The 56,378-nt window shown below is 68.2% G+C and carries 47 protein-coding genes, 9 pseudogenes and 1 riboswitch (1 of these 57 running past the window's edge); of the genes and pseudogenes, 31 read left to right on the forward strand and 25 right to left on the reverse strand.

Annotated elements, in window-relative coordinates; translation table 11 throughout:
* Nucleotides 1–682 precede the first annotated feature (682 nt).
* A pseudogene (locus ACH4S8_RS40990) lies at nt 683–799 on the forward strand (HoxN/HupN/NixA family nickel/cobalt transporter); the annotation flags it as partial.
* Nucleotides 800–969: 170 nt separating this feature from the next.
* Here ACH4S8_RS40990 and ACH4S8_RS40995 read toward each other — a convergent pair.
* From ACH4S8_RS40995 to ACH4S8_RS41020, 6 genes are all read right to left on the reverse strand, one after another.
* A complete protein-coding gene (locus ACH4S8_RS40995) occupies nt 970–1,578 on the reverse strand; it encodes an alkaline shock response membrane anchor protein AmaP (RefSeq protein WP_398403696.1) in 609 nt (202 codons plus the stop codon).
* Between the two features lie 35 nt (nt 1,579–1,613).
* On the reverse strand, nt 1,614–2,294 hold the full coding sequence (locus ACH4S8_RS41000) for a DUF6286 domain-containing protein (RefSeq protein ID WP_398403698.1): 681 nt from the start codon (nt 2,292–2,294) through the stop codon (nt 1,614–1,616).
* Nucleotides 2,295–2,343: 49 nt separating this feature from the next.
* Nucleotides 2,344–2,748: an Asp23/Gls24 family envelope stress response protein gene (locus ACH4S8_RS41005; protein WP_398403700.1), complete on the reverse strand. Its 405-nt coding sequence runs from the start codon at nt 2,746–2,748 to the stop codon at nt 2,344–2,346.
* Nucleotides 2,745–2,912: a hypothetical protein gene (locus ACH4S8_RS41010; protein ID WP_398403702.1), complete on the reverse strand. Its 168-nt coding sequence runs from the start codon at nt 2,910–2,912 to the stop codon at nt 2,745–2,747. The genes ACH4S8_RS41005 and ACH4S8_RS41010 overlap by 4 nt, the downstream gene beginning before the upstream one ends.
* Before the next feature lie 84 nt (nt 2,913–2,996).
* On the reverse strand, nt 2,997–3,488 hold the full coding sequence (locus ACH4S8_RS41015; RefSeq protein ID WP_398403704.1) for an Asp23/Gls24 family envelope stress response protein: 492 nt from the start codon (nt 3,486–3,488) through the stop codon (nt 2,997–2,999).
* A 93-nt stretch (nt 3,489–3,581) separates the two neighbouring features.
* Nucleotides 3,582–4,274, reverse strand: a complete 693-nt coding sequence (locus ACH4S8_RS41020; RefSeq protein WP_398403706.1) for a PRC-barrel domain-containing protein — start codon at nt 4,272–4,274, stop codon at nt 3,582–3,584.
* 868 nt (nt 4,275–5,142) lie between these two features.
* Here ACH4S8_RS41020 and ACH4S8_RS41025 point away from each other — a divergent pair.
* The 4 genes from ACH4S8_RS41025 (at nt 5,143) to ACH4S8_RS41040 (ending at nt 9,627) form a co-directional block, all read left to right on the forward strand.
* The gene (locus ACH4S8_RS41025) at nt 5,143–5,409 is read left to right on the forward strand and encodes a hypothetical protein (protein WP_398403708.1); all 267 of its coding nucleotides are present in this window, start codon (nt 5,143–5,145) and stop codon (nt 5,407–5,409) included.
* A 505-nt stretch (nt 5,410–5,914) separates the two neighbouring features.
* On the forward strand, nt 5,915–7,438 hold the full coding sequence (locus ACH4S8_RS41030) for a catalase (protein WP_398403710.1): 1,524 nt from the start codon (nt 5,915–5,917) through the stop codon (nt 7,436–7,438).
* 613 nt (nt 7,439–8,051) lie between these two features.
* Nucleotides 8,052–8,456, forward strand: a complete 405-nt coding sequence (locus ACH4S8_RS41035) for a transposase (protein ID WP_398403712.1) — start codon at nt 8,052–8,054, stop codon at nt 8,454–8,456.
* 196 nt (nt 8,457–8,652) lie between these two features.
* Nucleotides 8,653–8,738: riboswitch (ZMP/ZTP riboswitch) on the forward strand.
* Nucleotides 8,739–8,760: 22 nt separating this feature from the next.
* On the forward strand, nt 8,761–9,627 hold the full coding sequence (locus tag ACH4S8_RS41040; protein WP_398403819.1) for a bifunctional 5,10-methylenetetrahydrofolate dehydrogenase/5,10-methenyltetrahydrofolate cyclohydrolase: 867 nt from the start codon (nt 8,761–8,763) through the stop codon (nt 9,625–9,627).
* 146 nt (nt 9,628–9,773) lie between these two features.
* Here the strand turns inward: ACH4S8_RS41040 and ACH4S8_RS41045 are convergent.
* Together ACH4S8_RS41045 and ACH4S8_RS41050 are read right to left on the reverse strand one after the other, a co-directional pair.
* A pseudogene (locus ACH4S8_RS41045) lies at nt 9,774–10,019 on the reverse strand (ATP-binding protein); the annotation flags it as partial.
* A 42-nt stretch (nt 10,020–10,061) separates the two neighbouring features.
* The gene (locus tag ACH4S8_RS41050) at nt 10,062–10,439 is read right to left on the reverse strand and encodes a hypothetical protein (protein ID WP_398403714.1); all 378 of its coding nucleotides are present in this window, start codon (nt 10,437–10,439) and stop codon (nt 10,062–10,064) included.
* A 39-nt stretch (nt 10,440–10,478) separates the two neighbouring features.
* Here ACH4S8_RS41050 and ACH4S8_RS41055 point away from each other — a divergent pair, with 39 nt between their 5' ends.
* Genes ACH4S8_RS41055 through ACH4S8_RS41065 form a run of 3 tightly spaced genes read left to right on the forward strand, consistent with a single transcriptional unit; the run spans nt 10,479 to nt 11,512 of the window.
* Nucleotides 10,479–10,934: a winged helix-turn-helix domain-containing protein gene (locus ACH4S8_RS41055; protein ID WP_398403821.1), complete on the forward strand. Its 456-nt coding sequence runs from the start codon at nt 10,479–10,481 to the stop codon at nt 10,932–10,934.
* A gap of 59 nt (nt 10,935–10,993) precedes the next feature.
* Nucleotides 10,994–11,371 carry a transposase gene (locus ACH4S8_RS41060; RefSeq protein WP_398403823.1) on the forward strand — a complete coding sequence of 126 codons (378 nt, stop codon included), beginning with the start codon at nt 10,994–10,996 and terminating at the stop codon, nt 11,369–11,371.
* 6 nt (nt 11,372–11,377) lie between these two features.
* Nucleotides 11,378–11,512, forward strand: coding sequence for a hypothetical protein (locus ACH4S8_RS41065; RefSeq protein WP_398403716.1), 135 nt, complete (start codon nt 11,378–11,380; stop codon nt 11,510–11,512).
* A 79-nt stretch (nt 11,513–11,591) separates the two neighbouring features.
* On the opposite strand, the gene ACH4S8_RS41070 is transcribed toward ACH4S8_RS41065, so the two are convergent.
* Nucleotides 11,592–12,335: a helix-turn-helix transcriptional regulator gene (locus ACH4S8_RS41070; RefSeq protein ID WP_398403718.1), complete on the reverse strand. Its 744-nt coding sequence runs from the start codon at nt 12,333–12,335 to the stop codon at nt 11,592–11,594.
* A gap of 10 nt (nt 12,336–12,345) precedes the next feature.
* Nucleotides 12,346–13,284, reverse strand: a complete 939-nt coding sequence (locus tag ACH4S8_RS41075) for an alpha/beta hydrolase (RefSeq protein ID WP_398403720.1) — start codon at nt 13,282–13,284, stop codon at nt 12,346–12,348.
* 171 nt (nt 13,285–13,455) lie between these two features.
* On the opposite strand from ACH4S8_RS41075, the pseudogene ACH4S8_RS41080 reads away from it, so the two are divergent.
* Nucleotides 13,456–13,620 (forward strand): annotated as a pseudogene (locus ACH4S8_RS41080) (DUF6082 family protein); the annotation flags it as partial.
* 170 nt (nt 13,621–13,790) lie between these two features.
* Here ACH4S8_RS41080 and ACH4S8_RS41085 read toward each other — a convergent pair.
* Nucleotides 13,791–13,904, reverse strand: a pseudogene (locus ACH4S8_RS41085) (transposase); the annotation flags it as partial.
* A 252-nt stretch (nt 13,905–14,156) separates the two neighbouring features.
* Here ACH4S8_RS41085 and ACH4S8_RS41090 point away from each other — a divergent pair.
* Together ACH4S8_RS41090 and ACH4S8_RS41095 are read left to right on the forward strand one after the other, a co-directional pair.
* Nucleotides 14,157–14,843, forward strand: a complete 687-nt coding sequence (locus ACH4S8_RS41090) for an HAD family hydrolase (RefSeq protein WP_398403723.1) — start codon at nt 14,157–14,159, stop codon at nt 14,841–14,843.
* A gap of 7 nt (nt 14,844–14,850) precedes the next feature.
* Nucleotides 14,851–15,138 (forward strand): annotated as a pseudogene (locus ACH4S8_RS41095) (transposase family protein); the annotation flags it as partial.
* Nucleotides 15,139–15,167: 29 nt separating this feature from the next.
* Here the strand turns inward: ACH4S8_RS41095 and coaD are convergent.
* Nucleotides 15,168–15,644, reverse strand: coding sequence for a pantetheine-phosphate adenylyltransferase (coaD, locus tag ACH4S8_RS41100; protein WP_398403725.1), 477 nt, complete (start codon nt 15,642–15,644; stop codon nt 15,168–15,170).
* 323 nt (nt 15,645–15,967) lie between these two features.
* On the opposite strand from coaD, the pseudogene ACH4S8_RS41105 reads away from it, so the two are divergent.
* A pseudogene (locus ACH4S8_RS41105) lies at nt 15,968–16,297 on the forward strand (IS5/IS1182 family transposase); the annotation flags it as partial.
* Between the two features lie 83 nt (nt 16,298–16,380).
* Here ACH4S8_RS41105 and ACH4S8_RS41110 read toward each other — a convergent pair.
* The 6 genes from ACH4S8_RS41110 to ACH4S8_RS41135 form a co-directional block, all read right to left on the reverse strand.
* Complete coding sequence (locus tag ACH4S8_RS41110) at nt 16,381–17,517, reverse strand: FAD-dependent oxidoreductase (protein ID WP_398403727.1); 1,137 nt, start codon at nt 17,515–17,517, stop codon at nt 16,381–16,383.
* Between the two features lie 359 nt (nt 17,518–17,876).
* Entirely contained in the window at nt 17,877–18,548 is a 672-nt protein-coding gene (locus ACH4S8_RS41115) for a hypothetical protein (RefSeq protein WP_398403729.1), read from the reverse strand.
* Nucleotides 18,549–18,998: 450 nt separating this feature from the next.
* Nucleotides 18,999–19,157, reverse strand: coding sequence for a hypothetical protein (locus ACH4S8_RS41120; protein WP_398403731.1), 159 nt, complete (start codon nt 19,155–19,157; stop codon nt 18,999–19,001).
* A gap of 548 nt (nt 19,158–19,705) precedes the next feature.
* The gene (locus ACH4S8_RS41125) at nt 19,706–20,539 is read right to left on the reverse strand and encodes a fumarylacetoacetate hydrolase family protein (RefSeq protein WP_398403733.1); all 834 of its coding nucleotides are present in this window, start codon (nt 20,537–20,539) and stop codon (nt 19,706–19,708) included.
* Between the two features lie 10 nt (nt 20,540–20,549).
* Nucleotides 20,550–21,431 carry a fumarylacetoacetate hydrolase family protein gene (locus ACH4S8_RS41130; protein ID WP_398403735.1) on the reverse strand — a complete coding sequence of 294 codons (882 nt, stop codon included), beginning with the start codon at nt 21,429–21,431 and terminating at the stop codon, nt 20,550–20,552.
* Nucleotides 21,428–22,003: a carboxymuconolactone decarboxylase family protein gene (locus ACH4S8_RS41135; RefSeq protein WP_398403737.1), complete on the reverse strand. Its 576-nt coding sequence runs from the start codon at nt 22,001–22,003 to the stop codon at nt 21,428–21,430. Before ACH4S8_RS41135 ends, ACH4S8_RS41130 begins: the two co-directional genes overlap by 4 nt.
* A 130-nt stretch (nt 22,004–22,133) precedes the next feature.
* On the opposite strand from ACH4S8_RS41135, the gene ACH4S8_RS41140 reads away from it, so the two are divergent.
* From ACH4S8_RS41140 to ACH4S8_RS41170, 7 genes are all read left to right on the forward strand, one after another.
* Complete coding sequence (locus tag ACH4S8_RS41140; protein ID WP_398403739.1) at nt 22,134–22,892, forward strand: SDR family NAD(P)-dependent oxidoreductase; 759 nt, start codon at nt 22,134–22,136, stop codon at nt 22,890–22,892.
* 11 nt (nt 22,893–22,903) lie between these two features.
* Nucleotides 22,904–23,683, forward strand: coding sequence for an SDR family NAD(P)-dependent oxidoreductase (locus ACH4S8_RS41145; protein WP_398403741.1), 780 nt, complete (start codon nt 22,904–22,906; stop codon nt 23,681–23,683).
* Between the two features lies 1 nt (nt 23,684).
* On the forward strand, nt 23,685–24,968 hold the full coding sequence (locus ACH4S8_RS41150) for an amidohydrolase family protein (RefSeq protein WP_398403743.1): 1,284 nt from the start codon (nt 23,685–23,687) through the stop codon (nt 24,966–24,968).
* Complete coding sequence (locus ACH4S8_RS41155) at nt 24,965–25,741, forward strand: alpha/beta hydrolase fold domain-containing protein (RefSeq protein ID WP_398403745.1); 777 nt, start codon at nt 24,965–24,967, stop codon at nt 25,739–25,741. Before ACH4S8_RS41150 ends, ACH4S8_RS41155 begins: the two co-directional genes overlap by 4 nt.
* Nucleotides 25,738–27,210, forward strand: coding sequence for a glycoside hydrolase family 43 protein (locus tag ACH4S8_RS41160; protein ID WP_398403747.1), 1,473 nt, complete (start codon nt 25,738–25,740; stop codon nt 27,208–27,210). Before ACH4S8_RS41155 ends, ACH4S8_RS41160 begins: the two co-directional genes overlap by 4 nt.
* An 82-nt stretch (nt 27,211–27,292) precedes the next feature.
* The gene (locus ACH4S8_RS41165) at nt 27,293–28,255 is read left to right on the forward strand and encodes an alpha/beta hydrolase (protein WP_398403749.1); all 963 of its coding nucleotides are present in this window, start codon (nt 27,293–27,295) and stop codon (nt 28,253–28,255) included.
* A complete protein-coding gene (locus ACH4S8_RS41170; protein ID WP_398403751.1) occupies nt 28,252–30,852 on the forward strand; it encodes a family 78 glycoside hydrolase catalytic domain in 2,601 nt (866 codons plus the stop codon). Before ACH4S8_RS41165 ends, ACH4S8_RS41170 begins: the two co-directional genes overlap by 4 nt.
* On the opposite strand, the gene ACH4S8_RS41175 is transcribed toward ACH4S8_RS41170, so the two are convergent.
* Complete coding sequence (locus ACH4S8_RS41175; protein WP_398403753.1) at nt 30,842–31,663, reverse strand: IclR family transcriptional regulator; 822 nt, start codon at nt 31,661–31,663, stop codon at nt 30,842–30,844. The two genes, ACH4S8_RS41170 and ACH4S8_RS41175, sit on opposite strands and share 11 nt — an antisense overlap.
* Before the next feature lie 129 nt (nt 31,664–31,792).
* Here ACH4S8_RS41175 and ACH4S8_RS41180 point away from each other — a divergent pair, with 129 nt between their 5' ends.
* The 6 genes from ACH4S8_RS41180 (at nt 31,793) to ACH4S8_RS41205 (ending at nt 41,178) form a co-directional block, all read left to right on the forward strand.
* The gene (locus ACH4S8_RS41180) at nt 31,793–33,334 is read left to right on the forward strand and encodes an ABC transporter substrate-binding protein (RefSeq protein ID WP_398403755.1); all 1,542 of its coding nucleotides are present in this window, start codon (nt 31,793–31,795) and stop codon (nt 33,332–33,334) included.
* A 94-nt stretch (nt 33,335–33,428) separates the two neighbouring features.
* Entirely contained in the window at nt 33,429–34,370 is a 942-nt protein-coding gene (locus tag ACH4S8_RS41185) for an ABC transporter permease (RefSeq protein ID WP_398403757.1), read from the forward strand.
* Nucleotides 34,367–36,328: a dipeptide/oligopeptide/nickel ABC transporter permease/ATP-binding protein gene (locus ACH4S8_RS41190; RefSeq protein WP_398403759.1), complete on the forward strand. Its 1,962-nt coding sequence runs from the start codon at nt 34,367–34,369 to the stop codon at nt 36,326–36,328. The genes ACH4S8_RS41185 and ACH4S8_RS41190 overlap by 4 nt, the downstream gene beginning before the upstream one ends.
* On the forward strand, nt 36,325–37,308 hold the full coding sequence (locus ACH4S8_RS41195; protein ID WP_398403761.1) for an ABC transporter ATP-binding protein: 984 nt from the start codon (nt 36,325–36,327) through the stop codon (nt 37,306–37,308). Before ACH4S8_RS41190 ends, ACH4S8_RS41195 begins: the two co-directional genes overlap by 4 nt.
* 26 nt (nt 37,309–37,334) lie before the next feature.
* Nucleotides 37,335–38,570 carry a glycoside hydrolase family 1 protein gene (locus ACH4S8_RS41200; RefSeq protein ID WP_398403763.1) on the forward strand — a complete coding sequence of 412 codons (1,236 nt, stop codon included), beginning with the start codon at nt 37,335–37,337 and terminating at the stop codon, nt 38,568–38,570.
* Complete coding sequence (locus tag ACH4S8_RS41205; protein ID WP_398403765.1) at nt 38,563–41,178, forward strand: glycoside hydrolase family 78 protein; 2,616 nt, start codon at nt 38,563–38,565, stop codon at nt 41,176–41,178. The genes ACH4S8_RS41200 and ACH4S8_RS41205 overlap by 8 nt, the downstream gene beginning before the upstream one ends.
* Nucleotides 41,179–41,302: 124 nt before the next feature.
* On the opposite strand, the gene ACH4S8_RS41210 is transcribed toward ACH4S8_RS41205, so the two are convergent.
* Nucleotides 41,303–41,410 carry a transposase gene (locus ACH4S8_RS41210; RefSeq protein WP_398403825.1) on the reverse strand — a complete coding sequence of 36 codons (108 nt, stop codon included), beginning with the start codon at nt 41,408–41,410 and terminating at the stop codon, nt 41,303–41,305.
* Between the two features lie 173 nt (nt 41,411–41,583).
* Here ACH4S8_RS41210 and ACH4S8_RS41215 point away from each other — a divergent pair, with 173 nt between their 5' ends.
* Nucleotides 41,584–42,756, forward strand: coding sequence for a 4-hydroxybenzoate 3-monooxygenase (locus ACH4S8_RS41215; protein ID WP_398403767.1), 1,173 nt, complete (start codon nt 41,584–41,586; stop codon nt 42,754–42,756).
* 37 nt (nt 42,757–42,793) lie between these two features.
* On the opposite strand, the gene ACH4S8_RS41220 is transcribed toward ACH4S8_RS41215, so the two are convergent.
* Nucleotides 42,794–42,994, reverse strand: coding sequence for a transposase (locus tag ACH4S8_RS41220; RefSeq protein ID WP_398403827.1), 201 nt, complete (start codon nt 42,992–42,994; stop codon nt 42,794–42,796).
* 11 nt (nt 42,995–43,005) lie between these two features.
* Between ACH4S8_RS41220 and ACH4S8_RS41225 the strand changes: the two are divergent.
* Nucleotides 43,006–44,132 (forward strand): annotated as a pseudogene (locus ACH4S8_RS41225) (IS110 family transposase).
* A gap of 16 nt (nt 44,133–44,148) precedes the next feature.
* On the opposite strand, the pseudogene ACH4S8_RS41230 reads toward ACH4S8_RS41225, so the two are convergent.
* The 3 genes and pseudogenes from ACH4S8_RS41230 to ACH4S8_RS41240 form a co-directional block, all read right to left on the reverse strand.
* Nucleotides 44,149–44,565, reverse strand: a pseudogene (locus ACH4S8_RS41230) (transposase family protein); the annotation flags it as partial.
* A gap of 394 nt (nt 44,566–44,959) precedes the next feature.
* Nucleotides 44,960–45,172, reverse strand: coding sequence for a hypothetical protein (locus ACH4S8_RS41235; RefSeq protein WP_398403769.1), 213 nt, complete (start codon nt 45,170–45,172; stop codon nt 44,960–44,962).
* 242 nt (nt 45,173–45,414) lie between these two features.
* Nucleotides 45,415–50,880, reverse strand: coding sequence for a DUF6531 domain-containing protein (locus ACH4S8_RS41240; protein ID WP_398403771.1), 5,466 nt, complete (start codon nt 50,878–50,880; stop codon nt 45,415–45,417).
* A gap of 386 nt (nt 50,881–51,266) precedes the next feature.
* Between ACH4S8_RS41240 and ACH4S8_RS41245 the strand changes: the two genes are divergently transcribed.
* The 4 genes and pseudogenes from ACH4S8_RS41245 to ACH4S8_RS41260 all read left to right on the forward strand — a co-directional run.
* Nucleotides 51,267–51,764 (forward strand): NUDIX hydrolase, encoded by a 498-nt coding sequence (locus tag ACH4S8_RS41245; RefSeq protein WP_398403773.1) that lies wholly within the window; start codon nt 51,267–51,269, stop codon nt 51,762–51,764.
* A 97-nt stretch (nt 51,765–51,861) separates the two neighbouring features.
* Nucleotides 51,862–53,082 carry a tyrosine-type recombinase/integrase gene (locus ACH4S8_RS41250; protein WP_398403775.1) on the forward strand — a complete coding sequence of 407 codons (1,221 nt, stop codon included), beginning with the start codon at nt 51,862–51,864 and terminating at the stop codon, nt 53,080–53,082.
* Nucleotides 53,079–55,499, forward strand: coding sequence for a tyrosine-type recombinase/integrase (locus ACH4S8_RS41255; protein ID WP_398403777.1), 2,421 nt, complete (start codon nt 53,079–53,081; stop codon nt 55,497–55,499). The genes ACH4S8_RS41250 and ACH4S8_RS41255 overlap by 4 nt, the downstream gene beginning before the upstream one ends.
* A 90-nt stretch (nt 55,500–55,589) precedes the next feature.
* Nucleotides 55,590–55,751, forward strand: a pseudogene (locus ACH4S8_RS41260) (Tn3 family transposase); the annotation flags it as partial.
* A gap of 73 nt (nt 55,752–55,824) precedes the next feature.
* Here ACH4S8_RS41260 and ACH4S8_RS41265 read toward each other — a convergent pair.
* Nucleotides 55,825–56,378 carry the 3' portion of a maleylpyruvate isomerase family mycothiol-dependent enzyme gene (locus ACH4S8_RS41265; protein WP_398403779.1) on the reverse strand. 229 nt of this gene lie beyond the right edge of the window, so the window shows 554 of its 783 coding nt (coding positions 230–783); its start codon lies off the right edge, out of view; the stop codon is at nt 55,825–55,827.

The raw sequence follows: 56,378 nt of genomic DNA on the forward strand, positions 1-56,378 counted from the left end.
AAACAGCCCAGAAATACACCATCCACACCGAAGTGATCCCCGACGGATGGACCCCTTGACAGCAACGCCATCCTCCAAAAGCAATGGTGTTGCACTACGAGGGACGCGACCCGCGTCGCCCGATGTCGTGCATACCCTCGGGCTTTCCCTGGACTTCGGCACGCGCGCTCAGGCTGTCTGAGGTGGTGCCCTCTCCCGAGGCTTCCTTCTCCTTCTTCGTAGGCGTCTTGCGGGGCTCGTCGGGCTCTGGGACGTATTTGTCGGGGCGAAATGAGCGGTGAGGGCTGGGGCTCGACTGCTGTGACTCGTCGTTCACGGACGGGCCCCAGCGCAGCTAACGCTCTCCATCGGATTTACGCGGCCCTGATCCGGGCTGCTTCGCTGTCTTTGCCATGGCGCGACCTCTCACAGGCTGCGCAAATGGCTCTCCTCGCGCTGCCGACGGAGTGCCGCATCGCGGAAACCACAACGTTCCAAGTATCCCGTCACTTGTACACAAAACATGAGATAGCGGTCTCGACGATTTCGGTGCTATGGGGGTCTATGGCAAGGGGGTGCCCTGCCGGAGTGGTCCAGCTCTCGACGAAAGTCGGAACGGGGGTCATCGAGTTGGATTCCGTGCGCCTGCGACGTCGGTCCGCTGAAATTACATCTGCCGCCGACATCACGGCCATCGACACAGGTCATCGTTGGCCTGTTCTTCGCCACCTGGACCTTCGCGCTCGCCGTCTGGAAGTTCGGGCGCATCGAGGAGAAGTGGTCGGCTGAGCTGCATGCGGCCAACCAGCACGCCGACTGAACGGTCCCCGGCTACGTGAGCGGATGGCCCGCTTCACTGTTTCAGTTTCCGCTGAAACGCCGCACCAAGCTGCTGGCCCGACATCGTGCCTGGGATCGCTTCACCACGCTGATCCAGTTGCGCCCAGGGGCTCCTACCAGTTCGGCGTTGGCCGGTGGTCGGTCGCCGCCCTATTGGACGCGGTGCACTTTGTGGTGCGCGCCCCGTAGACGTACCTCGGTAGGCCCGGGAGGGGAGCCGGTGGAGCGACTTGCGGTGCGCAGCGGGCCGGCGTACAGGGCTTCGAGAACGGCGCCGGGTTCCCCCTGCGGGGTGAGACCAATCGTGACACGGGTGCGTGGGTGGGCAGGCGCGCCAGTGATGCGGACGACGGCCTCCTCAACCCCGGTCAGGACGCCTGCATCGGCGCCGATCGCGGCGCTCAGTGCCTGGTCGCGCAGTTCGACGCCTTCCTGTGGTGGTGTGCCGCCGACGGGCAGCGCCCCTGGGTGATGTCGGCGCAGTTGGGCGAGCAGCCACCACAGGGCAAGCAGGGCGACGAGGGCAAGGAGGGCGATGACCGCGGGCCACCACCACCATCCCTGGCTGCTCCAGCGGGCCCGGTCGGCGGAGCCGAGAAGGACGTCGTGCGGGGTGGTCAGGGGCCAGCTTGTGGGTGGAGCGAGATCGTGTCGCCGGTAGACGTCGAGCCCGGCGAAGAGGATCAGCAGACCGCCGCCGAGCAGTACCAGTCCGGCAAGGGCCAGCAGACTGCGGTTGAGTACGGGGCGCGGCGTCATGGTGGGCTCCGGTCCTGGGGTGCTGGGGTTGTCTGTCAGTCGGTGCTTCGCCGCACTCGTACGACGATGCGGGGAGGGCGGGCGAGGGCGAGCCTGTCGCGCTCCTCGCCGAGGACGGCGACGAGATCGTCCTTGACGTTCCGTGAGTCTCGGAAGCGGACGTCCGCGCGGGCTTTGACACGATGGCGCCGCACCCGGATACGGGCCTTGGCCACTCCGGGTACCCGCATGGCGGCGTCGCGCAGGAGGGCGGCGGCGCCGTCGCGGTCCAGAGATGCCCGCAGTTCGGGCGCGGGCGAGCGCATGGGCAGCCAGTGACGCAGGCCGGGAGTGAGGGCCAGGACGATCAGCCAGACACCGATGGCGGCCGCCGCGGCGGCTCCCGTGAGCATCCACACATCGTCCACGGGGCGGGTGGCCAGTTCATCGGCCAGGTGATGTCGCCAGGCTGCCGCAGGACGTCCCGCCCGGACGGCGACGACATCGACCAGCGCCGCACCCGCCGCTATGAGTACGACCGAGGCGACCAGCACGGCCGGGATACGGCGTGCGGACCATGGACGATGTGCCCGGTGCCCGCCCCTCTCCTTACCGGTCGTCGGATCCGGTGGAGGCGCGTCGTGTTCGGGCACGTCGCGTTCCTGGGGTTCCTTCGTCAGCGGTACGGCGGCGCGGCGCGCGGAGTTGTGGGCGGGAGGGCTCGGGTCGGGTGTCATTCCGGCCTCCTTCGTGCGTGGCGTGCCCGGCAGCCCTGCCGCGAAGCGACTACCGGACCCGTCCCCGGTTGTCTCCTGCAGTGGTCACCAGCCGCCGGACGGTGAGGATGATCTCTCCCACCTCCAGGCCGGTGAGTCGCATGACCCGTTCGGCGACGTCGCGTTGGATCCGCTGGCAGACGTGGGGGATGTCGGTGGGGTAGGGCAGGTCCATGGCCAGGTGCAGGCGCACCGATCCGGTACGAACGGCGGCGTCGGCGCTGGGCGCCGCCGCCGTTCGGCTCCGGTCGGGCGGTAGGGCGGCGCGCCGGGACTGGGCCGTGCGTGCGGCCTGGGCGGCGATGCGGGCGACGACCTTGTCCGGGATGATGGTGGCTCCCCGCTCTGCCGGGGGCGGCAGGCCGGCGGAGCGTGGGAGTGGGCCAGGCGTGTGGCCGCGGGATTGGGCGCTCACCGCTGCCGCCGTGTGCGCAGGTCGAGGTCGCCCTGCACTGCGAGGCCGCCGATCAGTCCTGCCGCGCCCAGCACCAGAACCAGCAGGAATGCCCAGAAGCCTCCGAAGTAGCCGGCGAAGCCGAGGGCCATGCCTGCCACGAGGCCTGTCGTTGCTGCGTTCATCGTGCACTCACCCGTCTCGCAAGCGTGATCGTCCGTAGGGTCACCCACCCATGCGGGGCATGGCCATGGGTCACTGTTGGTCGGTCACCTCACGCGGCCCTCGTCGGAGTCGGCCTCGTCGTCCTCGTCGTCGGGGAGGTGAACGTCGTCGACGACGATGTTCACCTCGACGACCTCCAGTCCCGTCATCCGTTCCACGGCGCTGATCACGTTGGTGCGTACCTCGCCGGCGACGTCGACGATGGAGACGTCGTACTCGACGACGACGTCCAGATCGACAGCAGTCTGGCGCTCACCGACCTCGACCTTCACCCCGCGCGTGGCTGCGCCTGCGCCTCCTCCGCCGGGGACGCGATCCCGCACGGCACCGAAGGCGCGGGCCATCCCCGCTCCCAGGCTGTGGATGCCCGGTACCTCGCGCGCGGCCATGCCCGCGATCTTGGCGACCACACCGTCCGCGATGGTGGTCTTCCCTCGTGTCTCGGCCGGAGCACCGGCCCCGGTACGGCCCTTGAGCGGGCTGACGCTCGTGTCGGGTCGGTTGTCTCCGCCGACGCTGGTGATGTTGTCTGCCATGGTGGTCGCCTCGATCAGTGTGGGACGCCTGTGCGGTGCCCGTCGAAGGGTGAAATCTGGGCAGGGCTCGCACCTGGGGGCACGAAGATGTCCCTATCGCCGCACTTCGGAAGTCGTGTACAAACGCAGTCGCGGCCGCCCTGTTGCCGGGCTTTCCACGCCGGCGCGCTCATGCTCGTGGGGGTGCGTCATCGCGTCGTCTTCGGAGTTGCCGGAGCGGGCAGGGTTGGCGTGGGGACTTTCGTGGCTGCCGCGGGCTATGCCGGATGCAGTGGTGTTGTCGTAGCCGGGCTGCGGGGCGTTGACGTCGGGAGTCTCTTGGCCGCCGCGGGCGATGCCCGATGCTGTGGTGTTGTCGTAGGGCAGCGAGGCGCCGTCGCCGGTATCGGCGACGGTCCGTGAACGACGGTGGGACTGTCCAACCCGCTCCGGCCGGTCGACGACCTGCTGCCAGCCCGGGTCTTCGTCCCACGCGATGTCGTAGTGCTCGTAAAGCCGGTGCTCCTCGTCCACCGTGAGGAAGCCCCCGGCATCGACGTCGACATGAGGGGCATCCTTGACAGTGCTCTTGGAGTAGGGAACCTCGAGATGGTCCTCCACCAGCGTGGCCTCGCGCAGGGGCACGAAGGACTCACCGGTGCCGAAGAGCCCGGTCCTGACGCTCACCCACTCGGGCTCGCCGGTGGCATCGTCGAGGAAGAGATGTCTGGTGTCGCCGATCTTGCTTCCGTCGACGTCGTACACCGGGTGGTCCAGCACGTTGGCAATCTGCGCTTGGGTAATCATCCTGTCCTCCTGCCCCCATGACCTTCTTCCGCGTAACCCACCAGGCGACATGAAAACGTCTCGATATGGAATAAATAGCTCTTATTGGCTATACGGACGAGTGCCGCCGGCTACGCGGTACGACATCTGGGAAGTCGCGGTCATCTTCCGGTGGGACGGCATTCAAATAGCCCCACCCGGCCGACACGGCTACCGAAACCATGGGCCACCCTGAAGCAAGCTTCACGCGCTGTCGGCAGGCAGGCTGCTGCGGACCGGTGACCTGTCAGTGCGGCGGAGCTCCAGCCGACGTTCGGGCCCCTATCGTGACCGATCATGACTCCCCGCCTGCCAGGGCCCTGAAGACTCTGCCCCTCTCGGGCCGGGCAGCCTCCCCAGGCGAGCCAGCGATCAGCCCCCCTCACATCCCTGGACCGGGACAGGATCAAGCACAGAATCACGTTCCTGAGCCCAGCGGCCCCTCGCCTCTTCGAGAACCTCCAGCGGCTCGATGGTGCCGATGAGCACGAGCCACAGTGCCGACAGCGCCACCTGCCAGACGAGGGTCTCGGCCACTGCGGCAGGTCGTCCCACCCTGATGCCAGGGTCACGGCGCCGTCGGCCAGAAGGGATCTCGTTGTCGCACGCAAGGTGACCTCCGCGTGGTCGTGGTTCGCGTATTCCCCTTCGTCGTGACGCGAGCCCGGCGATCCAGTGCCCTGCGGGACGGCGGGAATGCACCGCGCCGGACGGACGCGGGACAGTCCGGCGATCACCTGCATCATCACGAACGAGGGGGGTACTTGCGCGTCGCACCACACCCGCGCGAGGAAACGAGGACGTCGTGAGCGAGCCCCGCCCGCAAGGCCCCGGGACCGGTGAGGGGCCGATGCCGAAGCCCATACCGAGGGACCTGCCCGATCAGCAGGCAGCCCCCGACGAGAACCCTTTGGACGCCGTCGGCGTACCCGGGAAGTCGACCGAGAGCCGCCGGACCGGGGCAGAGCGCGACGGCACGGAAGGAGAAGCCGAGGACGTGGAGAAGCCCAACACAGAGGTCCCCGACACGGACAGGGCGGGCACCGGCCCCAGGGGCGCCCCGCACTCCGGCAGCCCCCGCCCTGAGCAGCCGGTGCCAGACGAGCCGACGGACTGACACCCTCGCACTCCGCGAGCGCGTGGGCGGGTGACGGGGTTCGAAGCCAGTTTGATGGTGTTGGCGGCCCGGAACGCCCCTCCGATGCACCCCAGGCCTCACTCCTCCCCTGCCCGGACCGGGCTGTCTGCCGCGCGGGTGGCGTCCGAAGAACGTCTCGCGCGCCCCGCCGCCGACCGGCTGCGCTCGTCTCGGGCGTGACCGGCAGGTCAAGGCCTACCGCTCCCGACGCCACGCTCGCGGAGTTCACGGAGTGGTCGGTCAGCCGGATCACGGTACGGCGGGTCGGGAGAGGTTGCGGGAGGGCGCGTCGAGCGTTTCATGGGTGTTTTGCAACGTCGATAGCGGGTTACTCGTGCCTCGCTGTCGGAGCAGGGGTGGCAGCGGATCGGCCGTGTGGTCCCGAGCGGCAGCCCGCGGCGGTGATGTCCCGAGCTGTGAGCCACGAGGTCGGCGGCCCAGACCACAGTTCCGTACCCGCACGCACCATCGAAGGGATTCGAGAATGACCGACACCGCACCCCGGCCCACCACCACCGATGCCGGAATTCCGGTAGAGAGCGACGAGCATTCGCTGACTGTCGGCCCAGGCGGGCCCATTCTGCTGCAGGATGCATACCTCATCGAACAGATGGCCCAGTTCAATCGGGAGCGTATCCCCGAGCGTCAGCCGCACGCGAAGGGCAGCGGCGCGTTCGGTCATTTCGAGGTCACCGCGGATGTCAGTGCCTACACCAAGGCTGCGGTCTTCCAGCCCGGTACCACTACCGAGCTGGTCACTCGGTTCTCCACCGTCGCCGGTGAGCGGGGAAGCCCGGACACCTGGCGCGACCCGCGCGGCTTCGCTGTGAAGTTCTACACCAGTGAAGGCAACTACGACATGGTGGGCAACAACACCCCCGTGTTCTTCGTGAAGGACCCGCTGAAGTTCCAGCACTTCATCCGGTCCCAGAAGCGCCGCGCGGACAACAACCTGCGTGACCACGACATGCAGTGGGACTTCTGGACCCTCTCCCCCGAATCCGCCCACCAGGTCACCTGGCTCATGGGCGACCGAGGCATCCCGCGTACTTGGCGGCACATGAACGGCTACACCTCACATACCTACATGTGGATCAACGCGAGCGGTGAGCGGTTCTGGGTGAAGTATCACTTCAAGACCGACCAAGGCATCGAGTTCTTCACCCAGCACGAGGCCGATCAGATGGCCGCGGTCGACACGGACTATCACACGCGGGACCTCTTCGAGCACATTCGCGACGGTGAGTATCCGAGCTGGACACTGTACGTGCAGGTCATGCCGTATGAGGAGGCGGTCGACTACCGCTTTAACCCCTTCGATCTGACCAAGGTGTGGCCGCACGGCGACTACCCTCTGATCGAGGTCGGGCGGATGACCCTGAACCGCAACCCCACGGACAACCACGCGGAGATCGAGCAGGCCGCCTTCCAGCCGAACAACCTGGTCCCAGGCATCGGTCCCAGTCCCGACCGCATGCTGCTGGCGCGGCTGTTCTCCTACGCGGACGCGCACCGCTACCGTATCGGACCCAACTACCAGCAGTTGCCGGTCAACGCTCCTGTCAGTCCGGTCCACACGTACTCCAAGGACGGGGCGATGGCTTACCGCAAGGCCAGCGACCCCGTCTACGCACCGAACTCGAAGGGCGGCCCTGCGGCGGACACAGTCCGGTTCGGCAGTCCCCCGAGCTGGCACGCCGACGGTGAGATCACCCGCGCCGCCTACGTCTCTCATCGTGAGGACGACGACTGGGGCCAGGCCGGCGCCATGGTGCGTGAGGTCCTGGACGACGCGGCGAGGGACCGGCTCGTGGACAATGTCGTCGGCCATCTACTCAACGGTGTCACCGAGACCGTGCTGCAGCGAGCGTTTGAGTACTGGTCGAACATCGACAAGTCGATCGGTGAACGCATCGAGCAGGGGGCGCGCGCCAAGGCCGACGAGACGGACCCCAAGGCCTCGGAGCAGGGCAACCCGGCACGCCGGAGCATGCAGACCAAGGCCTGATACGAGCAGGGGTCCGGTCTCTGCGCGGGCGCGCGGTCGCCGGCGTTCCCATCCCTTCGTCGTTGTCCCGCGGGGGCGGCATCCAAGGGTTCGTTCCGCCGCCGGACGGGGACCGCGCCTCCGCAGTTCGCTCACTGCGCCAGATTGGTATGCCCTGCGTGCGAGAGACGGAACGTTTGAGTAGCGGCAGATAGCGGTAGTTCGTTAAATCCGGTGGTGGTGTGGGTTGATGGCAGGTCGGGTTGGTCGTAGGCCGGTGGTAGGAGCCAACTGGCCTGCTGGGGGCTGAAGATGACTGCTCGCCGTCCGTGTCCGCCTGCGCCGGGACCGTTGGAGGACTACGCGGTCCGGTTCGATGACCTGTTCTTCAGCCTGGCCCAGCGGCGGGGGTTTTGTGAGTACCTGACCGGGCTTCTGGCGCCGCGGGAGCGGAACAAGACGATCACCTGCCTGGCAGGCGCGGAGCCGGTGGCAGATGCGGGGATGCCGGGGGTACAGCAGCTGCAGTTCTTCCTGTCCGAGTCGCCCCGAGAGGTGGAACAGGTCAACGACCGGCGGCTTCAACTCCTGCACGAGGAAACCGCGACGGCTCCGCACGACGGGCGGGGTCATCGTGATCGACGATTCCGGGGACCGCAAGGACGGCACGGCGACCGCGCATGTGGGCCGGCAGTGGCTGGGCCGGTTGGGCAAGACGGACAATGGCATCGTCACGGTGACCACGGTGTGGACCGACGGCCGCGTGTACTACCCGCTGCACGCAACTCCCTACACCCCCGCCCACCACTTCGCCCGCGGCCGGTCCGATCCGGCCTTCCGTACGAAACCGCAGCTGGCCGCTGCCCTCGCGGCCCGGAGCAAGGAGGCGGGCTTCGACTGCCGGGCGGTGGTCGCCGACTGCGCCTACCTTCTTGCACGGCTCGACGGCGACAGCCGCGCCCGGATCCTGAGTACCGAGTGCTTCACCCACCTCTACGTCGCACCACAAACGCACAGTGTGCAGAACCTGTCGCCCTGACCGTACTTCGCGCCGGTGCATCAGCACGCTGGCTTCGTTCACTTCCAGCAGCATTGTCTGTGAGTTCGGGAGACATCCGGCGTGTGGACGCGTCTGAAATATTCACGTGAATTGACGTCGCTGCAGGGGCGGGCCTTCGATGCGCTCCCGGCCGAGGACACCGATCGGTGTGAGCATGCTGCGTCTACTACAGTGCAGCGTGGGCCGTGACTGGCGCTGAGGTGGAGCACCACCGGGGAGCGGTCTGACGAGATGTCGTTGCCGTGCGCCTGGGCGAGTGGTCAGCAACGCCTGGAGGGCAACGATGTCCGCGACTCAGACAGCCCAGCTCATGGATGGCACCAGCCTCGCCAAACGCATCGTCGAAGAGGCTGCTGCCAAGGCAGCGGAGATCTCACGACACACCGGGACCAGTCCCTGCCTGGCGACGGTGCTGGTGGGAGAGGATCCCGCGTCGGCCACGTACGTCCGTATGAAACGAGCGCGGTGCGCGAAGGCAGGCATCAAGTCCCGGCATATCGGTCTGCCCGCCGCCACCACGACTGCCGAACTGATCGACACCCTCGCGGACCTGTCCAGCGATCCGGAAGTGCACGGGATCCTGCTCCAGCATCCCTGCGGCCCGCACATCGACGAGCGCGCGGCGTTCGAGGCCATCGCTCCGGAGAAGGACGTCGACGGGGTCACGATGCATTCCTTCGGCGCGATGAGCTTCGCGCTGCCGGGCTTCGTGTCCTGCACTCCGGGCGGGATCATGCGGTTGCTGGAAGCGTACGACGTCGAACTCGCCGGCAAGCACGCCGTCGTGGTGGGTCGCAGCGCGATTCTCGGCAAACCGGCCGGGATGCTCCTGCTCGCCAAGGACGCGACGGTGACGTACTGCCACTCCCGCACGACTGACCTGTCGGCGATCGTCCGGGAAGCGGACGTCGTGGTGGCAGCCGTGGGACGGCCTCGGCTGATCCGCGGTGAGGACATCAAGCCTGGCGCAGTCGTGATCGACGCCGGCTACAACCCTGGCAACGTCGGCGATGTGGACTACGACACCGCCCTCACCCGAGCTCGTCTGATCACTCCGGTTCCCGGTGGAGTTGGGCCGATGACCATTGCTGTCCTGCTCGCGCAGACCGTGGAAGCCGCCGCGAACCAGCTCGGCATGCAGCATCACTGACGCCTCGCCAGCCCGTTGATGCAGTGTCAGCAAGGTTGTCACTCAGAGCGAGAGCCCGCGTGTCGGCCTGGCGGACGGTTCTGCTGGTGGCGGCTCGCCGCCCGTGAAGGCGGTGAGCCGTCGAGGAGGCGTGGTCTGCGGAGGTGTCAGCCAGCCTTGGCGGGTTCTGCGGCCCTGGCTCGGGTGGTGGCGAGGCGGTAGGAGTCGGTTCCGGTCTCGATGATGGTGCCGTTGAAAGTGAGCCGGTCGACGATGGCCGCGCAGAGACGCGGGTCGGTGAACGTCTTCGTCCAGCCGCCGAACGACTCGTTGGAGGCGATGGCCACGCTGTTCTTTTCCTCTCGCTCGGTCAGGACCTGGAAGAGAAGTTCGGCGCCGTGCCGGTCGAGTTCCCACCTCGCCGCCATCCTCATCTGGGCAAGGCGATAGCCCGCTCAGCGATCGACCACCCAGCGCGCGTCCGTCGGCCAGGATCCCGTGCCCACGATGTGCCTCACGAGCCTGAACGCCTCACCGATGGGGACGGTGTCTTCATCCGGGTACTCGTCGTCCTGCCCGTCGGAGAGGACGAACCCGTCGCTCACCCCCTGAGCCCCGGGGTCTACGGCATGCTCGCCGGGATCGCTCTCTTCTTCGAGCAGCATCACCATCACGCGCTCGGTGTTCGTCACGAAGGCCAGAGATCGTCCGGACGAACTCGTCAGCCATGTCTCAAACTGCCCGCTGTCGATCCTCAGCCGAAGAGCCTCCAGCACCACCTCGGACGACACAGGGACAGGGCTGTCGTCATTGATCACCCAGGACTCGATCACGAGCACGACGATCTCACGGACGGTTCAAGGAGACAGTCCCTGACGGAAGAGGAACGGGTCCGGCGTGAGCGGGTCCGGTTGACGGCCGCTGATCTGATCGAGGCCGGGGCGAGCGACCGGAAGGTGGCCCGGCGGTTCAGAGTGACGCGGATGTCGGCGAACCGCTGGCGTCGGGCGTTGGCTTCGAGCGGTCGGCAGGCCCTGGTCTCCAAGGGGCCCGGTGGCGCCCGCTGCAAGCTCGATGCGAGTCAACTGCGTTTACTGGAGCCGGTGTTGGATTCCGGGCCGGCGGCTGCCGACTGGTCTGACCAGTGCTGGACTCTGGCGAGGATCGCCGAGGTCGTGCGCCGCCGGTTCGGCGTGGAGTACACCCTGGCCGGGATGGACCTGCTGCTGCACCGGATCGGCTGGAGCGTGCAGGTCCATCCCGCAAGGCCGGCGAGCGCGACGAGGAGAAGATCGCCGTCTGGAAGGACGAGCAGTGGCCCGTCATAAAAAAGACGGCGGCGGACCTGGGCGCCTGGCTCTGCTTCGAGGACGAAGCCGGCCAGGGGCTGAGGCCGCCCAAAGGACGAACCTGGGGCCGCCGAGGCCACACCCCTGTTGTGCGGGTCACCGCCGCGAGCGCCAAAGGCGTCTCCATGGCGGCGCCGATCTGCACCAGGCCCGGCCACCGGTCCCGGCTGATCTGCCGCATCCGCCTCGACCGCGGCTCCGCCAAAGGCCGGCGCAAGGGCTTCACCGAGACCGACCACGCCCGCCTGCTCGATGCCGCACACCAGCAACTCGGCGGCCCGATCGTCCTGGTCTGGGACAATCCGAGCACGCACGTCAGCCGTACCATGCGGGAGCTGGCCGACGCCCGATTATGGCTGACCGTCTACCAACTTCCGCTCTACGCTCCCGAGTTCAATCCGGTCGAGGGCGTCTGATCGCATTTGAAACGGTCCCTGGCCAACCTCACCAAACACAGCCTCGACCAGCTCACCGCACTGGTGAAGACCCGGCTCAAACGGATGCAGTACCGGCCCAGCCTCATCGCCAAGACCGGCCTCGACTTCAAACCGCCGTAACCTCAGCCATTGAAAATCTCTAACTGAAATCAGATGAAGACCCACAGAACACCCATTCGGGCAGGGTGAGGGGAAAGGCTCACCGGGGCGTTGCCTTCCGTTTTCTGGGCGGGGGTGCGAGTGAAGCCAGCACGGTGGGCTGCACCGCGCCGGCGGCGGCCGAGCCGAGCAGAAGTTCGGTCAGGTCATGGGGCTGCGCCTGAGCATCAGTTGGGGCTGCTGCTGTGATTCGGTCCAGCCGGAAGCCTCGGCCGGCCTGTCGCGTGTGGCACCAGGCGATGAGGTACCACCGGCCGTCGGCGGTGAGCAGTCCGGCCGGTTCCACTACACGGTCGCTTTCGCGCCCTGTCGCGTCGATGTAGGACAGCCGCAAGACCATGTTTGTGGTGAGGGCCTGCTCCACTGCGGCGCGGACCGTGGAGTCGCTCGGCGAGGGTAGCGTAACGATCCGTGCGGCGAGTTCCTGTGCCGCCACCGCGGCGGAACCGGTTATCGAAGCCGCTATCTTCTGGGCTGCCGTGCGGGCCGCACCGGCATAGGGGACGGAAGCACCAGCCGCGGCGAGCGCGACGACCAGCGCCGAGGCTTCATCGGCGGTGAACCGAATCGGGGGCAGGGTCATCTCCGGGTCGATCGACCAACCCCCGCCTCGCCCGACTGTGGTGCGCACCGGCACACCGGCCTCCAACAGCGCCTGGAGGTCACGCTGCACCGTGCGGGTATTCACCTCGAATCGCGCGGCGAGCACCGCGACCGTCAGCGGTCGCGGCGCCGCCGCACGCAACTCTTCCACCAGCGCATAGAGCCGAGCAGTGCGATTCACGCTGCCGACGCTACCTTCCTGCGGTAGTCAGGAAGTCCCGCGCGCGCCGCAGTTCCCGTTCGGTGATGGTCAGCGGGAACAGGGTAAAACCGTGCATCGCGCCGGCGACGACGCCAAGTTGCACAGGCGCACCTGCGGCCTGCCACCGCTGGGCCAGGAACAGCGAGTCGTCCAGCAGCGGGTCCTCGGTGCCGACGACGATCCGGGCGGGCGGCAGGCCGGCCAGGTCGGCGTACAGCGGTGAGACCTCGGCATCGCGGCGCCGTTCCGCCCCCATCGCCGGCGTGAACAGCTCATAGGTCCGCCGAAGCGTATCGGTATTGCTCAGCAGCCGCTTTGATCCAAACGATCGCTGGCTCGGTGTCATCGACAGATCGTAGGGGCCAAAAAGCAGATGGGCTGCTCGGAACGCGCCGGTGATGCCGTGCCGGTCGCGAAGGCGCAGCAGGGTCACGACACTCAGGTGGGCACCGGCCGACTCACCACCGATCAGCAGCCGCTCGGTGCCGAACTCTGCTGCGGCCTGGTCCACCAGCCACCGGGCGGCCGCTTCACAGTCGTCAGGCCCGGCGGGGAACGGGTGTTCCGGCGCGAGGCGGTACTCCACGCTGACCACAGCCAGCCGCGCCTGCTCAGCGAGCCACCACAGCCTCTCATCCTGCCCGTCCGCGGAGCCGAACGCCCAGCCGCCTCCGTGTATGTGCAGGTACACACCGTCGACGTGGTCGGGCACAAACGCGCGGACTTTCACCCCGCCCGCAATGACACGGTCTTGGCCCTGCGGCAGTCTCACTGGCGGCATGTCGCCACCGAGCCGGTTACGCCGCAGGGTGGCCAGCAGGGTTGCATCCGGCATCCCTTCGCGAGCCGGGCGGCTCGCAGCAGCGGCGGCAAAACGCTCGTTGAACTTCAGGGTCTCGGCGAGGCAGTCCTCGTCTGTGCTCGTCATGCTGTCGACAGTCGCAGCCGTCCACGACAACGTCCTGTCACCTTTTCCTGGTGATCTGCATCACAGACCTATCGCACCACTTAGCCCCCTGACTGCACGAGCACACATCACACCCGGCCAACCGCGGCATCAGGCGACCACAGAACGGAAATCAAACCTCATAACGCCCTCTTGCAGCCCCGTCACCAGGACGAACTGCACGGTCGCCTTCGGGTCGTCTGTCAGAGCGCGATCTTTCGCGACTACTGGGACGCGACACGCCACCATCGCGCGAGCCTCGAAGCGGCATCGCAGGAGGCACGGGTGGGTCGAATGGTGGACACGATCATCCATGACCTGGACGAATCAGACATGGAAGACTGGTGGGTCGTCGGGGAGTCCCCCCGGAGCCGGACTGATTCCCGAGGACCGAACAAAGTCCGCAACCGCACTCCGGCGACGACGGTGCACCCTTGCTCGGCGAGCAGCGGTCGCAACTCGCCGATGACCCGGGTAACGGTGGAGCGATCCACGCCGAACCAGCAGGCCGGCACATCGTGCGTGGTCTTGCGGCGGAGGTGCACGGGCGCGGCCAGGAGCCGGTCGACGAAGACTAGCTGGTGCTTGACACCGGCGCCCACGGCCCGTTTCCGCAGCCTGGATGCAAGCCTGCCTGATGCCGCGCACGCAACAACAGCCCTACCTCAGCAACGAGTTCGGCGATCACATCGGTCGACAGGCCCGTGATCTCCGGTCGCCGATGATCGCTGCCCGAGACGCGTTCCCCACCACGATCAACGATCGAGAGCTCGACGTCTCACCGCCAACCGTGCACGAGCTCGGAAGACTTGTCCCGCAAACTGCTCACTCAGGACCGATGACATGATCGAAGCATGATCAGCAAATCTGACCAGTCCGGTGCGATGAGGTATGTCCTGTTCGACGTTGATGGCACATTGATCGACGCCGTGGACAATCAGCGCCTGGTTTGGGGAACGTGGGCAGAGCGATACGGACTGGACCCCGATGAGGTCTACCGAGTGGCACTGCGGACGAGGCCGATGGAGACCTTCGCGCAGGTTGCTCCGGACCAGGACCCCGAGGAGTGTCTTGCCGCACTGCACGCGCTGGAGGACGAGGACGTCCGTTCCGGTGCCTACACGGCCTTCGATGGCGCCGCGGAGCTGCTGAGTGCTCTGCGGCCCGGGTCCTGGGCGTTGGTGACTTCGAACTATGAGCACCGGGTGCGTGGACGTTTCGCACGGACGGGCTTGCCACTTCCGAAGGTTCTCGTGGATGCGGCCGCCGTGGCGGAAGGCAAGCCGTCACCTGTGCCGTATCTGCAGGCAGCCGCGCGACTTGGTGCCGAACCGGAGGACTGTCTGGTCATCGAGGACGCTCCTTCCGGGGTGGAGTCCGGGCTGCGTGCCGGGATGACGGTGTGGGGTGTCAACGCCCCTGCGGCGGTGGACGGCGTGCATCGTCACTTCGGCAGCCTGCGCGAAGCGGTTTGCGACATCCTTGCCCTCGTGTCCGGACCCCGCCCTCACCGGCCGGAGGGACCAGCCGCGATGGAATGATCCTGACATGGATGGTGTGATCACGGCGTCGGAGCCGTCTTGGACAGTCCCGTTCTCCGGGCCGAGCCCGCGCCAGTTCATGAAACCGGTGACAGCGCCGCGCCGGGAGGGGATCGACGCCACCCACCGGGACAGACCGTGGATCCTGCCGCTGGCAGACAGAACGCTATTGGTCACGGCGTACTGGCGCACACACTTGACGATGCGCCGGCTCGCCCCACTGTTCGACATCTCCAAGCCCGCGGCCGACCGCGTCATCGACCACCTCGATCCGCCACTGCCACTACGAAAACGCAGTTCAGGACACGAACCACTGCCGAAGTATCAGGAACCCTCACTGCCGCCCCCACCTGCTGGACGAAGCTCGCTCAAATCATTATTCGGGACACGGTCCTGTTGACTCATCTCGGTGACGAGGGTGGAGGAGATGTGGGCCAGGGCGGGGTCTGCAGCGATGAAGAACGTTTCGACTCCGGCCAGTTCGTGATTCATGCGGGCCATCGGCATTTCGTAGTCCAGGTCGGAAACGCCGCGGACTCCGCGGATGACGACGTCGATTCCGGCTCGGCGGCAGTAGTCGACCAGCAGGCCGCCGGTGTGGGAGTCGACCGTGACGTTGCTCAAGTCGGTTGCTGCCGCGCGGAGCCGGTTCAGCCGTTCCTCGATGGGGAAGCGGCCGGTCTTGTTCGCGTTGAACATCACGCACACGACGACCTCGTCGAACAGGAGGGCAGCGCGCCGGAGTATGTCCTGGTGCCCTTGAGTGACCGGGTCGAAGGATCCTGGGAAGAGGGCTCGCATGATCGGCAAGAGTAACAAGCGACCGCCCCCGGTAGTGAAGTGCCAGGGCAGCCAAACCTCCAAGATCAAGTGCGGCAGGGAGAACGTCTCTACCTTGCTTTCGGGTAAGGTGCCTGCTCCTTCAGGGCCGGGGTGAATGCCCCCTCCCGCGGAGCGGGTCAGGGGAAGTCGAATCGCCGCCAGGGTGGTTCGGCGTCTCGGGCGAGACGGTGGTGAGGCCGGCTTCGAGCGGGTGCGGCAGCTCGGAGTCGCTCGGCGGTGGCCAGCGGTCGGTGGTCGGGTGGGTCGGTGGCCGGGAACGGTCGCTCGCACGGGTGATGTTGGCGGTTCCGCCGGTCCGCGGGAAGCACGGCCGACCGCGACGCCGCCCGGACGCGGTGCTCGCCGACCGCTGCTACGACCACGACAAGTACCGCCGTCTCGCCTGGGACCTGGGTGTCAAGCCGGTCATCGCCCGACGCGGCACCGAGCACGGCTCCGGACTCGGGGCCGAACGGTGGGTGGTGGAGCGAGCCTTTGCCCACCTGCACTGGTCCCGCCGCCTGCGGATCCGCTGGGAGATCCGCGACGACATCCACGAAGCCTTCCTCGTCCTGGCCTGCGCGCTCATCTGCTGGCGCCGGTTCTCAACGGCTCAGCGCCGCCATTCGTAAGCGCCGGGAGAGGTCTCGCGGCCGGGGCGTCCTGCCCCACGCCGGTGAAAGTTGGTGGGGGGTGCCCCTTCTTCGGGGACGGCTCAGTGACTCGTGGGGCGCGGGCGTCCGAGCGCGAACCGGCTCGGTCCGGGCTCTCCGCGTACCAGCGCGGCCGCCAGCTCGCCGATGACCGACGCGAACTTGAAGCCGTGCCCGGAGAACCCTCCCAGCACGGTGACCGGGCCCTGCCGGTCGATGACGAAGTCGTGGTCGGGGGTGGTGGTGTACAGGCAGGTCACGGCCTCGGGCGCGGTGTGGTCCACGCCGGGGAGCCAGCGCTCTGCGTACGCCGCCAGCTCTCGCAGGATCGCGGCGTCCGGGGTGCGGTCGCGCCGGTCGGGGTCGACGACCGGGCCGACGCCGTGGAAGCCCGCCTTGACGCCGTCGGTGCTGCCGAGTCCGTACACCCCGTCCGCGGTGAGGCCGTCCACGGGCAGCGCGGCACCCGGGTGGTGAATGTAGCTGGGCCAGGTGAGCGCGTCCGCCGCGGGGAAGTGCGCGGGCTGCTCCTGGGTGACACGCAGCACTGGTACGCCGCCGACGAGCGGAGTGGTACCGCCGCACAGCATTTCGGGTGCCCAGCCGCCGACCGCGACCACGACCGCGTCGGCGCGCAGTTCCTCCTCTGTGTCCGTGACCACCCGGACCTCGGTGTCGCCGTGCATCGACAGCCCGGTCACCCGGACGCCGTGCCGGACCTCCGCGCCGTGCGCCCGCGCCGCCTGCTGGAAGGCGGTGACCGCCTCGTCGGCGTGCAGGCGTCCGGCCTCCGGGTGGAAGACCGCACCGGTGTCGGCGCGCAGCCCCGGCCAGCGCTCGGTGACCTCCTCCGGGGCCAGCCGCTCGGCAGGGTGTCCGGCGACGGTCAGCGTCTCGTACAGTGCCTCGGTCGTGGCGGCCGGGCCGTGGTCGACGGCTCCGGTGAGGGTGAGCACCTGCCGTCCCGTCTCCTCCTCCAGCCGCCGCCACAGCGGCAGCGACCGCACGGCGAGACCGACGTAGAACGGGTCCGTGTAGGCCAGCCGGAAGATCCGCGAGGTGCCGTGCGAGCTGCCCCGGTCGTGGCCGGGCGGGAAGCGCTCCAGCAGGGTGACGCGGTCACCCCGGGCAGCAAGCCGCCACGCGGCGGACGAGCCCATGACCCCGCCACCGATGACGACGACTCGACGAGAAGACACGATGTTCGATCCTTTGGTGAACGATCCGGACCGACCGGGCAACCGGACGCCCCGAGGTTTTCCGGTGTGACCTGCAACTTTCTATCAGCCGTCAGCCCGGAGCGAACCGGCGGATCGCCGCCACCCGCCCCCTGTCCCCGTCGACACGCTCGACCGTGCTCCAACTCACCTTTCCCAGGCTGATTTGCGAGCGAACCACGGCCATTCGGACCGCAAGGCCAATACGTTGTAGCGAAGGGCTGGTTGAGGGCGTCGGTGACGAGTCCGGTTTCGCCGAAGCCGGCGCCCCCGGCGTGCTGTTCGCTGCTGATGTCGACCCAGCCGAAGCACTTGCCTGCTCAGCTACCGTGCGCCGTGCCTCAGCTGAGGCCGAGCGTGCTGAGCGCCGTGGTCCAGTCGGTGACGATCGCGCGTTGAGCGGCAGCGAGAGTGATCTTGTTGGCGCAGACCGCGGTGTGCAGTTTCGTCTCCACCGGGTCTTTGCGGTTGTTGACGCCGCTGCCTGCTTTGTGGCCGGGGTCCGGCGGCTCGCCCCAGAGGTTCCGCGGATCGTTGGGGTCGCCGCCGAGTTGCAGGCTGATGAGGTGGTCGTATTCGGCATCGCGCAGGGAGCCCCGATAGCCGTACGAGGCCGCGTTCAGTGCCTTCTCCTTGCCCGTGACGGATGTGGACGGCCGGATGCCGGAGGTGCAGCCGCCCTTGCGGCAGATCGTGGACTTCAGGTTCGCCTGCGTGACCGCCGGAGAGATCGCACCCGGCGTGCACGCCAAGTCCTCCAGCGGCTCCCCCTTCTCGTACCGGACATGGCAGCTCCCGGCTGGAGGCTGCTTCTGGACGGTGTAGGCGGTCTGCGGGCCGGCCCCGACCGCGATCGCCCGATCCGAACCGCCGCCTGCGCCCGTACCCGAAGACTTCGCGGGCGAAGTCCCGGTCGGCGACGCGGTCGATCCGCCCGTTGCGACCGGCGTGCAGCCCGCCAGGAAGATCGCAGCGAACAGCGCGGATGACGCAGCAAGATGGCTGGAGCGCATGACGACCCCTCACAAGCAGGAAAGAGCTGGGCACATGCTGCCCGGCCAGCGCATCAGCACACCGGCCGGGGGCCCGCGCAATGCAGCACGGTGCGATGCAGGGCCTGGGGCTGTCTCCGCTCGTGCGATGAGCAGCCCCTGAAGCCATCCACTTCGGCGCCCCGCGTGACACGGCGGGTTCAGGCGGGTCAGGAGACGCACAGCAGCATGGTTGCGGGGCGGATTGCGGAGGGTCCGAATATGGCTCGGATGCGGTCGCTGGCTTCTTCGGCGACGAGGCGGGCTTCGCGTGTTGGGTCGAGGCTGATCTGCTCGGCGACCTGGTCGGCGGCGATCAGGTCTTCGGCTTTCAGGGTGAGGGCGGTGATCCTGCCGCATTGGAGTCCTGCCGCGTCGATGAGCCGGTACGCCTTCGTGCGCGGAGGCCTCCGCGAGCCGGCGGGTCTTCTCTCAGGTGGTGCCTCCGGCGAAGCACAAGGTCAGGGTCAGACCGTGGGCCGCCTGGCTGCGGCGGCGCAGTTGAAGGGCGAGGGTGACGACCGTGTCCGGGAGGGCCGCGCGGACAGCCGCACCCGTCCAGGGGGTGCCGGGGAAAGGCGCGGTGAACACTCGCGGTGGCGGGCAGGGTGCACGGGACAACAGGGCGGGCGTCGATGCCGCGGGCCCGGTCGGTGGACTGCCGCCCGCCACCGCCGCCTATCAGGCGTTGGACGGTGGCGGGCGGGAGCGCGGCGAGCAGGCCGATGCAGCGGACGCCGTAATCGTGCAGGATCTTGGTTTGGCGGGGCCCGATGCCGTACAGGGCCTCGACGGGGAGGGGGCCCAGCCAGTCCGTGACCTGGTCGGGGGCGATGGCGCGGACGCCACCCGGGCCGGTGATCTGGCCGGAAGCGGTGGCCGCGACGGTGATGGAGGGGCCGATCCCGACGCGCACGTCGACGCCCAGCCGGGAAATAGCCCGTACCCGCAGCATCTCCCCCAGCCGAGTGGCGTCCACGCCGTGGTAGCGCAGCGCACCCTTGAGCTCATCCAGGGCCGCTGTCGGGGGCAGCGCCTGGACGACTGGCGACACTGCACCGATGTGACCAGCCGCAGTCCAGGCCATGCCGTAGCGGACCTGCGCCGGCCTTCTGGGTGGCGGCCGGCGCAGGCCGCGTTCATCGGAAGGTCTGGCGAATCTCACCCAGGCCGTCAATCCGACTGACCAGGACGTCGTCGGGGCCGAGGAACCGCTGCGGAACGCGACGGTTGCCCACCCCGGCCGGGGTCCCGGTGAAGATCAGGTCGCCGGGGTAGAGCGGGCACACCCCACTGATGAACTCCACCAACTGCGGAACGGAGAAGATCATCTCGCTGGTGCGTGCCGCCTGGACGCTTTCGCCGTTCAGCAGGCACTCGATCGCGATGTCGTCCCGGTCCGGCAGCTCGTCGAGGGTCACCAGCGCCGGACCGGTCGGGCCGAAGCCCGGATACGACTTGCCCAACGAGAATTGCGGTGGTTTGCCGGTGAGTTGGAGGACGCGTTCGGAGAGGTCCTGCCCCACGGTGAGCCCGGCCACCGCCTCCCAGCCTTGGCTGGCGGGCACCCGATGGCAGGGTGCACCGATGACGGCGACCATTTCCAGCTCCCAGTCGACATTGCCCTTGGGTAGTTCGACCTCCGCGGCCGGGCCGACGATGCAGCTCGGGAACTTGGTGAAGAGCAACGGGACCTCGGGCGGTACATGGCCGGCTTCGGTGGCGTGCGGACGGTAGTTCAGCGCCACCGCGAAGACCTGGCGTGGCCGCGGGACCGGCGCGTCCAGATCGGCGGTCCGGTATGGGCTCGCCGCAGGCAGTTCGGCGCTCGCGGCCCAGGTCTGGAATGCGGTCCAGTTGTTCAGAACGTCCATGGGGTCCGGGCCGAAGCATCCCGAAGAGGCGTCGGCGATGTCGACCGCACCGTCGTCGGTGAGCAGGACGGCTCGGTCGGAGAGCGTGGCCAGTCGCATCTGCTCTGCCTCAGTTCGCCGGGCCGTAGAGATCGCTGGAGAACGGCTCGGTGTCGTGCGCGTCCTTCCAGCCGACCACGTGGTTCCGCAGCGTGCCGACGCCCTCGATCTCCGCCTCGATACGGTCGCCCGGCTGGAGGTAGAAGTCGAACGGATTCGGCTGCACAGCGGCGACGCCCGAGATGGTGCCGGTGGTGATGATGTCGCCGGCCGTGTAGCCCTGGGCTGAGTGGTAGGCGACCAGGTGCGGGATCGAGATGATCATCTTCTCGGTGTTGCCCGTCTGACGTCGCTCGCCGTTGACCCGGAGCTCCATCGCGAGCGCGTGCGGGTGGGGAACCTCGTCCTTCGTGACGATCCAGGGACCGATGGGGCAGAAGGTGTCGATCCCCTTCGAGAAGGAGAAGACGCCTGACTGCATCTCGCGGCGCTGGATGTCACGCGCGGTGATGTCGTTGAAGACGGTGTAGCCGGCGATGTAGTCCTCGGCTTCCTCTGGGCCGAAGAACTTGCCGCTCTTGCCGATCACGATGGCCAGCTCGAGTTCGTAGTCGAGCTCCTTGGTGAGCCCCTCGGGGTACACGATCGGCTGGTCGGGACCGATGATCGCGTCGACGTTCTGGAAGAAGACGATCCCCTTGTGCACCGGGTGCGACCAGTCGACGGCGGTCAGCTCGTCGTGGTGGTCGGTGAAGTTGCCGGCGGTGTGGAAGAACTTCTTCGGTACGATCGGCGCCTGCAGGGTGACCTCCCCGAGGGGGAATCGCCGCCCGGTCTCCTCGACCTTCCCTTCCTGTTCGAAGTAGTCGCGCATCGACGGGACGTCGAGCTCGACGACGGTCTCGCCGTCGATGTAGCCGACCCGGCCGTCGTTGAAGGTCACGAGTTTCATACGGAGTCTCCTGGCAGTCCGACGCGGAAGACGCGCAACTGCAGCGCGAGCGTCACGTAGTAGCCCACCAGGGTGGTGAGCTCCACCACCGCCTCGATGCCGTTCAATGAAACGGCCCGGTCGAAGATGGCGTCGTCGGCGTCACCACTCGCGACCAGGACCCGCACCAGTTCCAGGGCGGCGGCTTCGGCTGGGTCCGAGAGCTCAGGTGCCGTGCCGGCGTTCACCGCGGCGATCTCCGCGTCGGTCAGACCCGCTGCCCGGCCGATCGGCTCGTGGGCGTAGCGCTCGAAGGCGGAGTCCCACTGGGCCGCGACAGCCAGGACGGCGAGTTCGCGGATTCGATCGCTGAGCGAGGTCCGGTAACGGATCGCCGAGCCCAGTTCCTGGAGGGCTGCCCCGACCCTGGGTGCGAACAGCATCGCGTTGAAGGGGCCGTTGAGTCTCCCCTGTGCGTCGGTGAGAGCGAAGAGCTGGGGGCCGTCGGTGCGTGGCCCTGCGGTGATCGCGTAGTAGAGGGGGCGTTGGTCGAGGTCGAGTTCGCCTGGGGTGAGGCGGGGCAATCGAGTCATGGCGCTGAGTGTCGTGCGCGCGCCGGAGCACATGCAGTGCTGTGCCAAGCAATGGCATCGCGCTTCCGCGCGTTCCAATGATTGAAACGAATGTAGTGCGGATCACACGCCATCGCTTTTCATCCCTCGCATGGATGACTGGCTCGGACTCGAACATCGCGCGGCCCTGGTGGCCGGTGCCGGCGGCATCGGTGCGGCTGCGGCCCTCGGCCTCGCCCGACACGGTGCCCGCGTGACCGTCACGGACGTCGACGAGGAACGGCTCGCCGCCCTCGCCGAGCAGGCGGTGGAGGCAGGACTCTCGATCGCGACCCGCGCGGCCGACCTCACCGACCCGCAGAGCGCTCGCTCTGCGGTCGTCGAGAGCGCCAAAACGTTGGGCGGCCTCGACGTCTTCGTGCATGCGGTCGGCATCAACGACCGGCGCCCGGTGCTCGAGACGCCCGACGACGTCTGGGAGCGGATCATCGAGGTCAACCTCAAGAGCGCCGTGTGGAGCGCTCAGGCGGCCGGCGCCCTGATGGTGTCCGGCGGCTACGGCCGGATCGTTTTGCTGTCCTCGGTCTCCGGACTCTTGGCGCACGCCAACCACGCTCCGTATGCCGCCACCAAGGGTGGTGTCAACCAGCTCTGCCGCGTCATGGCTCGCGAATGGGCGCCGCACGGCGTCACGGTCAATGCCATCGCGCCCGGTTACACCGAGACCGACCTGACGCGCGCCTACCTCGACAAGCCCGGCATGCGCGAAGGCATGGTTGGCCTCGTTCCGGCCGGTCGGCTCGGCACTGCCAACGACGTCGTCGCACCCCTGCTCTTCCTCTGCTCCACGCAGTCCGCGTTCGTGACGGGCCATGTCATGTACGTCGACGGCGGTCGCACCCTCGTCTGAAAGGCAGACCCATGAATCTTCCGCAGCGCTTCACCGACAAGGTCGTCCTGGTCACCGGTGCCGGCACCGGCCTCGGCGCTGAGATCGCCGTACGGGCGGCCCAGGAGGGTGCCGACGTGGCGATCCACTACCGCAGCTCGCAGGCGGGCGCGCGCCGTACGGCCGACCGGGTCGAGGCCGAGGGGCGCAAGGCCTTCCTCGTCCAGGCCGACATCGTCGAATGGGCGCAGATCACGCGCATGGCAGACGAGGTGTGGGGCCACTTCGGCCAGGTCGACGTGGCGATCAACAACGTGGGCGACATGGCCAGCGACCAGATGTCGTGGCGCGAGATCACCGAAGAGGCGATCGACCACACGCTCGCCGTCGATCTCAAAGGCACCCTGGTATGCACCCACGAGTTCGGCTCCCGGATGCTCGAGCAGCCCGGCGGCGGCTCGATCGTCAACGTGGGCTCCACGGTCGTGGTCCGCGGCAGCGCACGAGCTCCGCAGTACGCGGCCGCGAAGTACGGCATCCTCGGCATCACCAAGTCCTACGCCCAGGCGTTCGCGCCTAAGGTCCGGGTGAACACCTTCGCGCCCGGTTTCATGGAGACCGAGCGCATGCTCAACCGTGAGGACTACAAGAACGGACGTGGCGAGAAGCTGCGGGAGATGACACCGATGCACCACATCCCGAAGCCCGAGGAGATCGCCGGCACGGCGCTCCTCCTCGCGACCGCGGACGCCCAGCACATCACCGGCAGCTACTTCGTCGCTGACGGTGGCTACAACATGATCGGAGCCTGACATGTCCGATCAGCGCATTCTCTTTGTCAACGGCAACGTCTTCGACGGCTCGGGCACCCCGGCCGTCCGTGCCGACGTGGTCGTCCGCGGCGAGACGATCGAGGCGATCGTCGTCGGCGGTGGCGTGCGGACGCAACCAGGCGACCAGATAGTCGATTGCACCGGCAGAACGGTCATGCCTGGCATGACCGAGTCGCACTGCCACCTGACCTTCCCCTCGGCCGTCGGTCACATCGACACCTCCTTCAACCCACCGCTGGACGTCAGCTTCTTCCACCACATGCCGACGCCGGACGAGCACCTGGAGATCGCGAAGCGCAACGCGCGCATCCTGCTCGACCAAGGCTTCACCAGCGCCTACTCGGCCGGCTCGCTGACCCCCGTACCGACCGAGGTGATCCTCCGCGATCAGATCGAGGCCGGCGCCGCGGTGGGACCGCGGATGCGTGCCGCGTCGTTCGAGCGCGACAACAACCCGGTGCAGATGGGCCCCGACGGCCCGCGCGAGCAAAAGACGGGGCCGGACGCGGTGCGCGCGTTCATACGCGAGCAGGCCGCGATCGGCTTCGACAGCGTCAAGCTGCTGATGAGCAACGACGACGTCTTCTTCGAGGGCGGGTCGATGGTGACGCAGTACAGCACCGAAGAGGCACAGGCCGCCGGCGAGCAGGCCCGCGAGTCCGGTGTCTGGCTCAACTGCCATGCCCAGAATCCCGAGTCGATCAAGCGGGCGGTCACCAGCGGCTTCCGCTCGATCTATCACTGCTCCTACGCCGACCAGGAGGCGATCGACCTGCTCGACGAGGCGAAGGACTCGATCTTCCTCTCACCGGCCGTCGGCATCATGTGGGCCAACGTCCACGAAGGTGAGGAGTTCGGCATCGACACCGCGATGGCCCAGAAGATGGGCTCGGTGAAGGCGCTCGAGGCGATGACGAACCTCTACCCCGAGCTCCGCAGGCGCGGCCTGCGCGTGCTGCCGGGCGGCGACTACGGCTTCCCCAACAACCCGATCGGCCGCAACGCCCGCGACCTCGAACTCTTCGTCAAGCTCTTCGGTTACAGCCCGCTCGAGGCGCTCAAGGCGGCCACCTTCCTCGGAGGTCAGGTCCTCGAGCTCCCGGTCGGCCTCCTGGCGCCGGAATACCTGGCCGACATCCTCGTCGTGGACGGAGATCCGACGAACGACGTGACCGTGCTGCAGGACGCCGGGAACCTCGTCGCCATCGTGCAGGGCGGCCGGTTCCACAAGCGCGCCGAGCAGCTCACGAGCGGTGTGGCATGAGGCGGTTCGACGACGTCGAGTACGCCGTGATCCCGGGCTTCCGCCCGCTCGAACTCGACCTGTACCTGCCCGACGCGGTATCCGCGGCGGACGCTGTCGAGGTGCCGGTCATCGTCCACGTACACGGCGGTGGATGGCGACGCGGTTCGCGTCGTCACCCGCTGCCGCGCCTGGGTGAGGACTTCTACCCCGCCATGGTGCGGGCGGGCTTCGCGGTGGCGGCGATCGACTACCGGCTCAGTGGCGAGGCGCCCTACCCGGCCGCGGCCGACGACGTTCGCGCCGCGGTCGCGGCCATCGCCGAGGTCATGGCGCCCCACGAGGTCGGCGCGGGGCAGGTGTTCCTCTGGGGCGACTCCGCCGGCGGGCACCTCGCCCTGCTGGCCGCACTGACCGGCTCCGCCGTGGCCGGAGTGGTCGCGTGGTTTCCGGTCACCGACCTGACCGCCATGCCCGACCCCGACGATCCCCGGACCCGCGAGGCGCTCTTCCTGGGAGCGCCGGCCGCGGAGATCCCGGACCTGGCCCGTGAGGCCAGCCCGATCAGCCACGTGCGCGGCGATGCACCGCCCGTGCTGGTCATGCACGGCGACAGCGACACGATGGTGCCGACCGCGCAGAGCGTCGACTTCGCCGCGGCCCTGACCGCGGCGGGAGGGTCCGCGCAGTTGCTGCTCGTGTCCGGCGCGAGCCACTTCTGGGACGGCGCCGCGGACGTGAGTGCCCTGCAACAGCAGTCGCTCGCCTTCCTGCGGACACTCGTCACGCCATGACCCGTCCGTTGATCCCGGGATTCAACCCGGACCCCAGCGTGGTGCGGGTCGGAGCCGACTACTACCTCGTCACCTCGTCGTTCGAATACCTGCCGGGGCTGCCGGTCTACCACAGCACGGATCTGCGGGACTGGCGTCAGATCGGTCATGTGGCGACCAGGCCGGAGCAGGTCGAGCTGGAACGGATTCCGACGCCCGGCGGGGTCTGGGCCCCGACGCTGCGTCACCGCGACGGCTTCTTCTATCTCATCGTCACCGTGTTCCTCGGCGGCCGGGGCTGCGTCGTCTTCACGGCGACCGATCCGGCCGGCCCGTGGAGCGACGGCGTGAGCATCCCTGCCGTCGACGGGATCGACCCCGATCTCGCCTGGGACGACGACGGCACCGCGATCGTCACGTTCGCCCGCCATCCCAACCCGATTCAGCAGGTCCGCGTCGACTTGACGACCGGCCGGGCCATCGACATGCCCCGTGCGGTCTGGGCCGGCAGCGGCGGCTACTCCCCCGAGGGCCCGCACCTCTACCGCCGTGGCCCATGGTGGTACCTGGTGGTGGCCGAAGGCGGCACGGACCGCGGCCACGCCGTCACGGTGGCCCGCGCCCGAAGGCCGGACGGACCGTTCGAGAGCTGCCCGGGGAATCCGGTCCTCACCGCCGCCGGCACCGGCCGGCCGGAGCAGAACCTCGGCCACGCCGACCTCGTCGAGACCGACTCGGGAACGGCGCTCGTCTGCCTCGGCGTCCGGCCGGTGGGGCTGGCGCAGTCGTTCTCGCCCCTCGGCCGCGAGACCTTCCTGGCCGACGTCGACTGGGCCGACGACTGGCCGAGCGCGCGGCTGACCGAGTTGCCTCCGGCGCCGGACGAGGAGGTCACCTACGACCTCGGCGCGCCGGACGCGCTGACCGACCCGGTCTGGATCGCCGTGCGCCAGTTGCCGGCCGCGGTCGCCACTGCCACGCCCGACGGTCTCCTCATCCGTCGCACTCCCGGTCACACCGGGCTGGACGGCCCACGCCCGGCCTTCGTCGGGCGTCGGCAGCGGCATCTGGGCACCGTGGTGAGCGCTGTCTTCGACGTTCGGGAGGGTCGCGGGGGTCTCGCGTTCCGCAACGCGGAGGACAACCTGGTGGCACTCGAGGCTCGTGCCACCGGAACCGAGGTCGAGGTCGAGGCGCGGGTGGTGGTGGCGGGATTCGACCGGACCTGGCACGCCGTCCTGCCGTGCGGAGACGTCGAGCTCACCATCGCGACGACGCCGCCGCCCTCCGACTTCTCCGCCGGTGCGGTCGGGGGCGACCGGATCCGGTTGACGGCCCGGGTGGCTGACGAGGACGTGACGCTTGTCGAGCTGGACGGCCGGCACTGGTGCTTCGAGACCGCCAAGGCGTTCACGGGCCGGGTCGTCGGGCCGTTCGCGACCGAGGGCGCGGTCCGGGTCCGTCGGCTCCGGTACTCGGGCCGGTCCTGACGTTCCCTTCAGTGGGTCCTGACGTTCCATTCAATGGAGCGGCCAGGTGACGTGGATCAGCGCGACCGGAACGCTGCGACGCATGCCGATTCATCCTGAGACCCTCCGGCGCTTCGCGTACATCGAGGGTGTTCCCAGCATGCAAGCCTTCTTCGAGGACCCGCAGTACGCCGAACGGCGGTCCGCGTTCGAGTCCTGGCCGGACTACGAAGTCCCCGACGTCCCGGTTCGCACGGCACAGGCGCCCGGGCCTCACGGTCCGGTGCCGGTACGGGTCTACGGCGAGCGTCCAGAAGTGACCGGGCGGCCCGCTCTGGTGTGGATGCACGGCGGCGCCTTCATGATGGGCGACCTGGACATGCCCGAGGCGGACTGGACCTCGCGGGAGGTGGCGCAGCGTGCCGACGCGGTCGTGGTCTCGGTCGACTACCGGCTGTGCCAGAACGGCGTGCACTACCCGGTGCCCCACGACGACGTCGTGGCCGTGGTGCGCTGGGTCCGCGAGAACGCGGCCGATCTGGGTGTCGACCCCGCGTGGATCTCGGTCGGCGGGGCCAGTGCCGGCGCCAACCTCGCCGCGGGAGCCGCCTTGAAGGTGCGCGACGAGGACCAGCAGCCCCCCGCCCACCTGATCTTCGCCTACGGTGTCGCCCACTCGGTGCTCCCGCCGCTCGGTCCCGAGCTGGCCGAGCTGATGAGCCACGTGCCCCAAGTGCTCCACTTCCCACCGGAGATGCACGGCTTCTTCAATCACAACTATCTCGGTGGCCCGCTCAGCGGAGCTGACGGATATGCCTTCCCGATCCTGGCCGACCTGCGAGGGATGTGCCCGACGCTGGTGCTCAACGCCGAGTACGACGACCTGAGGGTCTCCGGCGAGGCCTTCGCAGCGGCGCTCGCGGCCGCTGGCGTGGACGTGCGCCAGGTGATGGTGCGGTCGATGATGCACGGCTACCTCAATCTCCCGGCCACGTTGGGGCCGACCGCCGCCGCGCTTGACCTGATCGCAGCCACGGTCGGTCGGCCCGTGGCCCTCGGCGCATGAGCGCGCCTACCGCGCTGGCCGTCGAACATCTCGGTTCTCCGCTCGGGCTCGGTGAACCCGCGCCCCGGCTGTCGTGGCGGCTCCCTGAGGGCACGCGCACGCAGACGGCGTATCGGATCCGAGCGGAGTTCGGTGGCGTGGTGCATGACTCGGACTGGGTCGAGTCCGCCGGGACCGTCCTTGAGGCATGGCCTTTCGCTCCGGTCGGGTCGGCGCAGCCGGTGAGCTGGCGGGTGCGGGTGCGGACCGATCGAGGTGAGTCCGGCTGGTCGGCCGCGGCGAGTTTCGAGACAGGCTTGCTCGCCGCCGGCGACTGGACCGCTTCGTGGATCCGGCCCGGCGAACCGGATCCGCTCCCACCGGCCCCGCGCCCCGCGTATGAGCTGCGCGGTCGCCTGGTCGTTCAGCAGCCCGTACGCCGCGCCCGGCTCTACGCGACGGCGCACGGTCTCTACGAGACGTTCTTCGACGGGGTCCGGATCGGCGATCTCGAGTTGACCCCTGGGTACACGCACTACTCCGCCCGGGTACCGGTTCAGGCCTATGACGTCGCACCGCTGCTCCGGCCGGGGTCGATCACGTGGACGGCGCTGCTCAGTGACGGCTGGTTCCGCGGCCAGGTCGGGATCTTCCGTGCGGTCGATCAGTGGGGCGAACGCACGGCGTTCCTCGCGCAGTTGCACGTGGAGTACGTCGACGGCACCACCGAGGTGTTCGGCACCGACGAGGGCTGGGAGTCACGGCCGTCGAGCCTCGTCCGCGCCGACCTGATCGACGGTGTGTCCGACGACCGGCGTGCCACCGACGCGGCCGGATGGCGCCCTGTGGAGCCTGCCGGCCTCGGGTACGAGACGCTGTTCTGGTCGCCGGCGCCACCGACGCGTCGCATCGAAGAGCTGCGCCCGAGGTCGGTGGTACGCCGTGGTGACGACCGGCAACTGGTCGACCTGGGCCAGAACATCAACGGCTGGGTCCGTTTGAGTAACCTCGGCCCGGCGGGCAGCGAGGTGACGCTCGTCCACGGTGAGGCGCTCGATCCGGACGGTGATCTCACCACCGACCACCTCAGACCCGCGGTGCCGTTCCTGCCTGCGCCGCTTCCTGCCGGGCAGGTCGACCGCGTCTTCTCTGCCGGCCGGCCCGGTGACGTGTTCGAGCCGCGGCACACGACCCACGGTTTCCGGTACGTCGCCATCGAGGGGCATCCCGACGATCTGACGCCGGAGGATGTCAGGGGCGTCGTGGTGCACAGCGATCTGCGCCGCACGGGATGGTTCTCGTGCAGCGACGAGCGGATCAACCGGCTCCATGAGGCCGCCGTGTGGGGCTTCCGTGACAACGCCTGTGAGATCCCTACCGACTGTCCTCACCGGGAGCGGGCGGGGTGGACCGGCGACTGGCAGCTCTATGTACCGACGGCCGCGTTCCTGTACGACGTCGCCGGATTCTCGGTCAAATGGCTGGGCGACGTCGCGATCGAGCAATGGCCCGACGGCACGATCGCCAACATCTCGCCGCACGGCCCGGCAGAGGGCCTGCACGGTCCCACCGCGGCGTTGCAGGGTTCGGCCGGCTGGGGTGATGCCGTCGTCATTGTGCCCTGGGAGCTCTACCGCGCGTACGGCGACGAGCGGATCCTGGCCGATCTGTGGCCGAACATGGTGCGCTGGGTCGGCCGTGCCGAGCGGATGGCCGCCGCCGGCCGGCACCCCGGTCGCACCGGCCCCGAGGCGGAGCACGAACGCTATCTGTGGGACACGGGCTTCCACTGGGGTGAGTGGCTCGAGCCGGGCAACGAGGTCGACGACTTCGGTGCTTTCGTCGCCGGCGACAAGAGCGATGTCGCCACGGCGTACTTCGCGCATTCGGCGGGACTGATGGCCCGTATCGCCGAGGTGCTCGACAGGCCGGTGGAGTCGGCGCGGTATGCCGAGCTCGCCGACCGCGTCACCGCCGCCTGGCGCACCGAGTTCCTCGCCACCGACGGCACGGTGCGTCCGGCCACACAGGCCAACCTCGCGCGGGCGCTGGCCTTCGGGCTGATCCCGGAGGAGGCCGTGCCGAAGGCTGTGGCGCAGCTCGTCGGTCTCGTCCGGGCTGCGGGCACCCATGTCGGCACCGGCTTCCTGGCGACGCCCTTCCTCCTGCCGGTACTGGCAGAACACGGCGAGGTGGATCTTGCCTACGAGCTCCTGTTCCAGGACGGTCCGCCGTCCTGGCTGCACATGATCGATCGCGGTGCGACCACGATCTGGGAGCGCTGGAACGGGATCGCGGACGAGGGCACGCCCCACGAGTCGCTCAACCATTACTCGAAGGGGGCGGTGATCAGCTTCCTCCACCGTTACACCGCAGGGCTGAGGCCGCTCGATCCGGCTTACCGCCGCTTCCGGGTGGCCCCGCTTCCGGGCGGCGGTCTCACCGCGGCCTCCGCGGCGCTCGAGTCGCCCCATGGACGCATCGAGTCGGTGTGGCAGTTCAGGGACGGTCGGCTGCTTCTCGAGGTCGTCGTGCCCTCGGGCACGACCGCCGAGGTCGTCATGCCGAACGGTGGAGTGGATGTGGTCGGCGCCGGCCGGCACACCTTCACGTCCTGAGTGCCGTCGGTGGCAAGGCTGCGCTGGGGGCGTCGAGGGCGCGCGAGATGCCCTGCGCGGCAATTCTCACCGCGTAGCTGAGCCGACGTGGCTGCGCCTCGCGTTCGGGGAGCAGCACGCCGATCGCGGCGACCGCCTCGTCGTGTTCGTCGAAGATCGGCGCCGCCACCGCCACCAGCATCTCCAGCTCGGTGCGGCGGAAGATGGCCACCCGTTCCTTGCGCACCTCGGCGAGCGTGCGCCGCATCGCCGAGGCAGGGATCAACCGCTTGTCCGGCTCGCTGTGCAGCGGCCGTGCGAGCAGTTCGTCCTGCACCTCGGCCGGTGCGAAGGCGAGGAGTGCCAGCCCCATGCCTGTCGCGTGCAGCGGCATCTTGCCGCCGACCCGGTATCGCACGTGGACCGCTCGGTGCGCCGAGAGGCGCTCGACCAGCGTCGCCTCCAGCCCGTCGCGGACCGCGAGTTGTACGTGCTGATGCGTGACCGCTCCCAGGTCGCTCATGAAGGGCAGAGCCGTCTGGCGCAGACCGTGACCGCGCGGGGCGAGTGAGGCAACCTCCAGCAGCCGCAGGCCGATCGAATATCGGCCGGCTTCGTCCCGTTCGAGAGCACCCCAGCCGAGCAGCCGGTTGGCCAGCCGCAACGTCGTGCTGACCGGAATGGAGGTGAGCTCGCTGAGCTCGCGCAACGTCAGATGCCGCCGCGTCACGTCGAAGGCGTCAAGCAGCGACAGCGCCCGGTCGATGACGGGTTCTCCCTGCGGTGGGCGCTTGCCCCGGCGTCGGGTTGGAGTGGCAGCCGTTTCGCTCACAAATGTGACCTTCCGATGAAGCGCGCGTTTCAATCAATGGCAATCATTGCTGACTTGTGTGACTGGCGCCACTCATTGTTCTCCCCAAGTTGGGCTAAGGCCCCGACCCGGACAACCCGAGAGGCTTCGATGACCGGCTTCACCTTCAAGCGTCTGGGAGTCAGCACACTGGCTCTGGCGGTAGCCACCGTCTCTCTGGCGGCGTGCGGCTCTTCGACGAACAGCGCTGATCACTCTTCGAGCACCGCACTCACCATCGGCTATGACTCCGACCCGGCACCGCAGGGCTACGACCCGCTGCTCTACGGCGGTGGCCAGCGGCTCTTCTACGAGTCGGCCTACCAGTCGCTCTTCGCGGAGGGTGCCGACGGTCAGCCCGTCCCTGAGCTCGTCTCGACCTTCAGCTACAACAAGGCCAAGACCCAGATGACGCTGAAGCTCAAGTCCGGTGTCACCTTCACCGACGGCTCCAAGCTCACCGCTCAGCTGGTCAAGGCGAACCTCGACCGTCGCAGCGACTCCAAGCTCCAGGCCTACTCCGGCTTCGCCAAGGGCGGCTCGACCGAGATCAAGGACGTCAAGGCCCCGAGCGCGGACACCGTGGTGCTCACTTTCCCCACTGCGCAAGGATCGTTCCAGACGAACCTCGAGGGCGTCCCCGGGACGATCGTCGGAGCGAAGGCGATCAGTAACCCGAGCCTGCTCAGCCAGGGTCCCGACGGCTCGGGTCCGTACAAGATGCGCACCGCGGTCAAGGGCAGCAGCTACACCATGAGCCGCCAGCCCGGCACGAACACGGGCACCTACCCGTTCCAGACGATCGTCTACAAGCCGTACCTGGACAAGAACGCTCGTCTGAACGCGCAGATCTCCGGCCAGAGCGATGCGTCGCTCATCGACACGTCCACGAAGCAGACGGCGGCCTCCAACGGCGTCTCGCTGGCCAAAAATGGCGGCACGATGCTGGACCTGCTGGTCTTCGACAAGACCGGGGTCGGCTCGAAACCGTTCGCAGACAAGGACGTTCGCCGGGCACTGAGCTACGCGATCGACCGGGACGCCTTCGTCAAGACCGTGGCCAAGGGCGCCGAGCCGACAGCCAACGCCTTCCCCAAGTCCTCGCCCGGCTACGACCCCGCGCTGAACACCCAGTACGCCTACGACGTCGCCAAGGCGAAGCGGACGCTGAGCGAGGCCGGCTACCCGAACGGGTTCTCGTTCACCATCACCGCCAGCCCGACCAATCAGGCCGCGTTGGAGTTCCTGCAAAACGAGTTCAAGGCGATCGGCGTCGACATGAAGATCGACGTCACCACCTCGACCGGCCAGCTCTTCGCCGCGGTCAACACCCAGCCGCTCGGCTTCCTCCCGCTGACGATGAGCAACGAGATCGGCGTCACCGCAGGAGTTCTCGTGGGCGGCTTCGCCAACCCGCACAAGACGCAGGACCCGGTGATCGGGGCTGCGCTCGGGGCGGCGGCGAACGCCTCCGACTCGGACCGCCCCGCCGCGCTGAAGAAGCTGAACGGCGCGCTGATCGACGAGGGCTGGCTGATCCCGGTCGCCGAGCAGTACGCGTACGTCGGCTACAACGCCAAGGTGCTCAAGGCGCCGGCCTATCCCGGTACCGACGGCTACCCGCTGCTGAGCTCATTCAAGCCGGTCGCCTGACCGTTCCTCGCGGTCGGCCGGCGGTCCTCGGGATCGTCGGCCGGCCGACGGGACAGCGCGCTCGGTGTCGTGATCTCGGAAAGGAACTCATGTCATGTTCACCTACGTCGCCCGTCGTATCGGGCTCGGAATCGTCACCGTCCTGGTGGCGTCCGCCCTGAGCTTCCTCCTCGTGCACGCCTCCGGCGGCAGCCCAGGAGCCATCACCGCCGGGGAGGGGGCGACCAGGGCCCAGATCGCGGCGGAGAACGTCCGGCTCGGCTGGGACCGTCCGCTCGTCGCTCAGTACGCGAGCTGGCTCGGACACGCGGTCCGCAGCGACCTCGGGGTCTCGTTGATCGACGGTCACGGCATCTGGCCGGACCTGATGCAGCGCGTACCGGTCACCGCTTCGATGGCGGTCTTCGCGACCCTGTTCAGCGCGATCCTGGGAATCCTGGCCGGAGTCGTGGCGGCGGTGCGCCAAGGCAGACTCGATCGCCTGATCACGGTGACCAGCGGGATCATGCTCTCCCTGCCGCAGTTCTGGCTCGGCATCCTGCTGGTGTACGTGCTCTCGGTGAAGGCGCATCTGCTGCCCGCCACCGGCTATGTCGGGTTCATGACTTCGCCGGCGCAGTATGTCCAGAGTCTGGTTCTCCCGGTGCTCGCGCTGGGGCTGACCGGAGCCGCGATCATCGCGCGCACGACCAGGGCCGGCATGGCCAACGCGCTGCAGCAGGAGCACATCCGCACCCTGCGGGCCCTCGGCACGCCGGTCTGGCGGATCCGCTACCTGCACGCGCTCCGCTTCGCCGGTGCGCCGGTGGTGTCGGTGATCGGCATCCAGTTCATCGCCCTCTTCGGCGGCTCGGTCATCATCGAGCAGCTCTTCGCGCTGCCCGGTCTCGGCCAGGCCGCACAGGGCGCGATCAACACCCACGACTTCCCCGCTGTCCAAGGCGTCGTCGTCATCGCCACCGTGGTTGTGGTCGTCACCAATCTGGTCCTCGACCTCGTCCTCGCCGCCCTCGACCCGAAGGTTCGTGCCGCGTGAACGCCTTCACCGAAACCGTCCAGGTGCCCACGGCGTCCGAGCCGACGTCCAGCCGGCGCCGACTGCCAGCCCCGCTGCGCCGCCCCGTCACCGTGCTCGCGATCGCATGGCTGGCCGCGATCGTGATCGCCTCGGCGACCGCGCACTGGTGGGTGCCGTACCAAGTCGGCCAGCAGGACCTCGCTCACGCCCTGGCAGGCCCTTCGCGCGGGCACTGGCTCGGCACCGACGAACTGGGGCGCGACATCTTCTCCCGGATCGTCACCGGTGGCTGGATCTCGATGGGCCCGGCGCTGCTGGCCGTGGCGGTCGCCTTCTGTGTCGGCGTGCCGATGGCGTTGCTCGCGGCCGAGCACGGTCGCAGGGTCGAGGGGCCCTTCAGCCGCGTCGCCGAGCTGCTCCTGGCACTGCCGACCACCGTGATCCTGCTCGCCTTCGTCGGCGCGGTGGGGGTCCATGTCTGGGCCATCATGGCCGTTCTCGGGCTTCTGCTCGCGGCGCCGGTGTACCGGATCCTGCTCGCGTTGGCCCAGTCGCTGCGCACCCGCCTCTATGTCGATGCGGCGAAGGTGAACGGCGTCGGCTCCCTCCTGGTGAACGTGCGTCACGTGCTGCCCGGTATGGCGACCACGATCGCCGTCCAGGCGGCACAACTCTTCGCGCTCGGCATCCTGATCGAGGCCGGCCTGGCCTTCATGGGATACGGGCCGGCCATACCGGCGCCGAGCTGGGGCGGCCTCATCGGCAACGCTCAGCAGCACATCTACGACGACGCATGGATGATGGTTCCCACCGGTGTCGTGCTCGCGCTGACCGTGATCGCGGCCAACCAGATCGCCGATGCCCTGGCCGGTGAGCGGGAGCGGACCGCCCCTGCTCGCCGCCCTGTGCGACAAGTGGGTCGACCTGTGGCAGCGGCTTCGGCCGCGGGCGAGGCATCTCCTCGGACCGACGGAGCCCTGCTCGAGGTGCGGGATCTGCGCGTCGGTGTCGTGGAGGGCACGGAACTGGTCACTGGTGTCTCGGTGTCGGTCCGGCCTGGCACCGTGCTCGGCCTGGTCGGCGAGTCCGGGTGCGGCAAGACGATGACCGCACGGTCGCTGATGGGACTGCTGCCCGACGGCGTCGAGGTCAGCGGCGGCTCGATCCTCTTCGAGGGGCGGGATCTGGTCGGGCTCTCCGACAAGCAGCACCAGGCCGTCCGCGGGCGGGACATCGCGATGATCTCGCAGGAGCCGATGGTCGCGCTCGACCCGATGTTCTCCATCAGCCATCAGCTCACCCGGCCCATCCGCCGCTTCCGCCGTGTCGGCCGCGACGAGGCCCGCCGCATCGCGGCCGACCTGCTCGCCCAGGTGGGCATCGTCGACCCCGAGCGCATCCTGCGCAGCCACCCTCACGCACTGTCCGGCGGCATGGCCCAGCGAGTCTGCATCGCCCTCGCGCTCACCGGCTCGCCAAAGCTCTTGATCGCCGACGAGCCGACCACCGCTCTGGACGTGACCGTGCAGGCGGAGATCCTCAGCCTGCTGCGATCACTGGTGCGCAGCACCGGCCTGTCGGTCGTCCTGGTCAGCCACGACCTCGGTGTGGTGGCAGACCTGTGCGACGACGTCGCCGTCATGTACGCCGGTCAAGTGGTCGAGTCCGGGACCGTGACCGAAGTCCTGGACCGGGCCGCGCATCCCTACACGAGTGCGCTGCTGAGCGCGAACCCCCACATCCCGCAGGGGGAGGCGGTCCCGGACCGGCTGCCCTCGATCCCGGGCACGGTGCCGGCGCCGAAGGACTGGCCCATCGGCTGCCGGTTCGCGAGCCGGTGTCCCCTGACCACCCCCGAATGTCACGAGCCGATCGCGGCGGCGCCGGCGCACGGCGCGGGAACCGCGCGCTGCATCCATCCGCTGACCTTGGCGCCGAGCACGGCCATGCCGAACGAATCCGGAGTCGTCCGATGAACCAGTCAGCCCTCCGCGTGCGAGATCTCGTCGTTCACTACGGACGTCGTCACAGAACGCCTCCCGCCGTCGACGGGGTCAGCTTCGACATCGCGCCGGGCGAGACCCTCGGGCTGGTCGGTGAGTCCGGCTCCGGCAAGTCGACCATCGGCAAGGCGATCCTGGGACTTCAGGCCACGAGTTCCGGGTCGATCGCGCTGAACGGGACGGACATCACCACGGCCTCACTGCGACAGCGGCGGGTCAGTGCGATCGACCTGCGCGCGGTCTTCCAGGACCCCTATTCCTCGCTCAACCCGGCCCAGAGCATCGGCCAGACCCTGGTGGAGCCGCTACGGGTGCTGCGCGTCCCGAAACAGGAGCAGTGGCAGCGGGCCCGAGAGGCGCTCGAGGCGGTCGGTCTCCCGCACGATGCGATCGACCGCGGTCCGGCGCAACTCTCCGGCGGTCAGCGTCAGCGAGTGGCGATCGCCCGTGCCCTGGTCTGCGACCCGAAGGTGATCGTGCTCGACGAACCGGTCAGCGCTCTCGATCTCTCGACCCAGGCGCAGGTGCTGAACCTGCTGGCCGATCTGCGTGACCAGCGACAACTCGCGCTGCTCTTCATCGCGCACGACTTGGGCGTCGTCCGGTTCCTCTCCCAGCGGGTCGTTGTTCTCTACCGCGGCCAGGTGATGGAGCAGGGAGATGTCGAGTCGGTGACTCAGGAACCGCGTCACCCCTACACCGTCGCGCTGACCGCGGCGGCACCCGTGCCCCATCCGGCCGAGCAGGCGCACCGTCGCGCCGCGCGCGAAGCACTGGGCATCGGCGCGGCCGGGACAGCGACGGCGGCACCGACGGGCTGTCCGTTCGTGAACCGGTGCCCGCTCGCGGGGGACCTCTGCCGCACCGAGCGGCCGCCTCTCACCGGCACCGGTGACACCTCCGCGGCCTGCCATCGCCTCGATGAGGTCGCCGCGCTTCGTGCCCCCCACTGACCCTCGCACCACCTATGGAGATCCCCATGCACCAGTTCCCCGCCGACTTCCTCTGGGGAGTGGCCAGTGCCGGCCACCAGACCGAGGGCGACAACGTCTCCAGCGACTGCTGGTTCGCCGAGAACGTGACACCGACTGTCTTCAAGGAACGGTCGGGCAAGGCGTGCAACGGTTGGGAACGCTGGCGCGAGGATGTCGACCTGGCCGCCGCCCTGAACCTCAACGCCTACCGCTTCTCCGTCGAGTGGGCGCGCGTCGAGCCCGCCGAAGGCGAGTTCTCCGCCGCAGCGCTGGCCCACTACGAGGCGATCGTCGACCACTGCATCGAGCGGGGTCTGGCACCGGTCGTCACGTTCCACCACTTCGTCGCCCCGCACTGGTTCGCCGCACGCGGCGGATGGCTGGACACCGAAGCCCCGGTGCGGTTCGCGCGCTTCTGCGATCGGATCATGGCAGCCTTCGGTGATCGGATCGCGGTGGCGGTGACGATGAACGAACCCAACCTGCCTTTGATGCTGGCCTGGGCCGGGCTGCCCGACTTCGTCAGGGACCTCGAGCGGGCGACGCTGGAGGCCTGCACCCGGGCGACCGGCGTCGAGCGCTACCGCCTCACCAACATCACGCTCCCCGAGGAGGCCGGCGCGCTGCTCGCGGGCCAGGCCGCAGGGCACCGCGCAGCTCGCGCAGCGATCAAGGAGCGTCGCGCGGATCTTCCCGTAGGCCTGTCGATCGCGATGGTGGACGACCTCGTCCACGGCCCGGATCCCACCTTGCGTGACCGCAAGCGCGCCGAGGTCTACGAGTCCTGGCTCGAGATCGCTCGCGAGGACGACTTCATCGGCGTCCAGAACTATGAGCGGCACTACTACGACGCGACGCGTGCGGTGAACCTCGACGGCACACCCGCCGAGGGCGGCGTGATGAACCGCACCGACCCGGCGTCGCTCGGCAACTGCGCGCGGTACGCCCACGCGGTGAGCGGCGTGCCGGTCCTGATCACCGAGCACGGCATGCAGGCGGACGACGACACGAAGCGCGCCGCTTTCATCGAGCCGTCGCTGGCAGGGGTGCAGGAGGCGATGAACGACGGCATCCCCGTGCTCGGCTACTTCCACTGGACTCTGATGGACAACTTCGAGTGGATCTTCGGCTTCGGGCCCAAGTTCGGGCTGCACAGCGTCGACCCCGTCACCTTCGAGCGCACGCCGAAGCCGAGCGCGAGCCTCTATGGCGGCCTGGTCGCGGAGCTGCGTCGTGGATGAGGTTTCCGCTGTCCGTTTCGAACATCGCGACGATCCGCTCGGCATCGGGGAAGACCGCCCACGGCTCTCCTGGCAGGTCGCGAGTCAGCAGGGCCAGCGACAGGCCGCCTACGAGCTGACCATCGGCAACGAGTTCTTCCATGTCGACTCGGCCGACTCCGTGCTGGTGCCGTGGCCCGCGAGGCCGCTGGCATCCCGTGAAGCGCGCGAGGTCCGAGTCCGCGTCATCGGCACCGACGGCGAGGTCTCCGACTGGAGCGACCCGGTCAGCGTGGAACGCGGTCTCGTAGCCCCCGACTGGAAGGCCACGCTGATCGAGCCGGCCGGGGACGAACGGGGGCCGGCGGCGCTCCTCCGACGCTCCTTCATCACCGACGGCGAGATCACCCGCGCCCGCCTCTACATCACGGCGCACGGGCTCTATGTGGCCGAACTCAACGGCAAGCGGGTCAGCGACGACGCCCTCACCCCGGGATGGACCAGCTACCACCATCGGTTGCGCTACCAGACCTACGACGTCACCGAGCAGGTGCGCGCCGGTGAGAACGCGATCGGGGTACAGGTCGCCGACGGCTGGTGGCGAGGTCGGGTCGGGTTCGTGCCCGGGTGGCGCGACACCTACGGCAGCTCGCTGGGTCTGCTCGCCCAACTCGAGATCGACTACGCCGACGGCCGACGTCAAGTCATCCCCACCGACGAAGGCTGGCGGTCTTCGACCGGACCGATCCGGTCCGCGGATCTCTACGAGGGCGAGACCTACGACGCGACGATGGCGCTCCCCGGCTGGTCATGCCCCGGATTCGACGACCAGGAGTGGGGCGGTGTGCACCGCGGCGAGTGCGACCTCACCACCCTGGTGGCTCCCTCGGGGCCGCCCGTCCGGGCGGTCGAGGAGCGCCTGCCGGTCGACACGATCACCACTCCCTCCGGGCGTACCGTCCTCGACTTCGGCCAAAACCTGGTAGGACGACTCCGCATACGGGTGTGCGGCCGCCGCGGCGCGACCGTCACCATGCGCCACGCCGAGGTACTCGAGAGCGGCGAGCTCGGAGTGCGACCCCTGCGCACGGCCACAGCCACGGACCGGTACATACTCGCCGGGGATGCCGGCGGCGAGCACTGGGAGCCGTCCTTCACCTGTCACGGCTTTCGCTACGCCGAGGTGAGCGGTGACTACGACGAACTCGAGGCGACGGCGGTCATCTACCACTCCGACATGCGCCGGACCGGCTGGTTCGAGTGCTCCGACCCCTTGCTCAACCGTCTGCACGAGAACGTCGTATGGGGGATGCGCGGCAACTTCGTCGACGTCCCCACCGACTGTCCGCAACGCGACGAGCGCCTGGGCTGGACCGGTGACATCCAGGTCTTCGCGCCCACGGCCGCCTACCTCTTCGACTGCGCCGGCCTGCTCACCTCCTGGCTGGCCGATCTCGCCGCGGACCAGACCGCAGAGGGCGTTGTCCCACTGTTCGTCCCGCGGATCGACTTCCCGGGCCCGTTCCCGGAGCCGGTTGCAACGGCCGGCTGGAGTGACGCCGCGGTGATCGTCCCCTGGGTGCTCTACCAGCGGTTCGGCGATGCGGGGCTGCTCCGTCGCCAGTACCCGAGCATGCGGGCCTGGGTCGACGGCGTGACCGCGTCGCTGGGGCCGGCCGGCCTCTTCGACGAGCCGGCGTTGCAGCTCGGCGACTGGCTCGACCCGGCGGCACCCCCGGACGCGCCCTGGCAGGCCGAGACCGACGCGCACCTGGTGGCCACCGCCTACCGTGCGCACGTCGCCGGACTGCTGTCCCGGATCGCCGCGGTGATCGGCGAGGACGCGGACGCGGCCAAGTACGGCGAGCTCGCCAACGGGGTCCGCCAGGCGTTCCACGACGAGTACGTGACGCAGGGGGGCCGGATCGCCGACTCCGGGCAGACCGGTTATGCACTGGCGCTCGAGTTCGCTTTGCTGCCCGACGCCGGACAACGCGCGCGGGCGGCACGGCAACTGGTCCGGCTGGTACGGGAGAAGGGCCACAAGGTCGCCACCGGCTTCCTCGGTACCCCGGCGATCTGCGACGCCCTCACGTCCGCGGGAGCGATCGACGACGCCTACCAGATGCTGCTCCAGACCGAGTGTCCCTCCTGGCTGTATCCGGTGACGATGGGGGCCACCACGATCTGGGAGCGCTGGGACTCCATGCTCCCCGACGGCTCGGTCAACCCCGGGGAGATGACGTCGTTCAACCACTACGCCCTGGGCGCAGTGGCCGACTGGATGCATCGAGTGGTCGCCGGGCTCCGGCCCGGCTCGCCGGGGTACCGGTCGCTGCGGATCGAGCCGCGACCCGGAGGACGGATATCGTGGGCACGCACGGCGCACTGCACCCCTTACGGCTTGGCCGAGGTCGCGTGGGAGCGAGCCGAGGGTGAACTCCGCGTCGACGTCACCGTGCCGACCGGATCGGTCGCGACAGTCGTCCTGCCGGGCCTCGAACCCAGGGAGATCGAATGCGGCAGGCATCGCTTCGTGGTGCCGCACCCGGGCCCGTCTGCCGATCGCGAATGGCAACCGTCCCCGCCGTTTCCGCTCGACGAAATGCTCGCCGAAGGAGAACCCTGACGGACAAGGCTGCGGGTTCGGCTGGCGCTACCGGGTCTATTCGCAGTGCGCCGGGCTTCAGCCCGGTGGTGTAGCGAATCTGAGAATTGCTCTGACCTCAGCTGTGTGCACGGATCCGTACTGTTCATCTCAGCCCAGGTCGGAGTGGCCGGTTCTGCTGTTCGATGTACTGCTTGACGCTGCTGAGAGGTGCGCTGCCGACGGATCCGGCGAAGTACGAGCCGGACCACAGCCGTTGTGTCCGTACAGGTAGTTGTCGTCAGGGTCCGTGACCCGGGTGACCGGCCGCGGAACGGGGCAGGTCAGCATACAAAGTCGATTCCCGTTCAATGGGAATCGGTATCGTCGGCGAGGACCGGCTGCGGCCAGACTCCTTGCAACCCCGTGAGCCGTCTTGGAGTCGACATGCCTGAACGTACCCGCGTAGCGATCATCGGCGCAGGACCCGCCGGTCTGCTGCTGTCTCATCTGCTCGACCAGCGCGGCATCGAATCGGTGGTCCTCGACTCCCGCACACGCGAGGAGATCGAGACCACCATCCGGGCCGGCATCCTGGAACAGGGCACCGTGGAGATCCTCCATGAGGCGAAGGCTTCGGATCGGGTGCTTACGGTCGGACAGAGGCACGAAGGCATCGAACTCCGCTTCGATGGTGAGGGTCACCGGATCGACTTTGCCGACACCGTCGGCCGGGCCGTGTGGCTCTACCCGCAGCACGAAGTGCTCAAGGACCTTGTCGCCGCTCGCCTCGCCGCCGGCCAGGACCTCCGCTTCGGAGTCAGGGCCGAACGTGTCGAGAACGTCGAATCGATCCGGCCGCGCGTCATCGCCAAGGACGCAGACGGCAACACGTTCCAGATCGAGGCCGATGTCGTGGTGGGCGCGGACGGCTCGCGCAGCGTTGTCCGCGAGGCCGTCAGCGGTACATTCGGCGGCTACTTCCGCGAGTACCCGTTCGCCTGGTTCGGCATCCTGTGCGAAGCCCCGCCCAGCGCCGAAGAGCTGATCTACAGCAACTCACCGAACGGCTTCGCGCTCATCAGCCAGCGCAGCCCCGAGGTGCAGCGCATGTACTTCCAGTGCGACCCGGAAGCTGATACCGAGGCCTACACCGAGGAGCAGTTGTGGGAGATCCTGCAATCGCGTGTCCCCGGCACCTCTCTGAAGGAAGGCCGGATCTTTCAGCGTGATGTGCTGCGCTTCCGCAGCTTTGTCGCGCACGAGATGCGGCGCGGCAGGGTCGTGCTCGTCGGCGACGCGGCACACACCGTGCCGCCCACGGGCGCCAAGGGCATGAATCTCGCCGTCGCGGACGTCGTCCTGCTCACCGAGGCGCTGCACACGCTGCTACTCGACAACGACGAGACCCTGTTCGACGCCTTCCCAGACACCGCGCGGCAGCGCATCTGGAAGGCGCAGCACTTCTCCTGGTGGATGACGAACATGCTGCACCTGCAGCCCGGGGCGAGCGGCTTCGACCGGATGCGCCAGATCGGTGAGCTGCGCTCCGTCGTCGAGTCGGATGCGGGTCGCGCCTACCTCTCCGAGGCCTACACCGGATGGCCTCTGCGTCCTTAGACCCAATGCCGTGACTCTGTTGGTGATCTTGTGAGGGTCAGCCGGTGGCGGTGCAGAGGGTGTGGAAGTGGCTGGGTGCTCGCCGGGTGCGGGTCGGGTCCGTGATCCAGTCGGTGATGCGGGTGACGTTGCAGGCCAGACCGGTCAGGACGTGCTGGACGTGCGTCTTGGGCAGGCCGCGGTAGCGGGTCCGGCGCAGGCCGTGGGTGCGAACGTTCTGGGAGAGGGTGGCTTCAATACCATCACTGCATGGTGATCAACACGGACGGCGAGCGGCTGCTGTCCCGCTGGGTCCTCAACGACGAGACAGCCCTGCTGGAACTGATCGCCGACGTCCTGGCCCTCGACATCGATGTGCTGTGGGCCGTTGATCTCAACCACGGCGGAGCCGCCCTGCTGATCGGGGTACTGCTCAGCCACGACCAGCCGATGGTCTATATCACCGGACTGACCGTGCACCGCGCTTCGGCTTCTTACCGGGGCGAAGGCAAGACTGATGCCAAGGACGCCTTCGTCATCGCTGACCAAGCCCGCATGCGCCGCGACCTGGGCCCGCTGCGACCCGGCGACGAGGTCGCCGTGGACTTGCGTACCCTGACCGCCCGCCGCACCGATCTCGTGGCCGCCCGCACCCGTCAGATCAACCGACTCCGGGCACAACTCCTGCAAATCTTCCCGGCGTTGGAACGTTCGCTGGATCTCACCAACAAAGGTCCGGTGATACTGCTGACGGGCTACCAAACCCCAGCTGCGATCCGCAGCAGCGGCGCCAAGCGCATCGAAATGTGGATATGCAACCGCAGGGTGCGCAGCGCCGCCGCACTCGCCAAGACGGCCACGGAAGCGGCCGAAGCACAGTACACGGCACTGCCCAGCGAGAAGCTGGCCGCCGCGATGGTAGTCCGCCTCGGAAGGGGGTGATGACCCTCGATGAGGAGGTCGCCGAAATCGAGGCCCGGCTTCGCGAGCACCCGCACGCCGAGGTGATCCTCAGCCTGCCCGGCATGGGCAAGCAGATGGGAGCCGTGTTCCTCGCCGCGACGGGCGGCGACATGGACGCTTTCGGGAGCGCCGACCGGCTCGCCGGATACGCCGGCCTGGCACCCACTCCACGCGACTCCGGCCGCATCAGCGGCAACCTCCGCAGGCCACACTGCTTCCACCGCGGCCTGCTCAACGCGATGTACCTCTCCGCCTTGTCCAGCCTGAAGAACTGCCTGGCCTCAAAGACGTACTACGCATGCAAGCGTGCCGAGGGCAAAGGACACAAGCAGGCATTGCTGGCACTCGCCTGCCGCCGCCTCAACGTTCTGTGGGCCATGATCCGCGACGGAGCGTGCTACCAAGCCGCACCACCTGTCACAGCAGCGGCTTGACATCAGCATTGGGAAGCTTCTTGTGTTTCTGGGAGTAGTACAGCTCGTCGGCCCTGATGCGGTCGGTGGGAATGGAGGTGCCGTCGACGATGACGAAGTCCCCATCGCCCAGCCTCACCAGGGCCTCTTGCAGGCCGGGCGCCCCTGAGGCCAGGACCTCAAGAGTTTCGTCCACGTACCGCCACGCGGTCGTGGTGGAGACACCGAATCCCGCTGCAAGCTGGGGCAGCGTCTCGTTCTTCCGCAGGTGCACCAACACCAGCAGGGCCTGCTTGAAGCAGCTCAGCTTGCGCCAACGCGAGCCGCGTTCACACTTTCGGGCATAGATGAGCCAGGAGACATGCTCGACCAGCTCATAAGGGACGTCGACCGTGGCACGATACGGGACCAAGCGAGGCTCCTCGGGCGATGCATGGTGCGTAGAGAACACCACCGCAACGACCAGGAGTCTCGCCTCGTCACCCCAGCCCGTCGACCTGCACCTTCACCCTTACAGGACAGGATGAAAACGGCTCACTGACCGAACCTGAACCGGCGCCCCGCCCGCTCGTCCGGCCCGCTCCTCGCCGGACGAGCGGGCGGTAAAGCCAGGACGGGTCGGGCCGATCACCTGCGGCCCGGCCCACCAGCCCGCCCAGTAGCGGTGACCGCCTACCCACGGCTTCCTCGCCATCCTCGGCATGCCTGCCGGGCCGGCCCTGGCCGAGCCACCCGCACCCCTTCGACGGCGACCGCACCAAGCTGAACACCCAACGGCCACCCACAGCGCCGAGACCTCCGCGGGCCGGGCCGCCGCAGCCGAGAGGCAGTAGCGACGCCGCATGCGTCTACTGTTGCTCGTTTCCCCATGATGTGTAGGTAGATCCGTTGTGCACTCCATGCTGAAGATTCGTCTCGATGTCGGCCATTTTCAACCGGGCCGCCAAATATTCAGATTCGACGCGAGTAACCCAGAAACCCGATGTTCGCATTTCCTCGACGAGCGGCTTTACTGCCATCAGTGACACGTTGAAGATTTCTCGCAGCGCTTTCAGCTGCATGGGGGAGACTACGGAATCCGAGGAAATTGAAACCCTAGACCGGCCATGCTCCTCCAAGAGAGCTCCTCTCACCGCCGACGGTGCAGTCCCAACGCCTCCCTCGTGAACTTGCGATCCGCATCCCTCACAGTGGGTCTCAATGTCCCATCGCAGCTCACCCCGATGAATCGCTTGTGCCACCTGTTGCGTACAGGAGCGTCCACAGTCGGAACAGGGGACACCAACACTGCTCTCCTGGATGATCATCCCCAACCTCGCATCCTCATGTATCGATCAACAATCCCGTAGAATTTGTCGGATGTTCCCGACCCATTTCTCGGGTGATGCTTCACCAGTCCACGCTTAAACCAACGGTGGTGAAGTTCCTCGTGAACAGTTGAAAGTCGCAGCGAATGCCTCGACTCAAAGGACTTGGGACCGAATTGGGTTCCCACACCATTTTTGGCCACGCCATGCCTCCCCCTAGGGTTGAATCGCGGCTTGTACGTCAGGCGTAGATTCGGAAAATCTTCGGCGATCACGGCATCGATGGCCCTATTTCGCACCGCAGTGGTCTTTCCTGTAGCGGCGCCAAGTTCAGCGTCAGACCCCCAGACAGTCGTACCGTCGGCCGCTATGCCCTCTATGTCGTACGAAGCTGCACGCCCACCGTTACCAAAAAGCCCCTTGCCCCATCGCCAGGCTGGCCCAATTAGACCATTGAGTCCACCGGTTAGACCGCCGACGAGAAGGTCAAGGGGGGTGGTGGGCTGGCATTGGGCAGTATTGATGGCCCAGGTGAAGCCCATGCCGATGGCGGCGTCCGTGCCGACTGTTACCGCGAGGGCGCGACCGCCCTGGAGCCCGAGCTGCGTTGCGAGGCTTGCGCCGGCTGGGGCAAGGAATCCGCCGGCTGCGCCGATGACCGCTCCTTCGCCGGTGGCAGCGGCGAAGTCGCCCCAGTCGAAGTCGTCTTGGTGGGTGAATGCGTAGACGCCGCCGCTGACTACGGCTCCGATGGCTGCGCCGATGCACATCGGGCAGTTGCCGGAGGGGTCGGAGAGGTTGGCGGGGTCGTTGTCGGCGTAGTTGTAGGCCGACTGGTTGGGGCTGTCGGCGTCCGCGGTTACAGGGTCTTGGGTAGTGAAGCGGCGTTGGGTGGTGTCGTAGGAGCGGGCGCGGAGTTGGAGGCGGTCGGGTAGGGACTGGTCTTTGTACTGGCCGGTGTAGCCGAAGGTGCTGGTCTGACCACCGGTGATGGTGGCGGTGCCCGTGGGGGTACCCCAGGCACTGTAGGTGTAGCGGTAGTTGTCGACGCCTGCCGCGTCGTAGACGGCGCTGACGGAGTTCTGGCGGTCCTGGGTGAAGTAGTAGGTGCCAGCGGTGCGGTCCATTGATCGGGCCGTGCCGTCGGGGTTGTAGTGGTAGTCCGCGAGCAGGGCGCCGGTGGAGTTGGTGTCGGTGGCGATCTGCGGCAGGGTGTTGTTGATGTCCCAGCGCGAGGTGCTGGTCAGCGCGCTGTTCTTCTTGGAGACGGCGCGGTTGCCGTCTGCGTCGTAGAGGAAGGCGAAGCTGTCGCTACCGATGGTGGCGGACTTGACACGGCCTGCCGGGTCGTAGGCGTAGGTGCCGTCGTTGTCCTTGGTCTGGTTGCCGTCGGCGTCGTAGGTGTAGCTGGTCTTGGTCGTGCCGACGGTGGTGGTGGAGAGCTGGTCACCAGCGTCGTACTCGTTGGTCGTGGTGGAGGTGGAGGTGGAGCTGGTGACGGTCTTGAGGTTGCCGACCTTGTCGTAGCCGTAGGTGGATCCGCTGGTGCCGGTCAGGCAGGAGGTGGTGGAGGTGTCGGTGCAGACCTTGGTCATGCGGCCGGTGTCGTCATAGCCGTAGCGGGCCGGATAGCCGGTGCCCGGCTTGTCCGCGATGAGGCGGTTGTTCTCGTCGTAGGTGTAGGTGTTGTTCAGTGTCGGTGTGGTCGTGGAGGCCAGACGGCCGGCCTCGTCGTAGGTGCGGGTCTCGCTGCGTGCCGTGGTGGTGGGCAGGGCGACCGAGGTCAGGTTGCCGGCCTTGTCGTAGCCGTAGGTAACGGCCTTGCTGTTGGTCGTCTGGGTCTTGGTCCGGCCGACCTTGTCGTAGGTGTAGCTCGTGGCCCGGCCGTCCGGGTAGGTGCGCGAATTAAGGGTGTCGTCGGTGTTCCAGCTGTAGCTGAACGGCTTCGCGGCACCCGGTGACGTGATCGTGAGGATCTTGTCGTCGTTGTCGTAGGTCAGGCTGCGGCTGCCGGTGGCGTCGGTGACGTCCTTGAGGCGGCTGGCGTCGTCGTAGACGTACGTCTCCGCCGGGGTGCCGTCGGAGTAGGCGACGTTGGTGGGCAGGTTGCGGGCGTCGACCGTAGTGATGATGGTCTGGGCGCGGGCGTTGGTGACCTTGGTGCGGTTGCCGTCGAGGTCGTACTCGTAGGCGACGGTCTTGGCCAGCGGGTTCTTGACTGACGTCAGCTGGCCTTCGGCGTTGTAGCCGTAGGTGCTGGTGTGGGTGTTGGCGTCCGTCGTGGTGTCCAGGAAGCCGGCTGTGTTGTAGGTGAAGGTGGTGGTGCCGGCGTCTGGGGCGGTGACCTTCTTGGGCCGGTTGAGCTCGTCGTACTCGTAGAGGGTCTGCTTGTTGCGGGCGTCGGTGACCGAGGCGATGTTGCCAGCGGCGTCGTAGTCGGTGGACTGCTTGTGACCGAGCGGGTCGGTGACGGAGGTGGGGTTGCCGGCCTCGTCGTAGCCGTAGGACCAGGTGTACTTCGCCGGGTCGGCGCCGCTGACGTTCCCTCGCGGTTCAACAGAAGTGGAGAGTTGTCCGTCGTCGTTGTAGGTGTAGGTGGTGCGTTCGGCTTCTGGTGAGACCTGGGCAGACAGGTGGCTGTCGTCGTCGTATTCGTAGGAGGTCGTGTAGCCGGCCCAGGTCTTCGATGTGGCGAGCCGGTTGTCGTCGTCATAACTGAGCGTCATGCCGTGGCCGAGGCCGTCGGTGGTCTTGACGACGCTGCCGTTGTCGTCATACGTGACGCTGCGGGTGTGGCTGAGGGGGTCGGTGACCGAGACGGGCCGGTTGTCGGCGTCCCAAGTGAAGGCGGTGGTCTTACCCAGCGGGTCGGTGACGGTCTTGCGGTTGCCGACCTTGTCGTAGCCGGTTGTCCAGGTGTACTGCTTCGCGTCGGCGCCGGTGGCGTTGCCGCGGGCGCTCACTATCTGGATCTGGTGGCCGGCCTTGTCGTACTGGTAGGTGACGATCGCGCCCCGGCGGTTGGTCTCCTTGTTCAGGCGGCCCGCCGGGTCGTAGCCGAGCAGGGTCTGCTTCAGAGCGGGATCGGTGACCGTGGTCAGGCGGTCGGCATCGTCGTAGTCGTAGCTGGTGGTGCGCTGGCGGGCGTCGGTGAGCGTCTTGAGGTTGCCGACCTCGTCGTAGCCGTAGGAGGTGGCGTTACCGCGGGCGTCAGTGACCGTCTTGACACGGTCTGCGGCATCGTAGGTATAGGAGGTCGTGTACTTCTCGGGGTCCGCGCCGGTGACGTTGCCCCGAGGGTCGACGACCGTCTTCACCTGCCCCGACGGGAAGTAGGTATAGGTGGTCTTCTTGCCCGCCGGTGTAGTGAGCGTCTTGAGGTTGCCGTCAGCGTCATAGCCGTAGCTGGTCGTCTTGCCGCGTGCAGTGGTGGCGGCCTCCAGCAGCCCGGTGGCGGCGTTGTAGCCGTAGGTGGTTGTCTTGCCCAGCGGGTCCTTGACGGTGGTGAGTTGGTTGGCCGTGTTGTAGCCGAAGACGGTCTTGTTGTACTCACCGTCCTGATAGGTGGCGACGTTGCCGTTGGCGTCGTACGACCAGTCCTCATCCGACGCCGAATTAGACCGGCGGGTCAGCCGACCGGAGCCGTCGTATTGGTACTGGGTCTCGCGGACTTCGGCGTCGATCTCGCTGGTGCGGTTGAAGAACTTGTCGTAGCGGTAGTAGCTCTTGTTGTTCAGCGGGTCGAGCTGCGTGAACAGGACGTTCTTGTAGTAGACGTCCGTCCATACACCGTGGTCCGGAGCGGTGACGTCGACCTGGTCGAACACGCCGTTCTTGGAATAGGCGAACGTTGTGTCGTGCCCCAGCGCGTCCGTCTGGGTAATGACTCGGCCCTGCGTGTCGTAGACGTTGAATGTGACCCGCTTGCTGCGGGCGTTCGTGACCGCGTTCAGTCGGCCGGAAGTGTCGTAGCCGTAGGTTTCGGTTTTACCGTCGAGAGCAGTCACGCTGGTCAGCTGGTCGCCGGTGTAGCCGTAGTCCACCACCCGGCCGTCCGCCAGCGTAAGCGTTTCCAGCAGCGCGCCGGTGTACCGGAGTGTTGCCGAGCGGCCTGCCGCGTCCGTGATCTGCGTGGGCTGGGAGCCGGTGTAGGAGAGGGTCAGGCCACGGCCGCTGCGGTCCTTAACTTCCGCGAGTTGTCCTGCGGCGTTGAAGCCGTAGGTGGAGTGATCAACGGTGGTCACCTTGTAACCGTTGCCGTCCGAGGTCAGCTTGGAGCGTGCCTCACCGGGAGTCGTGAACGTCCCGTCAGACTTCTTGACGTAGGCGTGTCGGCTGCCGCCTTCACCGATCAGCACCGCATCGCCGTTGGAGCCGATCGACAGCCGGGTCTCCCAGGGCAGTTGCCAGCCCTTGCCCAGCGCGCCGGTGAGCGTGTTGTCCGAGGAGTAGACCCGGCCGATCGTCAGGGGAACACCGGGCGCGGGCACCTGGGCGTCGGTGAACGCTTCCGTGAAAGCGCCCGTCGCGGTATTCACCGGATCCGCTCGCATCACCGTCGTGCCGGCCGCACCGCTCGCGTCACCGCAGACCGCACCGCACTCGGCACCGTCCGGCAGCGCGGGAACGATGTAGAACATGTTGTAGGAGCCGCAGCCCTCGGTGTCCGTGGGATCGTCCGTGACCGTGGTGCAGACCGAGACGGTGTAGGCCGGGACCTGCTGCGTGCACTCCGTCGTCGGCACTGTGAACGTCGCGTTCACCTCAGGGAACGTCACACCGGTGTTCAGCGTCGGCGCTTGAACCGTCTGGCCGAAGTCGAAGTACTGCACATCGCCGTTACTCAGACGGCACCCGTAGAAGTCGACCTTCCAGCGCACCTTCACCGGATGCACCTCAGTGAGCGCGCCGCCTGACTGCCAGATCGCCGCCGTCAGCTGAATCGGCTCGCCTTGCACGGCCGCGCCAATGTGGTTGCCCAGTGCCATCAGCCAGCCACCCTGCTGGGCAGCCGCGTTCCCGAACGGATCGGTCGACACCTGATACAGAGCACCGCTGGTATAGGAGGCAGCGGCCGTGGCCTGTGTGCCGGTTGTAAAGGATGCCTGGCTGACACCGCTGTCGGCATTGGCAGGCGTGTTGACAGTCTTGGGACCGACAGCCTTTAAGCGTCGCTGGTTCTGCTTGAACAGCTCGATTTGCTCTGCCGTGACCGGCTTGCTTCTGGTGGTCGGCAGGCCATGCGACTTCGTCGGCTTTGCCCGGTCCTTGGTCTGCTCCCGCCGCTCTTGGGGGGACACCGGTTCCTGGTGGGCGGCAGGCTGCGGTCCCAGGTACGCCGCGCTGTCGGGGCCGCTGGTGTTGTCGACTGACACCCTGAACAGCCAGCCGCCACCCGCAACCACGGAAAGGACCACCAGCACGATCAACAGCCGTAAGCGCGCAGGCACAGATGCCAGCACTCCCCCACCCCCAGTCACCGCACATACACGCCCTGAAGCATGTACACAACAAGTTCATGATCGTGACGGATCCGTGAGCTTACGATCAAGCAGGGACGCTGAAGATGACTGATTGTCATGCGTGATTCTTGACACGCAATCAGCAAACATGCTGCAAGTTGGCCGGGCACAGCCAAGAAACACCATTCCGGTCGCTGGACCTAAGGCCGAAATTTGACATCCTCCCCCTCTTGCAAAGAGGGGGATTCCAGCCCGTGTGGGTGGGGGTTCAGGGTGTTCGAACGACCGATGGCCGTTGTCACTCCTCCGGCACCAGTTGTTCGCCGGGGCGGGGAAACACCCGCCCTGTCCTGCCGCGACGTTGACTGCTGCTCTAACGTCGGTGCATGAAGCAGGAGTTGAGGGTGGCGGCCTACGCCGTGTGTGTGCGGGACGGGGCGATGCTTCTCGCGCGCTGGGTAGCGCAGGACGGCAGCAGGCGCTGGACGCTCCCCGGCGGAGGCATGAATCACGGCGAGGACCCGTATGACACCGTGATCAGGGAGGCCGAGGAGGAGACCGGGTACGCGATCGAGCCGCTGGCGCTGCTCGGTGTCGACTCGCGCCGGCATACCTATCCGCGCCGCCTCGGCGCCACCGCCGACTTCCAGAGCCTGCGGATCGTCTACGAGGGTCGGGTCACCGGCGGTGAACTGCGCTACGAATCGGACGGCTCCACCGACATGGCGGCCTGGCACCCGTTGGAGGAGGTATCCGCACTGGACCGGGTGGGGCTCGTCGACGTCGGGCTCACGCTCTGGCAGGAGCGGCCGGCGGTCGGCCGCGCACCGGGGATACCCGAGCCGCCCCCAGCACCCCTGCCCGGCAGGGTGGACAGGAAATGATCCTCTCCCTTCGGCCTGGAGAGCTCGGCATCTGTACGAGGTCTCCAGGAGGTCCGCGGCACCTTCTACGAACCCCAAGCCGCATAGACGTGTTCAAATGACGCTGGCGGTCCCGAGGGTCGGCCGGGTCCAGGAGACCGGCAGCGTGTCCCTGCCGTACCGGCTGCTCGACCGCGGCGGTGGCGAGGTGGCGGCGGTCAGCGAGTTCCTGCTCGACATGCTCGCCAACGACGACAGCCCCGCCTCGCTGCGCTCCTACGCCTACGAGCTGCTGGCCTGGTTCCGGTTCCTGTGGGCCGTCGAGGTGCCGTGGGATCGGGCGGGCCGGGTGGAGGCCCGCGACTTCGCCCTGTGGCTGCAGGCCGTCAAGAAGCCGCCGCGGCCCCGCCGGCCGGACGCTCCACCGCCCGGGTCGATCAACCCGGTGACCGGCAAGCGGTACCCGGGCGAGCACTACGCGGCCCGGACCCGCAGGCACGCGCGCGCCGCCGTCCGCAGCCTCTACGAGTACCACCGCGAGATGCACGGCCGGCCGCTGCTCAACCCGTTCCCGAAGGCCAGGCGGGCCGGGGACGAACACCTCAACGCCCACCACGACCCGATGCAGCCCTACCGGCGGCCGGCCCGGCCGGCTCCCTACCAGCCGAAGGAGCCCCGGCGAGCCCCGCGCGGCATCCCCGAGCAGGCGTTCAACGAGCTCTTCGCGACGCTGCCCTCGCACCGGGACCGGGCCCTGGTCGCGTTCTACATTTCGGCCGGCCCACGGGCCTCGGAGCTGCTTGGGCTGACCCGGGACCGGGTCAGCCCGGGGGAGCAGACCATCGGGGTCGTCCGGAAGGGCTCGCGGGCCCTGCAGTGGATCCCGGCGTCCAGCGACGCGTTCGTGTGGCTGCGGCTCTACCAGCAGCAGATCCGTCCGCTGGCCCTGGACGGGCCCGACGAGCCGCTGTGGTGGACGCTCCGGCGACCGCTTCGCCCGCTGAGCTACGACGCGGCGCGCATGGTCTTCACCCGGGCCAACGAGAAGCTGGGGGCGAACTGGACCCTGCACGACCTTCGGCACAGCGCGGCCAAGCGCATGGTGCGCGACCCGGCGCTGTCGATCACCGATGCCCAGTGGGTCCTCGGCCACCTGCACATCGCCACCACTGAGCAGTACCTCGAACCGGCTCAGGACGAGGTCGTCGCCCAGATCCTGGCCCACTACGCCCGCCAGGCCGCCGGGCCGCCCCGGCCCGTGATGCCCGCGCCGGGCTACCGCCCGGAGGTCCTGCAGACCCTGCTCGGCACGGCTGTCCTGGACGGAGGAGCGGCGTGAGCGTCGCGGCGGCGGACACCCTGACGTCGGCCCGGGCCCGGCCGGCCCGCGTTCCCGCTGGGCAGGAGTCGCGCGAGGCACCGGCGACCTGGTGGCAGACCGAGCAGCCGCCCGAGCTCGTGCTGGAGCGCACCCTCGCCCTGCCGTTCACCGCCGTCAGCGACGCCAACCAGCGCACCCGTCGGCGCGGCCTGGTGAAGCTGCTCGACTGGCTGCAGGACCAGCCCGGCCGCACCTGGCAGGACCGCTGGCTCGCCAGCGGCGCCGAAGCAGCCGGCCGGGAGTGGACCGGGCTGCCCATGCAGCGGCTGACCGACCGTCAGCGCGCCCGCAACTACGACCGGATCGACCTGTGCTGCGGCATGATCCCGTTCCTCGGCGGACAGGCGGTCCGCCCGACCTATCGCTGGCTGCTGCGGCAACGGCCCTCCCAGCTGCTGGCCCACGTCCGCACCGCCACGGACCCCGACGGGTTCGCTCGGCTCACGGCCCGGTACGCGCAGTCCGGACGGGCCGGGGCCAACGACTGCAACAACGCGCTCAACCGCGTCACCTGGATCCTCACCCGCAAGCGCGGGACCATCCAGGACACCACCATCGGCGACTGCGTCGAGCTGCAGCACGCCATCGGCGAGCACCAGGCCAACGGCCACCACGGCAAGCACCTCTTCTACGCGCTCCTCGCCGAGACCGGCGTCTTCGGCCCCGGCGCCCCCGCCCGGCTGAAGACCGTGATGCTGCCCGGGCAGCAGACGCCGGCCGCGATGGTCGACCGGCACTCGATCGCCTGCACGCCGGTGCGCGACCTGCTGGTCGACTACCTGACCGAGCGCGTCACCGAGGTCGACTACACGACGCTGGAGGACATGGCCAGGACCCTGGCCGGGATCTTCTGGCGCGACCTGGAGACCCACCACCCCGGCATCAACTCGCTGCGGCTGGACGCGGACACCGTCGCGGCCTGGCGGGAACGGGCGGCCGTGATCCGCGACCGGCACGGCATCGCGATCCGCCCCCGGGACAACGCGCACTCCGTCTTCACCTGGGTCCGCGCCTTCTACCAGGACCTCGCCCGCTGGGCCGCCGACGCCCCGGGCAGGTGGGGGCCGTGGGTGGCCCCGTGCCCGGTCCGCGACACCGAGCACGGCAAGGCCCGCGCCCGCCGCAAGGCGGCCATGGACCAGCGCACCCGCACCCTGCTGCCCGCCCTCCCGGCCCTGGTCACCGCCGCCGAGCAGCAGCTCAAGGCCGCCGCTGCCCGCCTCGCCCGCGGCCGACAGGCTCGGGCCGGCACCTCGTTCACCACGCCGGAGGGCCAAATGCTGGTCCGCTGCCGCGGCGCCTCGGCCCGCGTCCTGGCCGACGATTCCGCCACCGGCCGGTGCCGCGACCTGACCGTCGAGGAGGAACTCGCCTTCTGGGCCTGGGCGATCGTCGAAGTCCTGCGCCACACCGGCATGCGCATCGAGGAGGCCCTGGAGCTGACCCACCACAGCTTCGTCGCCTGCCGGCTGCCGACCACCGGCGAGATCGTGCCCATGCTCCAGGTCGCACCGTCCAAGCTCGACCAGGAGCGGCTGCTGCTGGTCTCCCCGGAACTCGGCGAAGTCCTCACCGCGATCATCCAGCGCATCCGCCGCGGTCGGCCGGCCATGCCGACGGTCAGCGCCTACGACACCCTGGAGCGGCTGTGGAGTGCACCGATGCCGTTCCTCTTCCAACGGCCCGTCGGCCCCGAAGACCGCGCCATCCCCCGCAACTACGTCTGCACCTGCCTCAACGGCGCGCTCGCCGCGAGCGGACTGACCGGCCCCGGCGACCAGCCGCTGCACTACACCCCGCACGACTTCCGCAGGATCTTCGTCACTGACGCTCTGCGTTCCGGCCTGCCGCCGCACATCGCCGCCCGCATCTGCGGTCACCAGGCCGTCGACACCACGCTCGGGTACGCCGCGATCTACCCGGAGGACGTCATCACCCATCACCGGGCCTTCATCGCCCGCCGCCGCTCGCTGCGGCCCAGTGAGGAGTATCGCGAGCCCACCGTCCAGGAGTGGCGCGACTTCCTGGACCACTTCGAGCTGCGGAAGGTCGCCTTGGGTGTGTGCGCACGCGACTTCGGCACCCCGTGCGTTCACGAGCACGCCTGCATCCGCTGCCCCGTCCTGCGGCCCGACCCCGCGCAGATGCCCCGGCTGCAGGAGATCCACGCCAACCTGGGCGACCGGCTCCGCGAGGCCAAGGAGCAGGGCTGGCTTGGCGAGGTCGCCGCGATCGAGGCCAGCCTCGCGGCCGCCGAGCACAAGCTCGCCGCCATGCGCGACCTCGCCGCCCGGCACACCACCGTCCACCTCGGCATGCCCGACTTCCGCACCAGCGCCGGCCGGTTCACCCCGGCGCACGACACGCCCGGATGAACTGGCGACTCCAAGATCGCTGAAGACTATCTTCGGTGATCCGTCAAGGCCGGCCCTGAAAACACCTCACCCGGGCTGGTTCGGATATCTCACATGGACGCCGCCCTGGCCCGGCTTCGCTCCGATGGCTTCGACGTCCGGAGCGAGGACGTGGCGCGGCTCTCGCCGTTCGTGCGCCACCACGTCAACATGCTCGGCCGGTGCTCCTTCCAGCTGCCGGAGCTGCCCGGGGGCCTTCGTCCGCTGCGGGAGCCGGATACCGCCTTCGAGAGGTGGCAGAATCCGTTCGCGATTCAGCGACAGGTTTGTACGCGGTGGCCTGTCGTCACGCCCAGTCCTCCGGTTCCCAGGCGAAGAGCAGGTCGAGCAGCTTCGGGTCCCCGTCGAGTTGCAGGGAGTCCGCCGAAATGCGGTCGTACCGCCAGAGGACCAGATCACTGGCCGTGCCGCGGATGGAGAGGCCTGCCGCTTCCGGGGCCTCGCCGATGGCGGGCAGCCGGGTGGTCCGTGCGCCGTCGCCGTCGACCGTGAGGCGCCAGGAGCGGTCCTCGGTGGCGTGGAAGTCGAAGGCGGTGGGCTTGTGCGGCCAGGCACTCCTCGTGAAGCTGGCGATGAACAGGCTCTCCTCGACACCGTCGAGCGCCACCTCGACAGGCAGTGAGGCCGAGTCGCCCACGGTGAGTTGGGCATCGTAGGTGTGCACCGCGATCTCCTGGACTTGGTGCCGGGCGACGCCACCGGCAGTGTGCGGCGTCTGAGTGACACCCCAGCCGGTGAAGCAGCCCTGGTCCGGACCGGCCTCCCGCAGGGCCGCCAGCAACAGCTCGGTCGAGGCGGCCAGCCAGGCCAGCACGCCCTCGCGCTCCTGCGGCGCGACCG

The organism is Streptomyces sp. NPDC021080, from assembly GCF_044333225.1.
Taxonomy (GTDB): domain Bacteria; phylum Actinomycetota; class Actinomycetes; order Streptomycetales; family Streptomycetaceae; genus Streptomyces.

Excerpts from the sequence above, each read along its gene's own strand:
- ACH4S8_RS41020 (WP_398403706.1), bottom strand. The coding sequence starts at position 4,274 with ATGATTACCCAAGCGCAGATTGCCAACGTGCTGGACCACCCGGTGTAC.
- ACH4S8_RS41130 (WP_398403735.1), bottom strand. The coding sequence starts at position 21,431 with ATGAAACTCGTGACCTTCAACGACGGCCGGGTCGGCTACATCGACGGC.
- ACH4S8_RS41180 (WP_398403755.1), top strand. The coding sequence starts at position 31,793 with ATGACCGGCTTCACCTTCAAGCGTCTGGGAGTCAGCACACTGGCTCTG.
- ACH4S8_RS41140 (WP_398403739.1), top strand. The coding sequence starts at position 22,134 with ATGGATGACTGGCTCGGACTCGAACATCGCGCGGCCCTGGTGGCCGGT.
- ACH4S8_RS41160 (WP_398403747.1), top strand. The coding sequence starts at position 25,738 with ATGACCCGTCCGTTGATCCCGGGATTCAACCCGGACCCCAGCGTGGTG.
- coaD (WP_398403725.1), bottom strand. The coding sequence starts at position 15,644 with ATGCGAGCCCTCTTCCCAGGATCCTTCGACCCGGTCACTCAAGGGCAC.
- ACH4S8_RS41235 (WP_398403769.1), bottom strand. The coding sequence starts at position 45,172 with ATGCAGCTGAAAGCGCTGCGAGAAATCTTCAACGTGTCACTGATGGCA.
- ACH4S8_RS41195 (WP_398403761.1), top strand. The coding sequence starts at position 36,325 with ATGAACCAGTCAGCCCTCCGCGTGCGAGATCTCGTCGTTCACTACGGA.
- ACH4S8_RS41165 (WP_398403749.1), top strand. The coding sequence starts at position 27,293 with ATGCCGATTCATCCTGAGACCCTCCGGCGCTTCGCGTACATCGAGGGT.
- ACH4S8_RS41135 (WP_398403737.1), bottom strand. The coding sequence starts at position 22,003 with ATGACTCGATTGCCCCGCCTCACCCCAGGCGAACTCGACCTCGACCAA.
- ACH4S8_RS41125 (WP_398403733.1), bottom strand. The coding sequence starts at position 20,539 with ATGCGACTGGCCACGCTCTCCGACCGAGCCGTCCTGCTCACCGACGAC.
- ACH4S8_RS41145 (WP_398403741.1), top strand. The coding sequence starts at position 22,904 with ATGAATCTTCCGCAGCGCTTCACCGACAAGGTCGTCCTGGTCACCGGT.
- ACH4S8_RS41025 (WP_398403708.1), top strand. The coding sequence starts at position 5,143 with ATGCCGAAGCCCATACCGAGGGACCTGCCCGATCAGCAGGCAGCCCCC.
- ACH4S8_RS41090 (WP_398403723.1), top strand. The coding sequence starts at position 14,157 with ATGATCAGCAAATCTGACCAGTCCGGTGCGATGAGGTATGTCCTGTTC.
- ACH4S8_RS40995 (WP_398403696.1), bottom strand. The coding sequence starts at position 1,578 with ATGACGCCGCGCCCCGTACTCAACCGCAGTCTGCTGGCCCTTGCCGGA.
- ACH4S8_RS41200 (WP_398403763.1), top strand. The coding sequence starts at position 37,335 with ATGCACCAGTTCCCCGCCGACTTCCTCTGGGGAGTGGCCAGTGCCGGC.
- ACH4S8_RS41075 (WP_398403720.1), bottom strand. The coding sequence starts at position 13,284 with ATGACGAGCACAGACGAGGACTGCCTCGCCGAGACCCTGAAGTTCAAC.
- ACH4S8_RS41170 (WP_398403751.1), top strand. The coding sequence starts at position 28,252 with ATGAGCGCGCCTACCGCGCTGGCCGTCGAACATCTCGGTTCTCCGCTC.
- ACH4S8_RS41185 (WP_398403757.1), top strand. The coding sequence starts at position 33,429 with ATGTTCACCTACGTCGCCCGTCGTATCGGGCTCGGAATCGTCACCGTC.
- ACH4S8_RS41150 (WP_398403743.1), top strand. The coding sequence starts at position 23,685 with ATGTCCGATCAGCGCATTCTCTTTGTCAACGGCAACGTCTTCGACGGC.
- ACH4S8_RS41010 (WP_398403702.1), bottom strand. The coding sequence starts at position 2,912 with ATGAACGCAGCAACGACAGGCCTCGTGGCAGGCATGGCCCTCGGCTTC.
- ACH4S8_RS41015 (WP_398403704.1), bottom strand. The coding sequence starts at position 3,488 with ATGGCAGACAACATCACCAGCGTCGGCGGAGACAACCGACCCGACACG.
- ACH4S8_RS41000 (WP_398403698.1), bottom strand. The coding sequence starts at position 2,294 with ATGACACCCGACCCGAGCCCTCCCGCCCACAACTCCGCGCGCCGCGCC.
- ACH4S8_RS41215 (WP_398403767.1), top strand. The coding sequence starts at position 41,584 with ATGCCTGAACGTACCCGCGTAGCGATCATCGGCGCAGGACCCGCCGGT.
- ACH4S8_RS41115 (WP_398403729.1), bottom strand. The coding sequence starts at position 18,548 with ATGCGCTCCAGCCATCTTGCTGCGTCATCCGCGCTGTTCGCTGCGATC.
- ACH4S8_RS41245 (WP_398403773.1), top strand. The coding sequence starts at position 51,267 with ATGAAGCAGGAGTTGAGGGTGGCGGCCTACGCCGTGTGTGTGCGGGAC.
- ACH4S8_RS41155 (WP_398403745.1), top strand. The coding sequence starts at position 24,965 with ATGAGGCGGTTCGACGACGTCGAGTACGCCGTGATCCCGGGCTTCCGC.
- ACH4S8_RS41250 (WP_398403775.1), top strand. The coding sequence starts at position 51,862 with ATGACGCTGGCGGTCCCGAGGGTCGGCCGGGTCCAGGAGACCGGCAGC.
- ACH4S8_RS41040 (WP_398403819.1), top strand. The coding sequence starts at position 8,761 with ATGTCCGCGACTCAGACAGCCCAGCTCATGGATGGCACCAGCCTCGCC.
- ACH4S8_RS41030 (WP_398403710.1), top strand. The coding sequence starts at position 5,915 with ATGACCGACACCGCACCCCGGCCCACCACCACCGATGCCGGAATTCCG.